50 protein-coding genes, 1 tRNA gene and 9 pseudogenes (1 of these 60 cut by a window edge) are annotated in these 56,303 nt (G+C 68.8%); 27 read left to right on the forward strand and 33 right to left on the reverse strand.

Features of this window, described 5'->3' with window-relative positions; genetic code table 11:
• From ACTWP9_RS21455 to dhaM, 10 genes are all read right to left on the reverse strand, one after another.
• Positions 1-845, reverse strand: partial view of a 2Fe-2S iron-sulfur cluster-binding protein gene (locus ACTWP9_RS21455; protein ID WP_443247839.1) — the 5' portion only. 184 nt of this gene lie to the left of the window's left edge; 845 of the gene's 1,029 nt are visible here — the first part of the coding sequence; the start codon lies at positions 843-845; the stop codon falls past the left edge of the window.
• Positions 842-2,098, reverse strand: coding sequence for an aromatic ring-hydroxylating oxygenase subunit alpha (locus tag ACTWP9_RS21460; protein WP_443247840.1), 1,257 nt, complete (start codon positions 2,096-2,098; stop codon positions 842-844). Before ACTWP9_RS21460 ends, ACTWP9_RS21455 begins: the two co-directional genes overlap by 4 nt.
• 20 nt (positions 2,099-2,118) lie before the next feature.
• Positions 2,119-4,179, reverse strand: a complete 2,061-nt coding sequence (locus ACTWP9_RS21465; RefSeq protein WP_443247841.1) for an oxidoreductase — start codon at positions 4,177-4,179, stop codon at positions 2,119-2,121.
• 207 nt (positions 4,180-4,386) lie between these two features.
• Entirely contained in the window at positions 4,387-5,169 is a 783-nt protein-coding gene (locus tag ACTWP9_RS21470; protein ID WP_443247842.1) for an IclR family transcriptional regulator, read from the reverse strand.
• Between the two features lie 416 nt (positions 5,170-5,585).
• Positions 5,586-5,963 (reverse strand): peptidase inhibitor family I36 protein, encoded by a 378-nt coding sequence (locus tag ACTWP9_RS21475; RefSeq protein WP_443247843.1) that lies wholly within the window; start codon positions 5,961-5,963, stop codon positions 5,586-5,588.
• Positions 5,964-6,673: 710 nt separating this feature from the next.
• Positions 6,674-6,859 (reverse strand): hypothetical protein, encoded by a 186-nt coding sequence (locus ACTWP9_RS21480; protein WP_443247844.1) that lies wholly within the window; start codon positions 6,857-6,859, stop codon positions 6,674-6,676.
• Positions 6,860-7,134: 275 nt separating this feature from the next.
• Positions 7,135-7,896, reverse strand: coding sequence for a GNAT family N-acetyltransferase (locus ACTWP9_RS21485; RefSeq protein WP_443247845.1), 762 nt, complete (start codon positions 7,894-7,896; stop codon positions 7,135-7,137).
• Entirely contained in the window at positions 7,841-8,059 is a 219-nt protein-coding gene (locus ACTWP9_RS21490; RefSeq protein ID WP_443247846.1) for a GNAT family N-acetyltransferase, read from the reverse strand. The genes ACTWP9_RS21485 and ACTWP9_RS21490 overlap by 56 nt, the downstream gene beginning before the upstream one ends.
• A gap of 130 nt (positions 8,060-8,189) precedes the next feature.
• On the reverse strand, positions 8,190-8,474 hold the full coding sequence (locus tag ACTWP9_RS21495) for an HPr family phosphocarrier protein (protein WP_443247847.1): 285 nt from the start codon (positions 8,472-8,474) through the stop codon (positions 8,190-8,192).
• Positions 8,458-8,850, reverse strand: coding sequence for a dihydroxyacetone kinase phosphoryl donor subunit DhaM (dhaM, locus tag ACTWP9_RS21500; protein ID WP_443247848.1), 393 nt, complete (start codon positions 8,848-8,850; stop codon positions 8,458-8,460). Before dhaM ends, ACTWP9_RS21495 begins: the two co-directional genes overlap by 17 nt.
• 68 nt (positions 8,851-8,918) lie before the next feature.
• Here dhaM and ACTWP9_RS21505 point away from each other — a divergent pair, with 68 nt between their 5' ends.
• From ACTWP9_RS21505 to ACTWP9_RS21525, 5 genes are all read left to right on the forward strand, one after another.
• Complete coding sequence (locus tag ACTWP9_RS21505) at positions 8,919-9,683, forward strand: IclR family transcriptional regulator (protein ID WP_443247849.1); 765 nt, start codon at positions 8,919-8,921, stop codon at positions 9,681-9,683.
• 139 nt (positions 9,684-9,822) lie between these two features.
• Positions 9,823-10,002, forward strand: a complete 180-nt coding sequence (locus ACTWP9_RS21510; RefSeq protein ID WP_443247850.1) for a hypothetical protein — start codon at positions 9,823-9,825, stop codon at positions 10,000-10,002.
• On the forward strand, positions 9,999-11,024 hold the full coding sequence (dhaK, locus tag ACTWP9_RS21515) for a dihydroxyacetone kinase subunit DhaK (protein ID WP_443247851.1): 1,026 nt from the start codon (positions 9,999-10,001) through the stop codon (positions 11,022-11,024). Before ACTWP9_RS21510 ends, dhaK begins: the two co-directional genes overlap by 4 nt.
• 116 nt (positions 11,025-11,140) lie before the next feature.
• The gene (gene dhaL, locus ACTWP9_RS21520; protein ID WP_443247852.1) at positions 11,141-11,767 is read left to right on the forward strand and encodes a dihydroxyacetone kinase subunit DhaL; all 627 of its coding nucleotides are present in this window, start codon (positions 11,141-11,143) and stop codon (positions 11,765-11,767) included.
• A 322-nt stretch (positions 11,768-12,089) separates the two neighbouring features.
• Entirely contained in the window at positions 12,090-13,802 is a 1,713-nt protein-coding gene (locus ACTWP9_RS21525) for a dihydroxyacetone kinase subunit DhaK (RefSeq protein WP_443247853.1), read from the forward strand.
• A gap of 380 nt (positions 13,803-14,182) precedes the next feature.
• Here the strand turns inward: ACTWP9_RS21525 and ACTWP9_RS21530 are convergent, their stop codons facing one another.
• Both ACTWP9_RS21530 and ACTWP9_RS21535 read right to left on the reverse strand, forming a co-directional pair.
• Complete coding sequence (locus tag ACTWP9_RS21530) at positions 14,183-14,878, reverse strand: helix-turn-helix domain-containing protein (protein WP_443247903.1); 696 nt, start codon at positions 14,876-14,878, stop codon at positions 14,183-14,185.
• 42 nt (positions 14,879-14,920) lie between these two features.
• Positions 14,921-17,164 (reverse strand): annotated as a pseudogene (locus ACTWP9_RS21535) (SpoIIE family protein phosphatase); the annotation flags it as partial.
• An 800-nt stretch (positions 17,165-17,964) separates the two neighbouring features.
• On the opposite strand from ACTWP9_RS21535, the gene ACTWP9_RS21540 reads away from it, so the two are divergent.
• The gene (locus ACTWP9_RS21540; RefSeq protein ID WP_443247854.1) at positions 17,965-18,216 is read left to right on the forward strand and encodes a MerR family DNA-binding transcriptional regulator; all 252 of its coding nucleotides are present in this window, start codon (positions 17,965-17,967) and stop codon (positions 18,214-18,216) included.
• 60 nt (positions 18,217-18,276) lie between these two features.
• Here ACTWP9_RS21540 and ACTWP9_RS21545 read toward each other — a convergent pair.
• The 10 genes and pseudogenes from ACTWP9_RS21545 to ACTWP9_RS21590 all read right to left on the reverse strand — a co-directional run.
• A pseudogene (locus ACTWP9_RS21545) lies at positions 18,277-18,405 on the reverse strand (IS481 family transposase); the annotation flags it as partial.
• Between the two features lie 115 nt (positions 18,406-18,520).
• A complete protein-coding gene (locus ACTWP9_RS21550) occupies positions 18,521-19,135 on the reverse strand; it encodes a TetR/AcrR family transcriptional regulator (protein WP_443247855.1) in 615 nt (204 codons plus the stop codon).
• Between the two features lie 20 nt (positions 19,136-19,155).
• Entirely contained in the window at positions 19,156-19,926 is a 771-nt protein-coding gene (locus ACTWP9_RS21555; protein WP_443247856.1) for an ABC transporter permease, read from the reverse strand.
• Complete coding sequence (locus tag ACTWP9_RS21560) at positions 19,923-20,630, reverse strand: ABC transporter ATP-binding protein (protein ID WP_443247857.1); 708 nt, start codon at positions 20,628-20,630, stop codon at positions 19,923-19,925. Before ACTWP9_RS21560 ends, ACTWP9_RS21555 begins: the two co-directional genes overlap by 4 nt.
• A gap of 351 nt (positions 20,631-20,981) precedes the next feature.
• Positions 20,982-21,287 (reverse strand): annotated as a pseudogene (locus ACTWP9_RS21565) (hypothetical protein); the annotation flags it as partial.
• Positions 21,288-21,436: 149 nt separating this feature from the next.
• Positions 21,437-22,075, reverse strand: a complete 639-nt coding sequence (locus tag ACTWP9_RS21570) for a hypothetical protein (protein ID WP_443247858.1) — start codon at positions 22,073-22,075, stop codon at positions 21,437-21,439.
• 398 nt (positions 22,076-22,473) lie between these two features.
• Positions 22,474-23,268 (reverse strand): IclR family transcriptional regulator, encoded by a 795-nt coding sequence (locus ACTWP9_RS21575; RefSeq protein WP_443247859.1) that lies wholly within the window; start codon positions 23,266-23,268, stop codon positions 22,474-22,476.
• A gap of 102 nt (positions 23,269-23,370) precedes the next feature.
• Entirely contained in the window at positions 23,371-24,096 is a 726-nt protein-coding gene (locus tag ACTWP9_RS21580; protein ID WP_443247860.1) for an MIP/aquaporin family protein, read from the reverse strand.
• A gap of 4 nt (positions 24,097-24,100) precedes the next feature.
• Complete coding sequence (locus ACTWP9_RS21585; RefSeq protein WP_443247861.1) at positions 24,101-25,147, reverse strand: NAD(P)-dependent alcohol dehydrogenase; 1,047 nt, start codon at positions 25,145-25,147, stop codon at positions 24,101-24,103.
• Between the two features lie 721 nt (positions 25,148-25,868).
• A complete protein-coding gene (locus ACTWP9_RS21590; RefSeq protein ID WP_443247862.1) occupies positions 25,869-27,470 on the reverse strand; it encodes a PucR family transcriptional regulator in 1,602 nt (533 codons plus the stop codon).
• A 271-nt stretch (positions 27,471-27,741) separates the two neighbouring features.
• Here ACTWP9_RS21590 and ACTWP9_RS21595 point away from each other — a divergent pair, with 271 nt between their 5' ends.
• Genes ACTWP9_RS21595 through ACTWP9_RS21605 form a run of 3 tightly spaced genes read left to right on the forward strand, consistent with a single transcriptional unit; the run spans position 27,742 to position 31,044 of the window.
• Complete coding sequence (locus ACTWP9_RS21595; RefSeq protein ID WP_443247904.1) at positions 27,742-29,220, forward strand: sodium:solute symporter; 1,479 nt, start codon at positions 27,742-27,744, stop codon at positions 29,218-29,220.
• A 52-nt stretch (positions 29,221-29,272) separates the two neighbouring features.
• Positions 29,273-30,253 carry a C-terminal binding protein gene (locus ACTWP9_RS21600; RefSeq protein ID WP_443247863.1) on the forward strand — a complete coding sequence of 327 codons (981 nt, stop codon included), beginning with the start codon at positions 29,273-29,275 and terminating at the stop codon, positions 30,251-30,253.
• Positions 30,250-31,044, forward strand: coding sequence for a class II aldolase/adducin family protein (locus ACTWP9_RS21605; RefSeq protein WP_443247864.1), 795 nt, complete (start codon positions 30,250-30,252; stop codon positions 31,042-31,044). Before ACTWP9_RS21600 ends, ACTWP9_RS21605 begins: the two co-directional genes overlap by 4 nt.
• 355 nt (positions 31,045-31,399) lie before the next feature.
• Here ACTWP9_RS21605 and ACTWP9_RS21610 read toward each other — a convergent pair whose 3' ends face one another.
• Entirely contained in the window at positions 31,400-31,732 is a 333-nt protein-coding gene (locus ACTWP9_RS21610; protein ID WP_443247865.1) for a putative quinol monooxygenase, read from the reverse strand.
• A gap of 844 nt (positions 31,733-32,576) precedes the next feature.
• Here ACTWP9_RS21610 and ACTWP9_RS21615 point away from each other — a divergent pair.
• The 6 genes and pseudogenes from ACTWP9_RS21615 to ACTWP9_RS21640 form a co-directional block, all read left to right on the forward strand.
• Entirely contained in the window at positions 32,577-34,238 is a 1,662-nt protein-coding gene (locus ACTWP9_RS21615) for a hypothetical protein (protein ID WP_443247866.1), read from the forward strand.
• Positions 34,235-35,503, forward strand: coding sequence for a CHAT domain-containing protein (locus ACTWP9_RS21620; protein WP_443247867.1), 1,269 nt, complete (start codon positions 34,235-34,237; stop codon positions 35,501-35,503). Before ACTWP9_RS21615 ends, ACTWP9_RS21620 begins: the two co-directional genes overlap by 4 nt.
• Positions 35,481-35,879, forward strand: coding sequence for a Pepco domain-containing protein (locus ACTWP9_RS21625; RefSeq protein ID WP_443247868.1), 399 nt, complete (start codon positions 35,481-35,483; stop codon positions 35,877-35,879). The genes ACTWP9_RS21620 and ACTWP9_RS21625 overlap by 23 nt, the downstream gene beginning before the upstream one ends.
• Positions 35,880-36,313: 434 nt before the next feature.
• Positions 36,314-36,432 (forward strand) — tRNA-OTHER (locus tag ACTWP9_RS21630).
• 289 nt (positions 36,433-36,721) lie between these two features.
• On the forward strand, positions 36,722-37,306 hold the full coding sequence (locus tag ACTWP9_RS21635) for a TIGR03086 family metal-binding protein (protein WP_443247869.1): 585 nt from the start codon (positions 36,722-36,724) through the stop codon (positions 37,304-37,306).
• Between the two features lie 184 nt (positions 37,307-37,490).
• A pseudogene (locus tag ACTWP9_RS21640) lies at positions 37,491-37,736 on the forward strand (UTRA domain-containing protein); the annotation flags it as partial.
• Between the two features lie 242 nt (positions 37,737-37,978).
• On the opposite strand, the gene ACTWP9_RS21645 reads toward ACTWP9_RS21640, so the two are convergent.
• A complete protein-coding gene (locus ACTWP9_RS21645) occupies positions 37,979-38,773 on the reverse strand; it encodes a hypothetical protein (protein ID WP_443247909.1) in 795 nt (264 codons plus the stop codon).
• A gap of 243 nt (positions 38,774-39,016) precedes the next feature.
• On the opposite strand from ACTWP9_RS21645, the gene ACTWP9_RS21650 reads away from it, so the two are divergent.
• The 4 genes and pseudogenes from ACTWP9_RS21650 to ACTWP9_RS21665 all read left to right on the forward strand — a co-directional run.
• Positions 39,017-39,658, forward strand: coding sequence for a gamma carbonic anhydrase family protein (locus ACTWP9_RS21650; RefSeq protein WP_443247870.1), 642 nt, complete (start codon positions 39,017-39,019; stop codon positions 39,656-39,658).
• A gap of 85 nt (positions 39,659-39,743) precedes the next feature.
• Positions 39,744-40,187: pseudogene (locus ACTWP9_RS21655) on the forward strand (helix-turn-helix domain-containing protein); the annotation flags it as partial.
• 358 nt (positions 40,188-40,545) lie between these two features.
• Positions 40,546-41,100, forward strand: a complete 555-nt coding sequence (locus tag ACTWP9_RS21660) for a hypothetical protein (RefSeq protein ID WP_443247871.1) — start codon at positions 40,546-40,548, stop codon at positions 41,098-41,100.
• Positions 41,101-41,236: 136 nt separating this feature from the next.
• Positions 41,237-41,416 (forward strand): annotated as a pseudogene (locus ACTWP9_RS21665) (IS701 family transposase); the annotation flags it as partial.
• Between the two features lie 247 nt (positions 41,417-41,663).
• On the opposite strand, the gene ACTWP9_RS21670 reads toward ACTWP9_RS21665, so the two are convergent.
• Positions 41,664-42,095 (reverse strand): DUF6086 family protein, encoded by a 432-nt coding sequence (locus ACTWP9_RS21670; RefSeq protein ID WP_443247872.1) that lies wholly within the window; start codon positions 42,093-42,095, stop codon positions 41,664-41,666.
• 490 nt (positions 42,096-42,585) lie between these two features.
• On the opposite strand from ACTWP9_RS21670, the gene ACTWP9_RS21675 reads away from it, so the two are divergent.
• From ACTWP9_RS21675 to ACTWP9_RS21695, 5 genes and pseudogenes are all read left to right on the forward strand, one after another.
• On the forward strand, positions 42,586-43,494 hold the full coding sequence (locus ACTWP9_RS21675) for a protein-L-isoaspartate O-methyltransferase (protein WP_443247873.1): 909 nt from the start codon (positions 42,586-42,588) through the stop codon (positions 43,492-43,494).
• Positions 43,495-44,018: 524 nt separating this feature from the next.
• The gene (locus ACTWP9_RS21680) at positions 44,019-44,780 is read left to right on the forward strand and encodes a BPL-N domain-containing protein (protein ID WP_443247874.1); all 762 of its coding nucleotides are present in this window, start codon (positions 44,019-44,021) and stop codon (positions 44,778-44,780) included.
• A gap of 213 nt (positions 44,781-44,993) precedes the next feature.
• A pseudogene (locus ACTWP9_RS21685) lies at positions 44,994-45,237 on the forward strand (hypothetical protein).
• Positions 45,209-45,547, forward strand: a pseudogene (locus ACTWP9_RS21690) (DUF6879 family protein); the annotation flags it as partial. The pseudogenes ACTWP9_RS21685 and ACTWP9_RS21690, both read left to right, overlap by 29 nt.
• Positions 45,548-45,871: 324 nt before the next feature.
• Positions 45,872-46,039, forward strand: a complete 168-nt coding sequence (locus ACTWP9_RS21695) for a zinc-binding dehydrogenase (protein WP_443247875.1) — start codon at positions 45,872-45,874, stop codon at positions 46,037-46,039.
• A 53-nt stretch (positions 46,040-46,092) separates the two neighbouring features.
• Here the strand turns inward: ACTWP9_RS21695 and ACTWP9_RS21700 are convergent.
• From ACTWP9_RS21700 to ACTWP9_RS21730, 7 genes and pseudogenes are all read right to left on the reverse strand, one after another.
• Positions 46,093-46,342: pseudogene (locus tag ACTWP9_RS21700) on the reverse strand (transposase); the annotation flags it as partial.
• A 90-nt stretch (positions 46,343-46,432) separates the two neighbouring features.
• The gene (locus ACTWP9_RS21705) at positions 46,433-47,293 is read right to left on the reverse strand and encodes an STM4011 family radical SAM protein (protein ID WP_443247876.1); all 861 of its coding nucleotides are present in this window, start codon (positions 47,291-47,293) and stop codon (positions 46,433-46,435) included.
• Between the two features lie 10 nt (positions 47,294-47,303).
• Positions 47,304-48,662, reverse strand: a complete 1,359-nt coding sequence (locus tag ACTWP9_RS21710) for an STM4012 family radical SAM protein (protein ID WP_443247877.1) — start codon at positions 48,660-48,662, stop codon at positions 47,304-47,306.
• The gene (locus ACTWP9_RS21715; RefSeq protein WP_443247905.1) at positions 48,659-49,462 is read right to left on the reverse strand and encodes an STM4013/SEN3800 family hydrolase; all 804 of its coding nucleotides are present in this window, start codon (positions 49,460-49,462) and stop codon (positions 48,659-48,661) included. Before ACTWP9_RS21715 ends, ACTWP9_RS21710 begins: the two co-directional genes overlap by 4 nt.
• Before the next feature lie 14 nt (positions 49,463-49,476).
• Entirely contained in the window at positions 49,477-50,622 is a 1,146-nt protein-coding gene (locus ACTWP9_RS21720) for an STM4014 family protein (protein WP_443247878.1), read from the reverse strand.
• Positions 50,603-51,586, reverse strand: coding sequence for an STM4015 family protein (locus tag ACTWP9_RS21725; protein WP_443247879.1), 984 nt, complete (start codon positions 51,584-51,586; stop codon positions 50,603-50,605). The genes ACTWP9_RS21720 and ACTWP9_RS21725 overlap by 20 nt, the downstream gene beginning before the upstream one ends.
• A gap of 7 nt (positions 51,587-51,593) precedes the next feature.
• Entirely contained in the window at positions 51,594-52,547 is a 954-nt protein-coding gene (locus ACTWP9_RS21730) for an STM4015 family protein (RefSeq protein ID WP_443247880.1), read from the reverse strand.
• Between the two features lie 176 nt (positions 52,548-52,723).
• On the opposite strand from ACTWP9_RS21730, the gene ACTWP9_RS21735 reads away from it, so the two are divergent.
• A complete protein-coding gene (locus tag ACTWP9_RS21735; RefSeq protein ID WP_443247881.1) occupies positions 52,724-53,050 on the forward strand; it encodes a hypothetical protein in 327 nt (108 codons plus the stop codon).
• A gap of 20 nt (positions 53,051-53,070) precedes the next feature.
• Positions 53,071-54,117: a DUF6745 domain-containing protein gene (locus ACTWP9_RS21740; protein ID WP_443247882.1), complete on the forward strand. Its 1,047-nt coding sequence runs from the start codon at positions 53,071-53,073 to the stop codon at positions 54,115-54,117.
• Positions 54,118-54,376: 259 nt separating this feature from the next.
• Here the strand turns inward: ACTWP9_RS21740 and ACTWP9_RS21745 are convergent, their stop codons facing one another.
• Positions 54,377-55,336, reverse strand: a complete 960-nt coding sequence (locus ACTWP9_RS21745; protein ID WP_443247883.1) for an asparaginase — start codon at positions 55,334-55,336, stop codon at positions 54,377-54,379.
• A gap of 223 nt (positions 55,337-55,559) precedes the next feature.
• Between ACTWP9_RS21745 and ACTWP9_RS21750 the strand changes: the two genes are divergently transcribed.
• On the forward strand, positions 55,560-56,225 hold the full coding sequence (locus tag ACTWP9_RS21750) for a GntR family transcriptional regulator (protein WP_443247884.1): 666 nt from the start codon (positions 55,560-55,562) through the stop codon (positions 56,223-56,225).
• Positions 56,226-56,303: the final 78 nt, after the last annotated feature.

The following is a 56,303-nucleotide window of genomic DNA, read 5'->3' on the forward strand; positions in this document are numbered from 1 at the left end:
GACGCGGCGGCCAGGACGGAGGTGCCCGCGTCGCAGTCGATCGTGCGCCCACTGCGGGTGAACTCGATCTTGAAGCCCTGCCCGGTGTCGTGCTCGACGACGACCGGCTTCTCGAAGGTGAAGCTCTCCTCGTGGTAGCGGGCCATCTCGAAGCACGCCGTGGAGAGCATGCGCCGCACCGCTTCCATATAGCCGACGGGCCCGCAGGTGAAGACCTCCCGTTCGAGGAAGTCGGGGGCGATCTCCCGGAGCATGTCCGTGTTCAGTTGCTCGCCGCGGTCGTCGAGGACGTGGACCACGTGGAAGTTGGGAGCGGTGGCCGCGATGAATTCGAGTTCGCGGCGGAAGATGATGTCGTCGAAGGTGCGGGCGCTGTGGACGAACACCACGTCCACCGGGTGCGTCAGGTCGTAGAGCGTGCGGGTCATCGACATCACGGGCGTCACGCCGCTGCCCGCGGAGAGAAAGAGGTACTTGGGCGCCGGGTGCCGGGCGATGGAGAACTGGCCGAGCGGGCCGCGCGCCCGCACGGTGGTGCCCGGGGTCAGACGGTCGTGGAGCCAGTTGGAGACCAGGCCGCCCGGGACTCGTTTCACCGTGATCGCGACGAGGTCGGGGCGGGTCGGCGGGGACGAGATGGTGTAGCAACGCTCGACGGGGCGGCCTTCGATGTCGAGGACGAGGGTGAGGAACTGGCCGGGGTCGTGCCTGAACAGCCGGGGCTCGGTGGGTTCGAGGACGAAGGTCCTGACATCGCCGGTGACGTCGTGTACCTGCTTGCACACCAGTAGCCCGTCGCCCCAGGTGGGCGGGAGACTCAAGGTCGTCATCGCCGCTGTCGTCATGATCCCTCCAGGTGCGACTTCAGCCGGGTGATGTACCAGTTGACGAAGTCCTCGACCTGCGATTCGGTCGGGCTGTAGGGACCGGGCACATAGGCGGGACTGCTGATGCCCTGCTGGGCGCGGGCGACGAAGGCCGCGTCCTGTTCGTTCGTGACGGCCCATACGTTCGTCAGGGCGTCGAGGTCGTAGTCGACGCCCTCCATGGCGTCGGCGTGCACCAGCCAGGTGGTGCGTACGAGGGTGCGGTCCGCCGCCAGCGGGATGACGGAGAAGGCGACCGCGTGGTCCGCCGCGAAGTGGAACCAGGCGTTGGGCTGGGTGTGGAACCCGAGGTGGCCGAGGCGGGCTGTGGGGAAGTCGGCCAGCAGACGCTTGACCGCGGCCTTGCCGTCCTCGGTGAAGGACTCGCCGGCGAGGTCGAGCGGCTCGCGCTGGATACGGAAGCCGGTGGGGCGGCCCACCAGATCCTCGATCGTGGCGTAGGGCAGGCCCAGCGAATCCCATGTCGCGCGTGCCTCCGCGTCGGCCTTCTGGAAGCGCTCGTGGGTCGGACGCAGCGCCGGCGGGACCTCGTCCTCCGTGAAGTTGTAGAGAGGGAAGTAGCAGCGCTGGAGCTCGGGGTGGCCGGCGCAGTGGTAGCACTCCCGGTTGTTCTCCATGGTGAGCTTCCAATTGCCGTTCTCGACAAGGTCGATCTGTTTCGCCACCTTCGCGTGTCGCAGGTTGTGCGGCGCGATGTAGGGCTCGACGTGGGCGGCGACCTCGTCGAAGTCGGCGGGCGGCTGCGCGGCGAGGCAGATGAAGACGAGACCGGCGACGGTGCGCACCTGGACGGATTTGAGGCTGAAGCACGTGGGGTCGAAGCCGGGCGCCTGCGACTCGGCATGCAGCAGCGTGCCGTCCACGCCGTACGTCCAGTGGTGATAGCCGCAAACGATGTTGCCCACGGAGCCGCGTTCCTGGTCGAGAATGCGCGCGCCCCGGTGCCGGCAGACGTTGTGGAAGGCCCGAACCTCTTCGTCGTCGTCGCGGACGAGCATGACGGAGTACTGTCCGACAGCCACCGTGACGTAGTCGCCGGGCTCGGGGAGTTCGGCCTCAGCGGCGACGAAGATCCAGCTGCGGGCGAAGACGGCCTCGATGTCGAGGCCGAAGAACTCGTCGCTCACGTAGAAGGGGGCTTCGAGGCTATGACCTACGGTGCGTCGGGTGACGAGGTCGGCAGCGCTCGTGACGTGGGCTGGTGCGTTCATCTCATCTCTCCGATGGCTCGTCAGACCGGCAGGCACAGCCGCAGGGCGTCGTAGACGGCTGCGTGGATATTGCGACTGGTGACCGCGTCACCGATGCGGAACAGCTGGTACCGGCCCGCTTCGTTGCGGACGGCCGACTGTTCCTCGCGCGCCAGCAGGGCACGGTGGTCGACCTCACCGAGATTGCGGGAGCCGGGCAGCAGGTCGGTGTACAGCTCGTCGTTGGGAAGAGTGCCGTGCTCGACCACGACATGGTCGACGACCTGTTCGGTCTCCGTCTCGGTGTACTCGCTGTAGAGGGTCGCGGTGAGCCGCCCGTCCCCGCTGCGGCGCACGGAGCGCAACCGCTGGGCGAGCGTGGTGGTGACGCCGTGCTCGGCGAAGACCCTCAGATAGGCCGGGGAGTTCATGCTGCCGACGTCGGGTGCCAGCATGCGTTCCGGTGTCACGTAGTGCAGCCGGGCGCCGGCCGGGGCCAGGAGTTCCACGGCGTCCATCGCCGGGTAACCTCCGTGGTCGTCGTAGACCAGTACGTCGCTGGTGGTACGGGGGCGCAGGGAGCCGGACATCACGTCCCAGGTGTCGGCGACCAGTTCCTCGCCCGCGGTGAGGAAAGACCGGTTGGGCATGCCTCCGGTGGCGACGATGACGAGGTCCGGGTGTTCGGCGAGCACCTCCCGAGCCTCGGCGTACGTCGCCAGGCGCAGGTCGACGCCGAGGTGCTTGCACTCGGCGACCCGCCAGTCGACGATGCCGAGCAGGTCGCGGCGGCGGGGGTTCGACGCGGCGAGCCGGATCTGCCCGCCGGGCTGGTCGCTCGCCTCGAACAGCACCACATCATGGCCGCGTTCACCCAGGACGCGGGCGGCTTCGAGCCCGGCAGGGCCGCCCCCGACGATCACTGCCTTCCTACGGCGGCCACTGGTGGGGGTGATGATGTGGGGCATCTGGAGCTCGCGTCCGGTGGCCGGGTTGTGGACGCACTTGGTGTCCCCGGAGTCGTAGATCGCGTCCAGGCAGTAACTCGCGCCGACGCAGGGCCGGATGCGGTCCTCCTCACCGGAGGTGATCTTGGCGACCAGATGCGGATCGGCTATCTGGGCCCGGGTCATGCCGACCAGATCCAGCAGCCCTTCACGCAGGGCGTGCCGCGCGGTGGCCGGGTCGGCGATGCGGGCCGCGTGCATCACGGGGATGTCGAGCCTGCGACGCATCTCGCCGGTGAACCCCAGGAACGGACCGAGCGGGGTGCCGATGGACGGGATCGTCTTCGCCAGTGAGGCGTCGCTTTCGATGGAACCCCGGACGGCACTGATGAAGTCGATGCCGTCGGCGCTGAACCGCTCCGCCGCGACCAGCGCCTCGTCGAAGGTCAGGCCGCCGGGGAGATCCTCGCCGAGCGCCATCCGGATGCCGACGACGAAGTCCGGTCCGACGGCCTCGCGCACGGCGCGGATCACCCGGCGGGGGAACGCCATGCGGTTCTCCAGGCTGCCGCCGAGTTCGTCGCCGCGGTGATTCGTCGAGGGGGACAGGAAGCTGTCGAGGAAGTGGCCGTAGGACTGGAGCTCGATGCCGTCCAGGCCGCCCGCCCGGCAGCGCAGCGCCGCGGCGGCGTAGTCGGCGACGACGCGGTCGAGGTCCCATGGCTCGGCGGCCTTGGGGAACGCACGGTGCGCGGGTTCGCGTAGCGGCGACGCGGACACCACCGGCAGCCAGTCACCGGAGTAGTTGCTGGTACGGCGGCCGAGGTGGGTGACCTGGCACATGACGGCCGCTCCTGCGTCATGCACGTCGTCGGCGAGCCTGCGCAGCCACGGCACGATGTCGTCCCGGTACAGCAGCAGGTTGCCGAACGAGGGCGGACTGTCCGGGGAGACGACGGCGGAGCCGCCCAACATAGTCAGGCCGACGCCGCCGCGCGCCTTTTCGAGGTGGTAAGCGCGGTAGCGATCCTTGGGCAGTCCGTCCTCCCCGAACGCCGGCTCGTGGGACGTGCTCACCACCCGGTTGCGCAGGGTGAGGCGCTTCAACTGGAAGGGCTGGAGCAGGGGATCCATGTTCGTGGTCTGTGCGCGCACAACCGCTCCTGGGGAACTCTGTGGCTGGCTGACGACAGTTGCTTTTGCTGGGCTGCGCTCAAGAGGGGGTCTCGGTGTCGACACCAAGGCCCCAAGCGAGTTCGTGAGTTTCGCTATGCGAAACAGAGTCGCTATGCGAGACAAATGTGCGGCCTGGGTCTCCCCGCCGTCAAGACCTGCAAGCCCTGCAAGCCCTGCGAGTTATGGTCAGCCGCGCCTGATATAGCCCTTGCGCCACGAGATCTTGTCACCGGCTGCAATGAGCTGCTCGGCGAGCCCTGGAATCGTGTGGTCGTTGACGCGGAACGTCGGGCCGGAGAGGGTCACGGTGGCGATCACCTGGCCGTTCAGGGACCGGACGGGGGCGGAGAGGGCGGCCAGCCCTATCTCGTGCTCCTCGCTGGTGGCGCCGTAACCCAGTTCGCGAACGGTCTGCAGATGTTCCTTCAGGACCGCCGGGTCCGTGACGGTGTGCGGAGTGAACTTCTCCAGTGGCTGCGCGAGGATCTCGGCGGCCTGCTCCTGGGGCATGTGCGCCAGGAAGACCTTGCCCGCAGATGTGGCGTGCATGGGCGTGCGCTTTCCGACCCAGTCGATGCTGGTGATGGCCGCGCTGCTGATCACCTGGTCGATGCTGATGACCGCCTGCCCATCGTGGACCGCCAGGTTCACCGTCTCGCCGACGGCTGCGGCGAGCTCCTGGCAGATCGGACGGCTCAGCAGGGACAGATCGTTCCCCTTGGTCGCCCCGCCCGCGAGTTCGACCACGGTGTAGCCGATGCGATACCGCCCGCGTTCGCTTCCCTGCTCGACGAGGCCCCGCGCCTCAAGGGTGGCGAGCAGCCGGAACACGGTCGACTTGTGGATCTCCAGTGCCTCGGCGATCTCGGTGACACCGGACGGGCCCTGTGCGGCCAACACCTGGAGAATCGACACCGCTCGGTCCACCGACTGAACCGAAGTGTCCCGCGCCCGACCGTTGCTGCCCATGCCGGAAGCCTATCCGAGCACTGTCGCCGCCCACCGGGCGTGATCAAGGTTGCGGCGGCGTCTGCCAGACTCTACGCCAGCTATTCGGGGGATGGCCTCGAATCCTCAAAGACACCCAATGCTCATTTCGGCAAGCACCAGTAATCTTCAAAGGTAGGAAACTTCAAGTGCTCCGACGCGGCGAAAGCCTCACACTTCTACGTGTACTTGAATAACCCGCGAGGTGATACGAAAAAGGATTGGCGCACATTCCCTTTCGACGGCTCCAAATAGCGCGACCTACTGGGGTTGAGCTCGCGGTGTCGTAGGGACTGACGGCTCGTAGCCTGTGCGGTATCTCCGGGGCATGCGGTATCCACAAGGCGGCGGGCTGACTGCCGAACGGCAGTGGTTCCGCGAGGAGCGATGCTGTCGCCTCAGCCCCAGTGGACCGCGTCCATCTCGGGTACCCCTTGGCCCGGACCGGCTTCCCACCTGGTGCCGTAACAGCCCCAGCCGCTGTCGAAGAAGGCCCACGTCTGATCGTCGTTGTTCCAGACAGACTTGGAGGGCGTGATCGGGGTAACCCCGCAATACCGCCACCTGGGGTTGTAGTAGTCGGACCGTTGGCCTTGGTAGTTCGGCTCGGAGTAGAAGCACACCGTGTCGGCCGGGCAGTCCGTCGGCGCTTGCTGCTCGGCGGTGCCGGGGTCGGCTTCCAAGGCAGTGGCGGTGGTGGGTGTCAGGACGGGTTGGGTAATCAGCAGAGCGGCCGCAGCGGCACCGATGAGGAAACGGTGCAAGACATGTGTCACGGCGAGACCTTTCTGGTTGGGAGCTCCGTGTGTTGCTGACATGCCCGAAGTGGGGTTGATATACCGCTCTGAGTAGGCATGTTCACCCTCGCAACTGTCGACCCGTTATAGGGAGCAGCCTCTGTGAAGAGGTGCGTCGACCTGCTCTTCGATGCCTGAGCGCTCGTTCTTACATGGTTCGGGGCCTGGCGTGACGTCGCCTTCAAATCCTGGTTCTGGCCTTGAAGGCCGACGTTGTCGCATGGGGTGGGTGCGGATGTCGATGCAGCCGAAGGAACCGGGGGGTTCCCGGCAGAGACGGTGCGGGTGGCGCGGGCCGCGTTTCCGAGGGAGAGCCTGGCCGCCGGCGACGGGTCCCGTTCGTCACCGGGGCGGAGTTCGTCGTCGACGGCGGACTCACCGCACTCTGACCCGCTGGCCCACCGGTCTCTGGCCTGGGGGTGGCGGACGAGTCGGGCACGTAGGCCGGGTGCGTACAGGGCGCGGGGACGAGCTGGGGCCGTTTGTTCACCGACGAGGAGTTCGCGGACATGTTTCCGGCGCGGGGCAAACCGGCCTGTGCCGGACGAGCAGGTGTCGGTTCGGCCGCGGCAGGAGCGGCAACCGTCAGCAGGGGCACAGTCAAAGCTGTGGTCGGCAGGCCGCGAGTCGGTTTGTTCACGGTCGTGTTGCAGCGAGCCGGGCAGGCGCGCTCACCGTGGGGCAGTGGTTCACCCGGAAGCGCGCAACGCTTCCGCGATCTCCCTGTCTGCCACGGCCATGGCGGCGTCGGCGCGGACATACCAGACCTCGCGCCGGGCCGGGGACAGCCCCGACCAGGGGTGGCGTTCAGCGCTGTGCCCGAGAGTGCTGTACAGCGCCACCGCGTACTGCTCGCGCCGTTCGTCCTCGCTCATACCGTTCTCTTCATTCTTGCGTTCTCTTCATTCATGGGGGTGAGTCATAGCGCGAGTTCCATCGATCAGACCGGAGGCGCGCAGAGCTGCATTCTCCTCCAAGACCTCCGTCCGCATGCGCCCCCGCTCGCTCTCGCACGTGCCTCCGCCTGTACGTCCCAGCCTCTGCGACGCCCGGTCGACCGTGCTCCAGGAAGCCGACGCTGGCCGGTGGCCGGTCTGCCTCCTGCGCGGACGGTCGATCACTTCGCCACAGGGGCCCCATGCCAGCTCTGTCATTCGGTCAGGGTTGTCGGTCTGATCGCGGCATACACGAGCATGTCCACGCGCTTGCCGCCGATCTCCTGATGGCTTCGAAGCAGCCCTTCGCGTTCAAATCCTGCGAGTTCAGCCGTGCGTACGGAAGCCACATTCCATGGCTCTATGTAGAGCTCGATTCGGTAGAGCTCCGGTATGGACCAGGCAAACCGCGTCAGCGCGATGAGCGCGTGACCCGCGACCTTGCGACCCCGGTGGCGAGGGGCGACGGAGTACCCCGCTGTTGCCCGGCCTGCGGCGATGGGTGCGAGGTAGAGACCGGCCGTCCCGAGCGCCTCGTCGGTGTCCTTGTCGGCCACGCAGAAGGAGTAGCCGGTTCCGGTGCGGAGATGGCTGATCTGCCGCTCGATGTAGGCGAGGGCTTCCTGGCGGCCGGCGTTGCCAGGCAGCGAGCCGGTCTTCGGCACGTACGCATCGGTCGACAGGTCCATGAGCATGCCCACATCGCGCTCCTCAAAGGCCCGGAGGCGCACGTCCCTGAATGACGGAGCGACGGTCGGCATCACAGCTGGGACGGACTCACACAAGTAGATCTCGCTCCTATTCATCGTGCTTCCAGCAGCTCGGCCGGCTGCTGAAACCCTGTGCGCCGGTACAGGGGAGCACTGCGCTCGGACGGCCAGACTATGAGGGCATCCATGCCCTGGCTCTGCGCGTGCCGCTTCAGCGCCTCCAGCAGGCAGTGCCGAACCCACGGTTGCGCTGGGAGGGGACGACATAGGAGTTCGTGACGTAGCCGACGGGGGTGTTGTCCTCGTAGGGATCCGGGACTTTCTCGACAAGGTGCAGGAAGGCATGGCCGCAGATCTCCTCCCCGCTTTCAACGCCCCAGGCCGGCCAACGTCCGCTGTCGAGCCGCTTCCCGGCGAAGCCGCGCGGCAACTGGACGGAGTTCAGGTGGTGGAGGCCAGCCCACCGGGCTCCAGCCGCCCCTGCCCTGCGTACCGGACCTCGGCCTGCACAGGGCTCAGCAGGTATTCAGGTACCGTCGGCGGCTGCATGACGAGCAGGGCTATTCGGCGTTGGCGAGGATGTCGGTCAGCGTGGCGACCGCGTCGTGGGCGTCGGGGCCGGTGGCTCGTACGGTCAAGGTGCTTCCGGCCGTGGCTCCCAGCCCCATGACGCCGAGGACTCCGGTGGGATTGATTGTCCTGCCCTTGTGGTCCAGCTCGATGGTGCTGGAGAACTGTTGTGCAGCGCGGGCGAGTTGGCCGGCGGGGCGGGCGTGGAGGTTGGCGGGAAGCACCACGGTCGCTTCGTGGCGGGTGGTGCTGGGGGCGTCAGAGTTTGCGGACATGGCGGGCCTCTTCAACGGAGTTGGTGACGGATTGCAGGTCGGCACCGGATGCGGCGGCGACCACTGCGGCGACGGCGCCCTCGACGAAGGGAGCGTCGACGATGACGACGTCGGCGCGGGGGTGGTCGTCCAGGACGGTGCGCGTGGTCAGGACGGAGCTGCCGAGGTCGGGAAGGACCAGCACTCCGGCGCCCCGGTCGGCGTCCTTGATGGCGTTGCGAACGAGGTCGTAGCTGGTGCCGATCCTGCCGTCGTCGGTTCCGGCCGCGGTGACGACGGGAACGGTGTCGGAGCCGATCTGTTCCACCAGCAGGCGCAGGCCTGCGGCAAGCTCGGCGCTGTGGGACACGAGTACGATGCCGACGGGTGTGCTCATGAACAGCCACATTAAATATCGGAACGCCGTTCAGCAATACTGAATCGGAGATCTTTATGGTCCAGTCCGTGCACAGGGCAGTGCAGATCTTGCGGGAGCTTGCCTCCGGCGGCCCCAGGCTGGGCGTGACCGAGTTGGCCGACCGGCTGGGCGTCGCAAAGCCCACGGTGCACGCACTGCTGCGCACGCTGGAGATCGAGGGCCTGGTCAGCCAGGACCGGGACAGCTCGAAGTACCAGCTGGGATCGAACCTCGTGCAGCTGGGCAACGCCTATCTGGATACGCACGAGCTGCGGACGCGGTCGCTGACCTGGGCGGACGGGCTGGCGAACCGAACCAGGGAAGCCGTGTGGGTGGGAGTCCTCACGGGCGACCACGTGCTGATCGTGCACCATGCGTTCCGCCCGGAGGGTGCGGTGCAGATTCTCGAGGTGGGTGCGAGCATCCCGTGGAACACGTGCGCCCTGGGCAAGGCCATCGCGGCGTCGTCGGCGGCGCCGGTGCGGGAACGCCTGCTCGCAGGGGAGCTGGCGGTGCTCACCGGCGCCAGCATTACCGACCAGAAGGAGCTGGGGCGCCACTTGGAGGAGGTCCTCCAGGCCGGCTACGCGGTCGAGGACCAGGAGTCGGCGATCGGGGACGCGGGCATCGCCTCACCGGTCTTCGACCGTTCCGGCGAGGTGGCGGGTGCCATCGGCATCGTCGGCCCGGTGGAGCGCATGCTGGGCGAATCGACGCGCCAGGAACTCGCAGTGGCCGTACGGGAAACCGCCCGAAACCTCTCCCGCGACCTGGGGGCCCCGCGCCGGGCCGCCTACGCCCCGGGCGCCTAGGCGCACAGCCCCGCACCGCGGCTCGTCCCGGCGCGGCTGGTGTCCGACAAGGCACCGAACCCTCTTGACAGGCATGAAACGCGGGCTTAACTTCCGGAACCATGTTCATCAATGATGAACACCTGCCGGAGAGGTTGGGATGATCACCGGGGAGCTGTTCGGCGGCACGGTCCACTGGACCCAGCTGCCCGTCTACCTGGTCGCCGAGGTGGTCGGTGCTGTGGCTGCAGGGATCGTCCACGCCGCTTTCAAGACCCGTCCCGCGACAGTCGCGAACCAGGTGGCCACACCTGCCGTCTGCGAAGGAGTGCCGTCGTGAATAAGCTCATCAACAGCCCCGAGTCGGTTCTCGATGACGCTCTGGCGGGAATCGCGGCCGCGCATCCCGAGCTGGCCGTCGATGGCGAAGGCAGGGTCATCGCCCGAGCGGGTGGCCCCAGACCGGGCAAGGTCGCGCTCGTCTCCGGCGGCGGCTCGGGACACGAGCCTTTGCACGGCGGTTTCGTCGGACCGGGCATGCTGGATGCCGCGTGTCCTGGGGAAGTGTTCACCTCCCCAGTGCCAGGCCAGATGCTCACCGCGGCCAAGGCCGTCGACAGCGGCGCCGGCGTGCTGTTCATCGTGAAGAACTACACCGGTGACCGCCTCAACTTCCAGATGGCAGCGGAACTCGCCGACGAGGAAGGCATCACGGTGGAGACTGTCCTGATCGACGACGATGTCGCAGTGCAGAACTCCACGGGGACCGCGGGGCGGCGCGGCACTGGCGCCACGGTCTTCGTTGAGAAGATCGCCGGTGCTCTGGCCGAACAGGGCGCTGATCTCGCGGCCGTGACGGAGATGGCCAAGCGTGTGAACGCCGCGACGCGATCGTTCGCCGTGGCGCTGACCGCCTGCACCACTCCCGCCGCCGGCAAGCCCGGCTTCGAACTGCCGGACGACGAGATGGAGATCGGCGTCGGCATCCACGGCGAACCCGGCCGTCGCCGCGAGAAGATTCGCTCCGCCAAGGACGCCGTCGCCACCTGCATGGACGCTCTCCTCGACGACCAGCCACCGGCCGCTGGTGAGGACACCATCGTCATGGTCAACGGTCTGGGCGCGACCCCGCTCATCGAGTTGTACGTAGTGTTCAGCGAGGTGGCAGACGTACTCGCTGCGAAGAACGTGACCATCGCCCGCAGCCTGGTGGGCAACTACGTGACCAGTCTGGACATGGCAGGCGTCTCCATCACGGTGTGCCGAGCGGATGCCGACATGCTGTCTTTGTGGGACGCGCCTGTGAACACCCCCGCCCTGCGCTGGGGGGCCGAACCGGGTCGGGGGCGGGGCAGCGCATGAGGCGCGGCCCGGGAAGGGCAGCCGTGTGAACCGCGTCCCGCCCCCGGCTCTTCCAACCACCACCCCGTATGCACCGATCCCGACCCCGTATGCACCGATCATTGAACGGAGACCCCATGGATATCGACCTTGCCCGTGCATGGGTGCAGGCCATCGCCGTTGCCGTGGGCCAGCACAAGGATCACCTCACCCAGCTCGACTCGGCGATCGGCGACGCCGACCACGGGACCAACCTGGACCGCGGATTCACCGCCGCTGCCGCTGCCGTATCCGACCTGACCCCCGACACTGTCGGAGCCGTCCTCGTCAAGACCGGCACCACCCTCATCTCCAGCACCGGGGGTGCCTCGGGGCCGCTGTACGAGGGCGCATTCCGCGCTCTGGGCAAGGCCCTGGACACCCCTCTCGCCGACCCGCTCGCGTTTGCGGAGGCACTCGCCGCCAGCCTGGCAAGTATCCAGAAGTTGGGGACGGCCGCCCTCGGTGACAAGACGATGATCGACGCGTATGCGCCCGCGGTGACCGCCTTCGAGGAGCAGGCTCGCCAGGGCAGAGACTTTGCCGCCGCGGCAGGGGCTGCCGCCGACGCCGCCGAAGAGGGCATGCGCGCCACCACCCCCCTGCAGGCACGCAAGGGCCGCGCCTCCTACCTCGGGGCGCGCAGCGTCGGCCACCAGGACCCGGGGGCCACCTCGACTGCCCTCGTCTTCCGTGCCCTCGCCGACACGGCGGCAAATCCCTGACCGACCACCACATCTCTACAGGCCGGCAAGCGGCTTCCGGTATCGGCCCGGGCTTGCTGCATCGCACCGACGTCGTGCTCTCCGGAGCCGCCACGTTCGATCAGCTCACCAGCAACCTTCGCGGGAGCGCGCGTTCATCTCCGTCCCACCCGGCTGGAGCGGCTCACCGAGCCGGCTCAACCCACCGACACCTACTGGACGTAGCGATCACAGCCGCCCCGGGCGTGTGCCACACAGCCGGTCCCTTCGCCTGACCTCAACACCCCACCGCGTGAAGGTCACTGATCCATCCACCCTCGTTCCCCGACGGAGCTACCCTTCGATGACGTACTTCCTCCCGCAAGCCGACACCGTTCTGAGCGCCGCACGCGGTCTCGCCCTGGCCCACCCCGGCCTGATCGAAGTGAACAGCAGCCCTCTTTACCTGCGAGCCCGCACCAGCAACCCCGACCGTACGGTCGCCTTGGTCTCGGGAGGCGGCTCCGGCCACGAACCACTGCACACCGGCCTCCTCGGCCCCGGCGGCCTCGACGCCGTCTGCCCCGGCGAGATCTTCGCCTCCCCGCACAACCGGCAGATATACGAGGCCGGCGTGGCCGCCGCGAAGAGTAACGGCGTACTGCTCATCATCAAGAACTACACGGGCGATGTGATCAATTTTCAGATCGCGGCGGAACGCCTTCGCCACGACGGCATTCCCGTAGCCACGGTCCTTGTCGACGACGACCTGGCCACCGACAAAACAGACACCGCCACCGGCCGCCGGGGCACCGCGGCAACCGTGGTCCTGGAAAAGCTGCTCGGAACCTTCGCCGACCAGGGCGCCGAACTGGAGGATCTCGCCACACTGGGCGCGGAAATCGTCGCGCGCTCCCGCAGCCTCGCTGTCGCGGCCCGAGCCCAGACCTCACCCTCGACCGCAGCACCGGCCTTCGACCTGAGCCCCGGCACGCTGGACTACGGTGTCGGAATCCACGGCGAGCGCGGTACGCGCACCATCGATCACCGCCCCGTCGAGGAGCTCGTCCGGCAGATGACCGACGATCTGCTCGAGGCCCTGCCCGCAGGGCAGGACAACGTACTAGCCGTCGTCAACGGCCTGGGCGCCACGACAAGCCTGGAACTGCACGCCATCGGCGCGATCCTGCACGACCTGCTGACGGCCCGCGGCATCCAGCCCCTGGCCATCGTTCCCGGCACGTTCACCGCGGCCCTGGACATGGCCGGCTTCTCCCTCACTCTCACCTCTATGAAGGCCGAGTGGGCCGACTTGTGGACGGCACCCACCGACACGCCGCTCGTCCTTCCCTCCCTCACGCTGTCTCCGGACACCGCGGCGACCGTCGTTGCCCAACCGGCCGCCGCCCCAGTACGCGCGGGCGGGGAGGCCCCGGCCGGCCGAGCCGTACTCGACCGCTATTCGGTGATCGTCTCCCAGGCCCGTGACAACCTCACCGCCCTCGACCAGCTCGTCGGCGACGGCGACTTCGGCGACAACCTGCTCGGCGGCGTGCGGCGGGCGGCCCGTCTGAACGAGTCGGGGACCGACGGCGTGGCTGCCTTGGCCGAGGCATTCCTCAACGACGTCGGTGGCACCAGCGGTCCGCTCTTCGGACTCTTCTTCCAGCATCTGGCCACCGTGCCCTGGTCCGACGGCCACGCGCCTGATGCACTGGCCGTCGCCGACGCAGCGCAATCCAGCCTCACCGCAATCCACCGCGCCGGCGGAGCCGAGGTCGGCGACTGCACCCTCGTGGACGCACTCGCACCCGCCATTGATGCCTTGGCCACGGCTGCCCGCGATTCCACCGGCAGTCCCTTCACCGCTGCCGCCGAGGCCGCCGTCCAGGGCGCCCTGAGCACCGCGTCCCTCGCCCCCCGTCGCGGCCGCGCCAGCTACGTGGGCGAGCACGCCATCGGCGTCCCCGACCCGGGGGCCTTCGGTGTGGCACTGCTGTTCACCGCGCTTGCCGGCGTCTACGAGCCGGCCACCGCCACGCGCCTCCCCGACCCCCAGCGCCTCACCTCCCGCTGACCCGGACCGGCGCGGGTCACGCCGGCCACCGCAAGGTCCGGCACGGCATCCCCGGCCACAGACCCGCGCCCTGAACGGGCCTGAGGACGCGACCAGCGCCCTCAGGCCCGTTCCTCTGCATCGCAGGCAGCCGGCGTATGGGATGACCTCCAGCGCGGGCGCTGCTGGACCAGCTGCGGGCGGCCCTCAAGCGAAGGCAGTACTCGGCGAGCTCGGCGGGCGGAATATCGCGGTGCAGGCCGCCGCTGTCGGCGCCTTCGGCGACCAGAGTCCGGACCATGTGCGCCAAGTGGCGTTCGGTATGGATGACGTGCTCGCTGAGGTGGAGAAGTGGGGGGAGCTCGCCGCCACGACGCCCCGCCCGCTTACCAAAGCACCACTCACCGTGCAATGGCCCGCGTCCACGTCCGCCAATCGCCATAACCCGGAGCGCCCGGCGGGGGAACGGCACCCGGCTCGGTGACCTCCGCCGTCAGAAGTGCGAGGTACAGGTGTGCGCGGCTGACGGGATCGTTCAGATCCATCTCCAGCGCCCGCGCGGCCCGCGCGATACGACGGGCGACCGTACCGCGGTGCACGCCGAGCTGCTCCGCCGTCTGCCGAACGTTCCCGTGACGCTCAAGCCACAGGATCAGGGTCTGCCGCTGGGCAGCGTCCAGGGGATGGACCAGGTCAACGGCCCAGTGCCGGGCCGTGGGGATGTCGACCAGCCACACCAGGCAGTCGGTGGCGGGATTGACCCGCTCGACCGGCCCTTCGGGAGCCAGCGAGGGCCCGGTTGCCGCTGTCATGCGCAGAGCCAGGAGCAGCCGAACCCGGACGCACGCCTCGTCCAGGTCTGTGTCCAGTGCCGTTGCGATCCGGCGCAGCCGCTCGCGCACGGTAGCGGACGGGCAGCCCAGCTCGCGGGCGGCGGCGGCGACCGAGCCGCGGGGCAGCCACGCCCGAAGGGTGCGGCGCTCGCTCTCGTCCAGCGGGGACAGCAAGGCGCTGGTCCAGGCGGTCAGCCGGTCGTGTGGGATGAGGTGGAGCAAGTGCTGTTCGCCGAGACCAGCCGCCAGGTCGACGCGGCGCACGGTGGCCGCCGCTCCCGCCTGGACCCTCGCACGCGAGGCGGGGGGCAGTTCCTGTTCGGTCCAGATGAGTTTGCCGTCGGCCGTGTAGCGCGTTCCCCAGCGGTGCGTCAGCTGCGCGACGAGGAAGAGGCCCCGGCCGCCCTCGTCCGTGATCCGGGCGTGCCGCAGGCGCGGGGAGGTGCTGCTGCCGTCGGCGACTTCGCAGGTCAGCACGTTATGCAGGATCAGGCGCAGGCTGATGGGGCCGGTGGCGTGGCGGATGGCGTTGGTGACGAGTTCGCTGACGACCAGCTCCGTCGTCATGGTCAGCTCATCCAGCCCCCAGGCAGTGAGCTGTTCCGCGACGCGGGCCCGGGCACGGGAGACGACGGCAGGTTCTGCGGGCAGCTCCCAGTGGGCGAAGTGCTGGGCGTTGAGGGCGCGCGTGCGGACCAGCAGCAGGGTGACGTCGTCGATGTGCGGGCCGGTCAGGAGAGCGTCGGTGATGTCCTGGCAGATCGTGTCAAGTGGGGCTGCGCGGGAGCGTGCGAGAGTGTCGGCCAGCTGGCCAAGGCCGAGATCGACATCGTGATTGCGGTCAGCGGACTCGATGAGGCCATCGGTGTACAGGGCGATCAGGCTCGACTCGCCGAGTTCCAGCTCGACGGACTCGAACGGCAGCGCCCCGAGGCCGAGCGGCGGCCCCGCGGGCAGGTCGGGAAAGGCGACCTCACCATCGGGAGTCGCCACCGCGGGCGCGAGGTGCCCGGCGCGGGCCATTGTGCAGCGTTGCGTTACCGGGTCGTACACCGCGTACAGGCAGGTGGCGCCAGTCAGCGCGGTGGCCATGGCCTGGTTGTCGGCCTCTTCCTCGGCGAGGCGGATGACGAGATCATCCAGGTGGGCCAGCAGTTCCTCGGGGGGCAGGTCCATGTCCACCAGAGTGTGGACGGCGGTGCGCAGCGTGCCCATGGCCGTCGCGGCGGCGACACCGTGCCCGACCACGTCACCGACCACCAGGCCGACCCGGGCGCCGGACAGGGGGATCACGTCGAACCAGTCGCCGCCCACGCCTTCCCGGGCGTCGGCCGGCAGGTAGCGGAATGCGGTCTCCACCGCCGCGCCGCCGCTCAGCACATGTGGCAGCAGGCTTTGCTGCAACGCCAGGGCAGCAGCGTGCTCGCGGGCGTAGCGGCGGGCGTTGTCCAGGCAGAGCGCAGCTCGCGCGACGAGTTCTGCGGTGAGGAGCGCGTCGTCCTCTTCGAACGGCGGCCGACTGCTGGACCGGACGAACTCGGCGGCACCCAGCGCGGCACCGCGGGCGGACATGGGCACGACGATGCGCCGTGTGCCCGGACCGGTCCGCTCGCTCGCGGCGGCGCGCTCGTGCACGTCGGCAGAGCCGCGCACCGCCACCCGCCGCAGCGGGGACGGTCCCCCGGCCGGCGCGGGGATGGGCTCGTCGCCACGCAGCACACCCTCCAGCAGGTCGACGACGACGACGTCGGCGAGGCGGGGTACCGCGAAATCCGCCAGATCCTGGGCGGTCCGGCGCACCTCCAGGGTGTTGCCGATCGCGGTGCCGGCCTCATTCAGCAGACTCAGGCGTTCCCTGGCCCGGGCACGGTCGGTGACGTCCATGACCAGGACGCAGAGGCCGATCATACGGTCGGCGTCATCGTCGAGCCGGAGACAGGACAGGGAGTAGCCGCCCCGGTACGCGTAGCCGATCAGCGGCTCCCCCGTCTCCAGCACCCGCCGCATCCGGGCGTCGAACGCGTCGGCGGCCGGATCAGTGCCGCCGCCCGGTAGCAGGTCGCCCATCCGGCGGCCGAGACAGCTGTCGTGCGGCGCTCCTGCCAACTGTTCCAGGGCTTCGTTGACCCAGACGCAGCGCAGGTCGGGGCCCAGTACGGCCGTCCCGACCGGCACGTGGTGCAGGCATCGTTCCAGTACCGTGCGGGAAAACGCCATGACAGCCGTGTTCGACACGTCCCGCGCGGTGACCAGGACGCAGCCGAGGCCGTTGATCGTGAATGCCGACGAGACCTCCAGCTCCACCTCGAAGCAGCGGCCGTCCCTGTGCCGCAGCATCACGGGGCCTGGCCACCCCCCGCTCCCGCGGGCCGCTCCGCACACCTCGGCCGGCTCCGCCAGGAGCCGCCTCGCAGGCCGGTCCACCACCTCGGACGCCGGATAACCCAGCAATTCCTCTGCCGCCCCACTCCACCCCCTGACCGTGCCGTCCTCACCGATCACGGCAGTCGCACCGGCAGAGTCGAACGGTCTCCCCGCGGAGAAGATCATAGGGAAGCCTCACCAGTAGTCATTTTGCTCTTATCCACCATAATGCTCAATCTCGGCCACTCCTATAGGAGTCATTCGCCGACGCCCTCGCCCGGTGTCGAAGCCGGGCACGACGTGTGCGAGCACACGCTGTCTGCGAGCCGGTCTCGTTCAACGACCTTTCGGCCGCGTTACGCAGTCTTCCCCACGTCCTTTCCCACGTCGTGATGGGTGGCGGGTCGTCGGTTCTTCGAGCCGCTCGGCGGACGGGGGACGGGGGAGCCAGCCTGGTTCCGCGGGCCGTTCCCAGGGGCGGCGGAGGTCTTCGACGAACAGGCGGCCGAGCCGCAGTTGCCGAGCGGCAGTTGACGAGGGTGGCGACCAGCTACTTGCGTCCGAACAGCGCTTGGTCTCCCAACCGTCAACTGCCCCTGTCCACCACGCTCTACAACGTTGCCACTTTGGCCACTATCACCTGCGGGGTGGCGTTCATGTTCCATCAGCGCCTGGCTCGCCTCTTGTCTCGGCACCATCGCCGACGCCCCCGGTTCCGGCCTTGCCGACGACAATGCCGTCCGCGAACCGCCCTACAGCAAGCGCGAACGCCAGCGACAGCACTGGCGCGCCGTCCAGGACCGGGCCGAGCAGCAGTGAGCTCACCACTTTGGGAATACCGGGCGGAGATCGGCTCGCCGGCCGATACACCGCGTTGGGCAGCAACTCGCCGTCAACTGCTTGCCCCAATCAGTCCACCGCGTTTGGATTAGCGCTCGGCGGACGGTAGAGATCCGTGTCGACACGAAGTCAAGGATCACGGGCACATGCGAACCCAGCTACTGCGAATTCGCGAGGCGGCTGAACGTCTCGGAGGCTCCACACACCTCCTTCGTCATTGGGAGGCCGAAGGGGTGATCACTCCGCATCGCACCGCGAGCGGTGTCCGACCCGACGACCCGGAGCTGCTGGATGCGCTTTCGATCGCAGTCAAGTGCCAGCAGGGCCGGCATATCGCTCAGCGCGATCGCTCAGCTGCTGAACGGCCGGCCACAAGAACGCAGGCACCTTCTCGCTGAGCAGCGCGACGCGATCAACCGGCAACAGGCGCAACCCGAACGGACCGCGACCTTCCTCGATCACGCCTTTGTATTGCCCAAAGGGTTGTTCACGCGGCTGATGGGTGCCTGGCCTCCGAGCGCGGTGTGGCAGCGGTGGTGGTTGTAGGTGTGGAGGAAGTCGGCCAGAGCGGCGGTGCGTTCGGTGTTGCGGGCAAGGAAGCTGTCCGACGAAAAGGGAGCCCCGCCGTACCCGCTGAGCAGATCGGACGCCGGATCGGCGTCGACAATGTCAGTTGCGGGGGCCAGGGTCGCTCCAGTCTCCTCACCGGGTGGTCTTCGACGGTGGGCTGTGCCCCTGCAGAGTGATGAATGCCGTGTCGACCAGGGTGGGCAGGTCTTCGGCACCTTCGCCGTCCACCCAGACGGTGAGGGCGGTGGTCAGTGCGGCCAAGGCGGCGGAGGTGAGGACGCGCGTGGCCAGTTCGCTTTGGTCTGGTCGGCGGCTGGTGAGGGCGTGGGTGAGTATTTCCTCGGTGGCGTGCTGGTTCTCCCAGACCCGGGCGCGTAGGGCCGGTGTCCGCAGGACGAGCCGGGTGCGGATCAGCAGTGCCTCTCGGTCGGTGGCGTAGACCGTCTTCAGCCCGTGGGTCAGGGCCTGGTGCAGGGCCGTGAGCGTGTCCTCTTCCGGAGGGCGCTCCGCGATGAGCTGGAGGATCATCGGGTCGTAGTCGTCGGTCTCGACGACGGCCTCTTTGGTGGGGAAGTGCCGGAAGAACGTCATGTGGGACACCTCGGCGGCGGCGGCGATCTCCTCCACCGTGGTGTTCTCGTACCCCTTGGCCAGGAAGAGCTGCAGGGCCTGTTCCTGGATGGTGCGGCGTGTCTGGGCCTTCTTGCGGGCGCGCAGGCCCGTCGGCCGGGGCTCGGAGACGGTCATCGATGCTCTCTTCTGTCTCGTCAGGCGTTACCGAGTTCGAGGCTGCGCCAACGCATGGTCGTCGCGACGATGGAGATCAGCGCGACGGCGACGGGCAGGACGAGCTGGACTCCGGCGACCTGGAATTCGGCGCCACCGAGCCCGGACCACAGGCCCGGCACGGCCCACGGGAACCAGCCGCCACTGCCGAAGGAGGTGACGAGCTGGGTGGCGACGACCAGGCCGATCAGGCCGCCGACGGCGCCGAGGTAGCCCCGGGTGACGGTGGCCAGCCAGGCCAGCGGGAAGGTGTTGCACGCGCTCAGCAGGCTGACGCCGAGCGGCAGCCACCACCGCGGCGGCTGGGATCCGAGGTCGCCGAGGAGCAGACCCACCCCGAACAGCGCCAGGGTCGACGCGATCGACACGAGCACACTCCAGGCCAGCAGGACGGTGCACTTCGCCAGCGCGATGCCGCCACGGCCCGTGGGCAGGCCGAACAGCGCGGCGACGGTGCCCTCGGTGAACTCCCGGCCGAAGCACCAGGCGAAACCGAAACCGAGGCCCAGCAGCACGGCGACCGCCATGACCTGCGTGCCGGTGCCGAGATAGGCGGCCCAGCTGGATCCGTGCACCAGCAGCCGGGCCTTCGCCGCAAAGCTCGACGAGGAGTTTGCCCGCAGGGCAAGGATGGCAGCCGCCGCGAGCAGCGCCGGCGCCAGCACGATGACGGCGGTGCAGATGACCGCTACCGGAGCCCGGCGCATTTTCATGGCCTCGACGGTCAGGAGCCTGCCGAAGTCGCCGGTCATCCCGCCTCCTCGGGCCGGACTTGGTCGGCCTGATAGATCAGGTCGAAGAACGCGCGTTCCAGATCGAGGCCGCGCGGATCGAGGCCGCCGACGATCCGGCCGCGGTGCAGCACGGTCACGGTGTCCGCGAGCCTGGCCAGCTCGTCCAGGTGGTGACTGGAGATCAGCACCGAGCCACCGCGTTCGGCGACGCCGGTGATGATCTCCCGTAGGCGGACGACGGCCGAGGGGTCCAGGGAGTTGCTCGGTTCGTCGAGCACGAGCACGGTGGGCCGGTGGACGAGCGCGGAGGCGAGCGCGACCTTTTGCCGGGTGCCCAGCGACAGCCGTTTGCCGCGCCGGTCGAGCCACCGCTCCAGGCCGAGGTCCTCGGCGGTGCCCTGCACGCGGTCCGGGAGGGTCTCGCGGTCCATTCCGTGGAGCAGGGCGGCGGCGGTGATGTTCTCTCGGGCGGTGAGCTCGGGGTAGACGGCCGGGGTCTCGATCATGTGCCCGATCTCGCGCCAGCGGGCGGCCGGTAGCGCATCGACCGGGACACCGAACAGCGACGCGGTCCCGCAGTCGGCCGACAGCATGCCGAGCAGGATGCGCATCAGCGTCGTCTTGCCGGCGCCGTTCATGCCGACCAGCGCGTGGATGCTGCCGGACCGGATCGCCAGGTCGATGCCGTGCAGGACCACATCGCCACGGAGTGACCGACGCACACCCCGCGTCTCCAGCAGGACATCGCCAGGCTGCCACCCAGAAGGCACCGGCCGCTCCGTTCCAGTGCCCGCGACGGTGGGATCGTGCATGAGACCGCCTACGTTAGCGACTAACTTTCGTTAGACGCTAACTCTAAGGGAGTGGCCAGGTCCAGTGATCAGCTTCGCGCCCTCACTCACTGCCCACCGAGTCGCCGATGATCCCGCTCTTCCCGCCGGCGCCGAGATGGTCGATGACCTCAGCCAGGGTCCGCAGCCGCACATCAGGGCTGACGGTGCGTCCCCGCTCGACAACAGGGGCCGCACCTCGCTGATGGCCCGGGTGATGGTGGATCGGTCCACGCCGAACCAGCAGGCCAGCACGTCATGAGTGGTCCCGTGGCGGTTATGGACAAGCGTGGCCAGGAGCCGGTCGACGAACACCAGCCGGTGCTTCGCGCCAGCGTCCACGGCCCGCTTCCATGGCCGGGACACCAGCCTGACCTGGTGTCGCTCGTGCCACAACGGGCCTACCTGGGCGACGAGTTCCGTGATCACATCGGCCGACAAGCCCGTGACCCTCCGCTCGCTGATGATCGCCGTGTGCGGTGGACCGGTCACCGAGCAACCCCTGCCTTGGCAGACCGAGTTGTTCGCGTGCGCGGGCCAGGAGGCCATGGCGAGGGTCGGCTCCCGGACGCCCCGGCCTGCGGAGTCGGGCGGAAAGCTCGTCGGCGATCTCGCGGATCGCGGAGCGGTACGGCCTGTGCCGACCTGGAGCGGATGGGCGATTTCGCCCACCGCACGATTCCCGCAACCGAGGCCGGCTACCCCCGCTCGGGATGCAGCAGAACCTCGCTGCCGATGGGTGTGAAACCGCAGGCGAGGAAGGCACGCATGGAGCGGGCGTTGCCCGGGGAAACGGCGGCGAAGACCGGTTCTCCTTCCGGAACCAGAGAAAGGGCATCGGCGAGGAGCGAACGCCCATGCCCTCGGCTGTTGTTCTGAGCGCGGTGCAGTTCGATACTCAGCTCTCGCCGCCCGGCAAGTCCGTCGGCCAGGGTGATGAGGCCACGTTCGTCCCCGTGGACCTGGACGCTTGTCCGCAGCCACCGAGCGTGGCGGACACGTGGATGCTCGTCTGCGTCGGTCAGCTCCGCCAGGCGTGGGGGGCCGCCGGTGCCGCGGGCCGTCAGTGTTGCGTCGGTGACGCCGATCCAGCCCTTGGGCCCGGCGAGGTGGCGCAGGAAGTCCGGAGAGAGCGTCCCGCCGAAACCGTCTGGCTTCTGGGCGTATACGTCCTGGCTGGTCATGGCGGTGGCGACGACGGCATGACCGGTAAAGGCGACCGAGCATTCGAGACCCCCGGGCAGAGGCGGCAGCACCGTCACCCGGCCGTCGACCGGCGGGAAGCAACTGTCGGCAGCATCCATGAAGTAAGTGAGGAGTGGGTGCGACTCACGCACGAGTGGCTCACCTGCGTGTCGAGGAAGTCCAGTAGCGAGTAATTGTCAGATTCTATGGCGCGCCGGAGGCTCCTGAGGCTCGCGTCACCGCTTGCGGATCCAGCCGATCATGCCGCGCTTGGTGATGGTCAACGGAGTCTTGAGCCGCGCGGCCTCTTGCAGGACCGCACCGTGTTTGCGCAGGCGCCCCATGTGGTGGCGCACGGTGAGGTGCCCAACCCCAGCCGTGTCCGGCTCTCGTGGAAACGAGTTCGCTGATACGGATACCGCGGTCGTGTGGTCCGTTGGGGAGCCACCGCGGCCCGCCGCCGTCCGGGCAGCTGAACCAGCCCGGGGGGCTTCCAGCGATGCTGGGAAATCCCCGGGAACTTCCTGGGTGGTGCAGGGTGCCCGACCGCCTACCCGCTCTCGCCGCAGGCGAGCAGGCGGGAGACGCGGGCGGCCCCGAGACGTACGGCTTCCTCCAACTGCCGTCGGCGTGGGGCGAACATCGTGGTGGGAACGGAAGTGGCCACGGCTCCCGCCACCTCGCCGTCGCTGTAGACCGGGGCGGCCACGCAGGACAACTCGGAGCTGAACTCCCCGACTTCGACGGCCACACCCGAGGACCGCACCTGGCTCAGATGCCTCTCCAGGAGGTCGGGAGCGGTGATGGTGGAGGCGGTGAGAGGGGCCAGGCCCTGTCCGCGCAGGTGGTCCCGGCGCCTTCCGGCCGGCAGGGACGACAGCATGACCTTGCCGAAGGCCGTGGCGTGCGGAGCCTCGTGGAATCCGATGCCGAGCGGTTCGGCCCGCGGCGCCTCGGATGAATCGGCCACCTCGGCGATGACGATGTCCTCGTCCCGGAAGACGGTGTAGTAGGCGGCGGCCGTGCACTCCCGGTGGATGTCGTGGAGCACCCCGGAGATACCGGGGGTGACATCGAGCTGCGCACACAGGTGGCGGTGCAGGTCGGTGAGTTTGTAGCCCAGCCCGTAGCCACGGGAGTGGTGGAGACGGACCAGGTAGCCGTCGTGCACGAGGGTGTTCAGCAGGCGGTAGGTGGTGGGCAGGGTCAGTCCCAGGCGGCGGGCCACAGCCTTCGCAGTGATGCCGTCGCCGCATGCGGCCACCGCTTCCAGCACCATCAGCGCACGCCTCACCGATCCGAGCAGGTCAGGGGGTTCGACCGCGTACTGATCACTGCCGGCCATCCTCGTCCCCCTTTCCATGGGCTTCCGTGGGGCCCGGGGCCCGGCCCTGCGGGCCGGCCGCCGCCACGTCCCGCGGCGGCGGCCGACGTGCCAGGATAACAGTCAGGCCGTGGCCGTCCGAAGCCTGCTGACCGCGACGTACGTGCGGCCGGCCAGCAGACCCCCCACGACCTGCGCCAGCAGATACACAGGGAGCTGGGACCAGCTGACCGTGCCGCCCGACAGCGCGGAGATGATCAATGGTCCAAGATGCCGTGCCGGGTTCAGCGAGGCACCGGTGACCGGGCCCAGGGCGATCGCGATCGCGCAGACGGCGAAACCGATGGGGAGGCCGGCGAATCCGCCCGGGGCTCGCTGATCGATGACGCCGAAAACGACGAAGACCAGGATGAAGGTGCCCAGGGCTTCGGCGAAAAAGGCTTGGGAGACGGAGGTCGGGGCTGCGTAGGCGGCCACGCCGAGCCCCACACGCACCGCTCGCATGCCGAGCACGGCGATGATGGCTGCAGCGCCAACAACCGCCCCTGTGCACTGGGCCAGGATGTAACCGGGGGCTTCACGCCAGCTCATCCTGCCGGTCGAGGCCAGAGCCAGGGTCACGGCCGGATTGATGTGGCAGCCCGAAACGTGTCCGATGGCGAACACGGCGGCCACGACCACCATGGCGAAGGCAAAGGCGATCACCCCCAGATCTGCCATGGTGAAGCTGGTATGTCCATTTTTCTGGAGTATGAGTGCGGCCGGAACCGAGCCGACGCCGAGGAAGACCAGAAAACCGGTTCCGAGGAATTCTGCAAAAAGTCGCTGGCGGAAATTATTCTCTGTCATAGCTTCACCTGGGGCCGTGGCCGCCGGGAACCAGAATCCCCCGGCCCGGCAGACGCCCGTGATCCAGGTCGCCTATTGCGTCGTTCACCGCGTCCAGCGGATATGTGGTGGTGTGCAGCCGTACTTTTTCCTGGGCGGCGAGTGTCATCAGTTCCCCGAGGTCGTTGAAGCTGCCGACGAGATTGCCTACGACATTGATCTCCGCGGAGATGATGTCGATGGTCGGGACGTTCACACGGCCCCCGTACCCGACGACGAAGTAGGACCCCGCTCGGCGCAGCATCGCGATGCCCTGCGACTCGGTTCCCTGCTCGCCGACGAAGTCGATGACCACATGCGCGCCTTGACCGGCGGTGATCTCCCTGACCTCTGCCACCGGTTCCCCTGTGGCAGCGTTCACGGTGTGGTGCGCTCCCAAGCTCTTGGCGAGCTCCAGCGCCGCCTCCGACCTGTCCACCACGACGATTTCGGCCGTGGTGAGTGCCGTCAGGCACTGGACCCCGATATGCCCGAGGCCGCCCGCGCCGATCGCGACGACCGTGGCGCCGGGGTAGAGCAGGGGCAGCGCCTTGCGTACGGCGTGGTACGCGGTGAGGCCCGCGTCGGCGAGGGCGGCCACGTCGGCAGGTTGCAGACCGGGGCCGAGCTTCACACACGAACGGGCGCTGGTCCGCATCAGTTCGGCCATTCCACCGTCCGAGTCGATTCCGGGGAAGGTGCTCGCCGAGCAGTGCACGTCATCACCGGAACGGCAGGCGCGGCACAGACCGCAGGTCATCAGGGGATGGATGATGACGGTGTCGCCGACCTCCAGATTGGACACCCCGGGACCGACCTCGCGGACCCATCCTGCGTTTTCGTGGCCAATGGTGTAGGGCAGAGTCACACCGGATTTCTCGTTCCACTGGCCCTCGACGATGTGGAGATCGGTACGGCAGAGACCGGCGCCTCCGATTTCCACGATGACATCCAGCGGTGATTCGATCTCGGGCTCCGGGACATCCTCGACCACCGGCCGCTCGTGGTAATTATGCAAACGCACTGCCTTCATTTTCACAGCTCCTCATCGCAGTATTCCTTGGCGATTGAGGAGATGCTCGTGCGTTCTCGACCACAGGTCAACCACGAAAATTCCGGCTATTGAGAAAACGGACATTTCCCTATGGGCTGTCCCGTAAATGATCTCGGCCGTGCTTGCTGACCTGTTCGTTTCTTGGTCATCCGGCGAGGGAGGGGTTGTGCAGTCCGCCGATGCCTGGGTCGGCAAGGCCGAGACGGATGCTGGCCAGCGGCCCGGTGTCACGTCTGGGAGTCCCCCTGGGGAGCAAGCGGCTGTGGGCCGGGATTGCCGAGCTACGGCGGGCGAACGGTGGCGTCGGCCTTCTTCGCAGCCGAGCTCGACCGGCCGCCCAGGCGTTCGCAGCGTTCATCCCGGGTCGGCGTCGACGCCCGCTGGTCATGAGCGTGCTTGTGACGGCATCGTCGGCCTCACCAACACCGCGGCTCTCGAAACGCCGACAAGGGCGATACGGATCAACGCCGTAGGGCCGGGTTTTCCTCGACACTCCGCTGCTGCGCGAGGTGGAAGCCCGATGCGGGAACGCCTCGTCTCCCTGCACTGCATCACGTGACTGGTCTCAGCAAAGCTCCCGGCCCGCAACCATGTGAACGACAAGCTGGCCACTGTCACTGTAAACACCCTGCGGTGCTGGCCCGGTGGCCGTGTTGCGTGGGCCCGGGCATTGCCTGGGCGAGCCGGGTCGGGGCGGGTGTCATGGGGTATCCCGATCGCCGGCGATCTCGTCGTCGGGCAGCCAGCGGAGAGCGAACCAGAGCTCCATGCGGACGTCCGGATCCTGGAGATCGACGTCCAGGAGTTCGGCGACCCGTGCCAGACGGTGGCGCACGGTATTGCGGTGGATGTCCAGAGCGGCTGCTGTGCGGTCCCAAGTGCCATGGAACGTCAGCCAGGTTCGCAGGGTCCGGAGGAGGACACGTGCGCCGGGTGCCGCGGCTTGGAAGAGCGGGGCGAATCGGGCGCGGGCGTGTTCCCGCGCGTCGGTAGCGGCGACCAGGGCATGGAGAGTCTGTGCATCGGTGTGATGGATGACCGCTGGTGCCTCACTGGCGATGGCCCGTTCCAGTGCGCGTTCGGCCTGAGCGTCCGCGCTGGACAGTTTGGTCACGGGTACTGGCGCGCTGAAGCCGAGGGTCCACCCGAGGGCGGCGGCCTGCGTGGGGGCGACCGGCGTGGTGTTCGGTGCGCTGGGGACCAGTGCTCGCAGGCTTGCGCGGTCGATGTGCAGGTAGGGAGTGCCAAGGGCGGTGCCCAGAGCAACAAGTTGGGCCGGGTCTTCGTAGGACCGGTGTACAGGAGCGGACCGTGACAGGACGTGGCGGCCGTGCACGACGACCCAGTGACCGCCCAAGGGTTGCTCCTCAGGGACGAGTGCGGGCGCGACCTCGGCCGGGGTGGCCCCGAGCATGAGCCGTACGAGTGCGCCGACGCTGTGAGCGTCGGTGCCGAGGGCGTGGCTGGGGCTCGTGAGCAGAGACAGCAGCACGGTCGCCATACTGGTCACCTGGCGGTGGACCAGAGTCGGGGCTGTGGTGGCGGCCTGGCCGAGGGCCAGCGGGGGAGCGGAGCCGTCCGTGCCGGGCAGGGTGTGCACCGTCAGGTGGATGCCTTCGTGGTGGTGAGCAGCCGCCGAAGGGGGCGGCGGTCTGCCCTTCACCTGCTTCTCCGCGGAGCGGGCGATGGTACGTACGGCAAGGTCACGCAGGAGCTGCGGGCCAGGGGCCGGGGGGCGGCGGCCGGCGCTGAACAGCTCATTGCCCTGGGCGTCGAAGAGTGCCGATCCGGCCTCGATATGGGTGCTGAGCTGCTGCAGCACGGCCTGGAGCGCATCCGGGCGGGCGGCGGCGGAAGCGAGAGCCGACTGCGCTTTGGAGATCTTTCGCAGCTCGCTGTTGCGGATCTCGGCGATGGCGTCGTACGTCGCCTGACCGACGGCCACGAAGGGGGTCTGGGGCGGCAGCCGTAGCAGCGGCAGTCCGTGGCGGTCGCAGGCGGCGATGAGCTCGGCGGGAACCTCCTGATGCACAGGGGCCACACCGAAGCCCAGGGCGGCCACCCCGGCGGCGACGACGCGGGTCACATAGTTGTCGATGCCGTCCGACTCATCCGGGAGACGGACCCCCGCGGTGAGGAGGAGCTCGCCGCCGACGAGGTAGGGCGTGGGGTCCTCGACCTCGGTGGTACCGACCGTGCTGATGAAGCAGTCCTCGGCCGGACCGGCGATCTGGCTCAGGCCCAGTGCGGGATTGGCGAGCAGCATGCTGAGGGGAACGGAGAGTTGGTCGGTCTCGGCCATGCGGAGTGGTCCTCCCAACCCGGCAACGCCGCGCAGAAGTGCGGGATTCATCCAATGGGTGAGTTCATTTTGGATAGATCCTACACTTCAGCGCCAGTGCGATCCGCGGATAGGTTCTCCGACCAGCAGGGCACCACCCCCGCCCCGGCATCCCCTCGTCAGCACTGCCGCGTCCGCCCGCTCCCATGGCCCGGCGCGCAACTGCTGTCCCGCTCACAGCAGCCACGCGGCGTCACGCTCAGGCGTGGGCCGCAGCGAATCGGAGGACCTGATGGCCGTCGACTACCTCGTCATGATCGGATATTTGCTGGGCCTCGTCGGCGCCGGCTGGTGGGGCAAGAAGCGCGCCGCTACCAAGAGCGAGTTCCTGGTCGCCGGGCGGCGGCTGGGCCCGCTGATGTACACGGGCACGATGGCCGCCATCGTCCTCGGCGGGGCCTCCACCGTCGGCGGGGTGGGTCTGGGCTACAGCTACGGGATCTCCGGCGCTGCCATGGTCTTCGCCATCGGGCTGGGACTGCTGGCACTGAGCATTTTCTTCTCCGCCCGGATCGCTCGGCTGCGCGTGTACACCGTCGCCGAGATGCTCTCGCTTCGCTATGGCGACGCCGCCAGCGTCATCTCCGGCGTGGTGATGTGGATGTACACGCTCATGCTGGTCGTGACCTCGACGATCGCCTATGCCAGCGTCTTCGACGTGCTGTTCGACGTACCGCGCTGGGCCGCGATCGTCATCGGCGGCACAATCGTGGTCGGCTACTCGGTACTCGGTGGCATGTGGTCCATCACGCTCACCGACATGGTGCAGTTCGTGGTCAAGAGCGTAGGTGTGCTCCTCCTGCTGTTGCCCATCGCAGTGGTCAAGGCCGGCGGCTTCGCCGCCATGGCCGACCAGCTGCCGCACGGCTACTTGTCCCCGACCTCCATCGGCGGGCAGACGATCTTCACCTATGTGCTGATCTACAGCTTCGGCATGCTCATCGGGCAGGACATCTGGCAGCGGGTCTTCACCGCCCGCAGCGACAAGGTCGCCGTCTGGGGCGGCACCGCTGCCGGGGCCTACTGCCTCGTCTACGCCCTGGCCGGCGCCTTCATCGGCATGGCCACCAAGGCGCTCTACCCGAAGCTGGCCAGCGCCGACCAAGCGTTCGCCGCCATCGTGAAGCACACCCTGCCCGCCGGGGTCAAGGGACTGGTCCTGGCCGCCGCCCTGTCCGCGATGATGTCCACCGCCAGTGGCGCCCTGATCGCCTCCGCCACCGTTGCCAACAACGACGTCTGGGTGCGACTGCGCCGCCTCGGCCGCAACAAGACCGAGGCCGCCGCCGACCGGGAAGAGAGCGACGAGGTCGCCTCCAACCGGCTCGCCATTGCCATCCTCGGCGTGACCTCCATGGCCATCGCCTGCGTACTCGGCGACGTCATCGCAGCCCTCACTGCGGCATACGACCTGCTCGTCGGCGGTCTGCTGATCCCCATCCTCGGCGGCCTGGTCTGGAGGCGCGGAAACCTCCAGGGTGCTCTGGCCTCGATGATCGTGGGCGGCACCACAGTGATCGCCTTTATGGTGACCGACGGGCTCCTCGCCAACGAGCCGATCTACTACGGCCTGCTCGCCAGCCTCGTCGCCTACGTGGCCGTCAGCCTTGTCACCGAACCGACCGAGGAAGCGGTCGTCGAGGCGTGGCGCCGCCGCCTGGCAGGCGAGTCGACCGGCACCTCGGCAGCCCCCGCAACCACCGCTGTCTGACGCCGTACCATCAGCCAGTTTCACGGCTGTCCACACCTCTGAGGAGCCTGGCATGACCAGCCCGCTGGCCGTCTTCACCGATCTCGACGACCTGGATCCAACACCCGGGGTGACGAAGTTGACCGAGGCCGGCTTCGACGTACGGATCGCCGACAGCGCGAGCCCGGACGCCATCGTCCGAGCGGCCTCGGACGCGGTCGCCCTGCTCGTCGGGTACGCCCGCATCGACGCCGACCTCCTCGACCGGCTCCCCAACCTCCGTATCCTGGCCACGTGCTCGGCCGGTTACGACATGGTCGACGCCGACGCGGCAGGTGCCCGCGGCCTGTGGGTGTGCAACCTGCCCGACGCGGCAACCGAAGAAGTCGCCGTCCATGCGCTGGCTGCAGCCCTGTCACTGGTGCGTGAACTCCCGCAAGCCGACGCAGCGGTGCGCCGCGGCGGTTGGACCACCGACCTGCCACGGCTGCCCCGCCGGGCCGGTGAGCTGACGCTCGGCCTGGTGGGCATGGGCCGCATCGCCACCCGCCTCGCCGAGCTGGCCGCACCGATCTTCGGTCGCGTCGCCGCCTACGATCCGCTGAGCCGCCCCGAACAAGGGCCGGCCACGGTGCAGCGGACCGATATGGACACCCTGCTGGCCTCCAGCGACGTGCTCTCCCTGCACGCCCCGCTCAACGACGCCACCCGCAACCTCATCGGCCGCGCGGAGCTCGACCGCATGCCGGTCGGCAGTTTCCTGGTCAACGTCGCCCGTGGTGGCCTGGTCGACCACGCCGCACTCCTGGAAGCCCTTGGCACCGGAAGACTCGCCGGAGCGGCCCTCGACGTTCTGCCCACCGAACCCCCGGCCCGGGACGACCCTCTGCGCACCCACCCACGCCTGCTGCTCTCCCCGCACATGGCTTTCCTCTCCGACGCCTCGCGGCGCGCCTATGTCGAGCGCCCGGCTGAGAACGTCATCGCCTGGCATCGCACCGGGCGCCCCCTCACCCCAGTCGTCACCCCGCCCGCCGAAGGAGGCACTCTGTGACTGATCCGACGCCCCGAGCCGGCGACCAGACCGCCGAGATCACCCCCGACGTGGAGCTGCGGCTGCGCCGCGAACTTGCCGCGGTCTACCGCCTGGTAGCGCACTTCCGGATGACCGACCTGATCTTCACGCATATCTCCGCCCGAATCCCCGGCCCGGAGCACCACTTCCTGATCAACCCCTACGGGCTGCTCTTCGAGGAGATCACCGCATCGAACCTCGTCAAGATCGACCTGACAGGTCGCCCTGTCGAGCAGAGCCCCCATCCCGTCAACCCCGCCGGTTTTGTCATCCACAGCGCCGTCCACGCTGCCCGGCCCGACGCCCACTGCGTCCTGCACACCCACACCAAGGCCGGGTGTGCTGTCGCGGCCCAGGAGCACGGCCTGCTCCCGCTGAACCAGATCTCCATGGAGTTCTACGGCAAGATCGGATACCACGACTACGAAGGCGTCGCCCTCAACCTGGCCGAACAAGAACGCCTGGTCGTCGACCTGGGCGACCATCCGGCCATGATCCTTCGCAACCACGGCCTGCTGACCGTCGGCGGAACGCCGGCCGAGGCCTTCCTGCGCATGTACTACTTGGACAAGGCATGCGAGATCCAGACCGTGGCCATGGCAGGCGGAGCAAAGCTGGTCACGCCCCATCCCGACATCTGCGAACTCACAGCGCGCCAACTCTCCGGCGAGGACGACAGGTCCGACCTCCAGGACGAAAAAGCCTACGAGCTTGCCTGGTCGGCGCTGCTCCGGCTCGTCGAGCGCATCGCCCCCGATTACCAGAGCTGATCCCAAGCAGCCCCAGTATCAAAAGTTTGCGTCCGATCAGACCGATCGCATGCAAGGGCAATTGCTGTCCGTGCCGGGCAGCTCGTCCTCCCCACACCGGCCGAGCCCTCGCGTCCGAGGAGGCGGGCCGACGGGATGCGGAGGTATGCGACGGCACGGTTCCCCCATGCCGAAGCGGCGGTGGACTCCAGCGCCGGGTTTGCAACCGCCCACCGACCGTGAGGCTTGACCCGCACACCGGGGATGGGCACGTCGTTCAGAGCAGGGCTCGCTTCCGAATGACCGCACTTGCCCTGCCATGCTCCCGCGGCGGAAGCGGGCGGAGCGGGCAGTCACAGCGTCATCCGCCGATGCACTACTCGCGAGTGGGGACCGCCATCTCACCCAGCAGCGACCAGTCGTGCTGCGGAACGGTCACGTTGACGACGCGCGGCGTTTCGACCAGATGGGTCGGCAGCGTCTGCTGCGCGGCCTTGAAATGCTCGGACTGCACGTGCGCGACCCCTGCCTCCTCGTCGCGGAAGGCCTCGATGAGGACGTACTCCGTGGGGTCCTCCACACTGCGCGCCCAGTCGAACCACAGGCAGCCGGGCTCGGCGCGCGTGCCCCGGGTGAAGTCAGCGGTGATCTCGGGCCAGCGGTCGGCGTGCTCGGGGCGGACTCGGAACTTGGCGGTGATGAAGATCACGGGATTCCCTTCCTGATGTCTGTACTCGTTCCCGCGCCGTGTGGCGCGGTGGAGGGGGAGACCGGCCGTGTCGTGCGGCGCATCCACCCGCATCCAGCAGGTGTCGCCTACGCACGGACGCTACGGCAAGCCGACCCGCGGGCGAGCGCTGCTTGCCTGCTGTCCGGCCGCACCACCAGGACTCGTGGCAACAAGATCGTAACGGTCGCGGGCTGACGTCTCCGGCTTTCGGACCCGCGAAAGTGGATGCGTCGGGGCGCTCAGCCGTACAGCTGCGGTCGGGGGCTTGTCGCTCCTGCGTTCCGACAACTGCTCTCCCGGCAGCCGCAGATTACCAACGAGTCTGCGGACCATAGCCTCATGCTCGGGGTGGCCGACTGGACTGCTTAGAGCGTTATCGGTGCGGGCTACGGCGGGTCGTGACAGCCGTCGTGGGCTGCGCTACGCCGGGAGGACGAGGTACTCAGCATCGGGATACCCGCGATAGACAACCCCGCCAGAGCGATGACAACCGGGGCGTCGGCGAACACAACCTCAGGTGCGGATTTGGGGGCAAGCGCTGACTGGGCAGTGCAGGGCGGGGCGCTCGATCCCCTCCCCAGGCTCCGGCTCCCTCGACAGTGGCCCATGACAGTGCCTGCTTGACCGTGACCGTGACCGTGACCGTGACCGTGACCGAGGGCGTGAGCGAGCGGAGCCGATCGAGTACGTTCTCTGCCGACTCGTTCTCGGTGGAGGCCCTGCCCGCGAAGTCGAGAACCGCCATACTGATCCGGCGAGTTGGAATACGGGTCGGCACGGGACGGAGGGATCGATGGCCTCGCGGTCTTCCACGGACCGGCTCGTGACAACCGTCCGGGCGTTCATCGCCGCGGTCGCAGGCTCGGGCGCGGCTGCGGCCGGCTTCGCCACGGTGGGCCGATCGTTGGAGGACGGCCGCCTCGGTCAACTGTCCCTGGGACTCGGGCTGTGTGCCCTCGCGACAGCAGCAGCGGGCGCGGTGGTCTGGTTGCTCTGGCGCGCCCTCGCCGACACACCGGGCGCGAGGCGGTCGTCCGATGCCGCTGCCTTCCGCCTGGATGTCGTCGTCAGCGTGTTAGCCCTGCCGGCCGAGACCGGCCTGTCGTGGCTGACGGTCGCCTTCGCGACCGACGGGCACACGGGGGCCGCCTGGTTGTCGGGCGGCGTGGCGCTCGCGGTGACTCCAGTGTGGCTGTACCGGCTCTGCGGGGACCTGGTGAGGGGCACGGGCCCGGTGGGATACCCGATCGTAGCGGCGCTCACGGTGTCCGCCGGCAGCGCGGGCTGGCTCGCTGTGCGCTTCGCGGTGGACGGCCGTTGGGTGGATGCCGTGCTGCTGGCCTGTGCCCTGCCGATGATTCCGCTGGGCGCTCTCGGGCTGCGTACGGTCGACGACACCGACCTCGCCCCCGACAGCAACCGCGGCGCGCTTGCCGTCACGCTGCTGAGCCTGGCGCCGGCCATCGGACTGGGCGGGGTGACGGCCCGGCTCATCATGGACGGCCGGGTCGGCCCGGCCGTACTCTCCGGCGCTCCGGCACTGTTGCTTCTGCTCGCCGCCCTCCGGTGGGCCGGGGCCTGGGCAGACGCCCGGATCGCATCCAGGACAAAGCTCTGGAGCCGCTCCTACGGTCCGCAGGCGCACCCCGGGGACGTGGGGGAGATCCGCCAGGTGGTGCGAGAGGCACTGGAGGAGCTGTACTACCCGGGGCACTACGCGGGAGTGCGGCCGCCCGTGCCGTACGGGTATCAGGAGGGCCTGGCGCGGCTGACGGAGCGCGAGCTGCGCCAACTCGCACAGCAGGTCGCGGACAGGATCACGAGCAGCGTGGCGGACCGCGTCACGGACCGGATCGCACACCAGGTCGCGGAGGCGGCGTCGGACAGGATCGGCACGGGTCTTGAGCGTCGGATGTCCGCCGGGCTGAGCACGCTCCGCGAGGAACTCCAGCGCTCCGTCCGTACAAGCGTCGAGGAGGTGGTGTCCGGACCGCCGTTGGCCAATTTCACCGGGTTTCTGTCCCTGCACCTCCTCACCGACGACCGCGACAGTGCGGGGCACGGGGACGGCGCGGTCCTGGCGTACGCCGGAAGCCGCCTCCGCCTGCTCCTGGCCGTGACGCAGGACGACCGGGCCCGGGATGTACCGGCCGCCCAGGAGACCGCGCCCGACGAGGAGTTCTTCATCTTCGAGCCGGTGCATGTGCAGGGCGGTAGGGACGCGGACACCGTCGAGTTCGAAGCCGTGGTGGACAGCACCACGCTCACTCCGCTCCCGCACCGCCGAACGCTGCCCGTCGGCCGCGGCGAGAAGCAGAACCGGGTCTTCGCGTTCCAACTTCCAGGGCAGGAGGGGCAGCACGAGGTGTGGTTCCAGCTCTACCAGGCCGGGCGCCTCGTCCAAGCCGTGGCCCTCACCGTCCACGCGCGACCCCGCACGACGGAACAGCCGGCGAAGACCGGGGAGGCGGAGGTTTCCGAATGACCGGAAGTCTGCCCGCCGACGTCACCGTGCACGTACGCGAGGACAGCGCGCGTACGAGGATCGAGTTCCGCGCCCGCAACGGCACGCCACCCCTCAAGGTCTCCTTGCCGGGCAAGGGCGTACTCGACGAGGCACGCCGGCAGCTCGACACCGGGCTGCAGCGCCTCAAGGACACCGCACCAGAGCTGCACGTGCCCGAGGCCGAGCTGAGCGCCGTCTTCGACAGCCTGCGCCGCATCGGACTGCGCCTGCTCTTCCTGCTCTTCGACCTGAAGGTCGTCAACGAACTGGAGCGCTTCTGGACCAGTGCGGTGCCCTTCGCGCGCAATCCCGGCCTGCCGCCTCCCCTGGTCGAGTGCGTCGGCGGCAGAGATGCCTTTCTCCCGCTCGAAATCCTGCCGCTCTTCCGCCTCGCACCCAACGAGGTCACCGACCGCGAGAGCTTTGTGGCGGCCTGTAGGTCATTGGTCGGATTCTCCTGCATGGTCAAACGCACCATGCCGCTGCCGCAGCCGCCCGGTCTGGAGCTGGTCACCACGCCGGAGGGCAGGGTGCCGGTCCGGTTCCTGCACTACGAGCACCTGGCCGGCGCCCGGAAGGAGCTGGCCTGGTTCTCCTCAACGGCCGCCCATCGGGTGGAGCTCGAAGGGCCCTACCCGGTGGCCGACCCCGGTGCGCCGTCCCTCGCGGAACAGATCTACGATCCGAAACTGCTGCTCAACGGCCGACATGGAGGCAGCGACCACAGCCGCCGCAAGACCCCCGATCAGGTACAGCACTTCGCCTGCCACTGCTACGCCAACGCCGACGACCCGCTGGAGAACGAGGTCGAGCTGAGCGGCGACGGCCGGGCCGTGCGGGTCACGCTCGGCGAACTCGGTGAAGACCTTGTGACCGCCGCCCGGGACGAGCGCGCCGACGAACAGCTGCCGCTCGTCGTCATGAACGCCTGCGGAGCGGCACGCATGCATGCGACCAGCTCGCTGTCGTTCCCGTTCCTCTTCCTGAAGAACCGCAACCGGGGATTCGTCGGCAGCGACGTGGAGGTGCCCGACGATGTGGCCGCGGCCTTCTCCCAGGCTCTCTACGAGCCCTTCCTGCTCCGCGGGCTGCCACTGGGACGCAGCCTGATGGAGGCCCGCAACAGCCTGCTCCACACATTCAACAACCCGCTGGGCATCGTCTACTCCGCGTACGCGGACCCGCAGTTGCGGCTCTGCCCCAAGACCATGAAGGACGCCTATGACGCGGCAAGAGCAGTCTGAACAACACCAGTCCGAACACGACGACGTCGTCCGCATCCTCGGTCTGGAAGACAGCGACGACCGGGCCCTGTTCCGCCGCCCGCAGGAGTGGCGCATAGGGCGGTCCCAGCTGCCCGCCGATGTCTTCCGGCAGCGCGTCGCCGCCTTCCTCGAAACGCTGCGTCCCATCATCGCCTCCCTGCCACAGGGCTACGGCGACTTCGAGCTGAACGACATCACCGTGAGCGCCGAGGTCAGCGCGAAGGGCCAGCTCTCCCTGCTCGGCGCCGGCGGGGAGTTGACGGGCACCTCCAGCATGACGTTCACCTTCACGCGCAAGGCCGCGTTCCCACCGGCGAGCTCACCCGACGAAGACACCACTCGATCCGGCCAATAGCTGCCACGCCCCGCTCTCTCTCCGCTGCAAACCTGCGCGATCATCGGGCTCCCCGCCCCGAGACCTGCTCATCCACCTTGCTCCACCGCCACAACGGCTGGGACCTGTGGCTGTCCCGGTAACCACCCACTGATGTGCCGGGGGTGAAACGGCGCATCCTGGCGGTGCTTGAACACCACCCCAACCAACCGAACAGTCCGCCAGCAGGCTTCGCTGGGGCAGCTGGCTGGAGATCGCCTCGAACATCCGTCCGCCGCGGTGACCACGCGGGCAGCAGGGATTGGTTCGAGAGGTGGTGTGGGTCCCGGATCAAATTCTGTGCGGAGTAGCGGGAGGGTGCCCACTCGTGGCTCGCTCACGGAAAAGAGCTCGCCCTCTGCGGGGGGCTTTCCTACGCTGACTCGGAGCGGGACTGCGCAGTTCCCGCAGGTTGCGGAGCCGTGGCAGAGCGGCCCATTGCGATCGGCGTGAGGGAGGCCCCTCTCACGCCGACTGAGGGGGAACGGGCGGGCCTGCCCTTCCCCGTCCGCGGGTTCGAATCCCGCCGGCTCCGCAGCCGATCCGGCAACCACACCACAGAAGTTGAGCCAGAGCCCAATCGGTCCTGGCGCGAATTCCGTGAAGGGCAATCACGGGACTCTCGTGTGTGTGGCGATGGGTGGGCGTCGGGATGCGGCGACGATCAGGACCCGCCTTCTGAGGAGCGGGAGGTGAGGCTGGTTGAACATCTGCCTCTTGATCGCGTTGGCACCTGCGGTAGACGGTGGGTATACGGACCACTTGCAGGGACCACTCACTAAGAGTTGTCCGGCCTGTCAGTGGGTCCTTGTAGCCTCCCGATCATGACAACTGAACTGGACCATGACCCGCGTCCGACCTTCGCCAGGGCACTTGATCAAGCCGGGAAGCAGGTCGCCGCGGTAAGTCCCGATGAGCTGACCAGCCGCACTCCCTGTGCCGATTACGACGTTCGCGCGCTGCTCGGGCACGTAGTCTCCGTGCTGCACAAGCTCGCCCGTGTCGGCACCGGAGGCGATGCGCGCGATGTCCCCGATGTGATCGACGGCATAGCCGATGACGGTTGGGCAAGCGCATTTACCCGGGCCCGTAGCGAGGTCGAGCGGGTGTGGGCCGATGACGAGAAGCTCGACCGAATGGTCGAGCTACCGTGGGCCACGCTGCCCGGCCGGGATGTTCTCGATGCCTACACCCACGAGTTCACGGCTCATTCCTGGGACCTCGCACATGCCACCCGGCGGCTCGCCGAACTCGACCTCGACCTTGCCGAGCAGGCATTCGAGGCATTCTCAAAGTTTGCGCCGCCAGAGGCCCGCAGCGAACAGGGCCCGTTCAGCCCGATCGTACCGGTGCCCGACGACGCCGACGCCTACACCCGGCTGGCCGCCTACCTGGGGCGCCGACCATAGTCGGCAGCGCGTAGCGCGACCTTGGGTCGGCAGAGCCATCGGCCATCGGCAGTGCCTCTTTACGGGCCGGCGTGTCAGACGAGGGTGTCCCGGACCCGCAGCGGCCGTAGCCAGTGGGGCCGAGTTGGGCTGGCTCGTCTTCGATGTGGACGTCGATGGAGCCGAAGAAGTTGGCGTTCTTGCTGTGTGCGGGCGGAGATGCGGGCCAGTAGCGCGTGGCACGCGCCTGGCGGAACGAGACACGGGCCCTGGGGGCATCCATGACCGCCTGGAGGAGATGGGACATCGCCCCAGTGAGTGGGAGGAGAGCGTCTCCGCACGCGTGCCTTCACCAGAGGAGGCAGAAGCGTTGCACCTGCCAGCAGACGTGGGCGTCCCGCTGTTGCGGGTTGTGCGGGTGGCTACCTCGCCTGACGGGCAGTTGGTTGAGGCCAATGACACTGACACCCGCATGTCCGCGGAAAAGTTCGAGATCGGCTATCGCATCAAGCGCAGCGAGAGTGCCCCAGTTCCACTGGAAGAGGGAGGGGTGCCGAGGCCACTGCAGGCTCCCGAGTCGTTCCGACAGCTGCCGAGCACCCGGGTCGAGCTGGTGTTGGCGCACCGTCTCGGCCCCACTGCTACCGCCCAGGTGAGACGACTGGGCGATGGGTCCAGCTTTTCAGGGGGCCTTTATCGGCTGCTGCCTTCCTGGAGTGCCTTCCAGCCCTCGTCTGAGAACTTCCGGGTTCCGAGGTCTGCGGGGTCTGGGATTTGCGACTGGTCGATTTTCTTGTTTGGCTGCCCCATCTTCCAGTCTCCCGCTGTCCAGATCGGCTCGGACGGCAACGCCATCAACTGGGTTTTGGTTTCCTCGCCTTCGCCTGCCGTTGTGGTGATGCGGGTCAGGACGTAGACGCGTACCCGGTCTGCGCTGAGTGGCTTCCACTGCACCCCGACGGGGACGCCGCTCAGGTTGGCGCCTTCCGGCAGAGGTCCTTTGGTCGGCACGCCGGCCATCTGACGCGTCGCTTTTGCGGCGTAGGCAACCACCGCCGCCTTGTTCTCCTGGGAATTGGGCTCCTCTTCGGCCTCGGGGTCCGCGTAGGTCTCCATCCCCCGGCGGAGCTCATCTTCATCCAGGGTCCAGCCCGCCCGGTTGTTCGCCACTGCCATAGCCACAGCGCCCCTGTCAGTGTGGGGGAAGCCGATGGGCAGACCGTTCTTGGCGGCCTTGCCCTCAGGCAGTTTCACCCAGGAATCAGGGTCGTGGAACGTGCCGTCGCCCTCCGAGTCACTCGGCGCCTGTGATGGCTGCACGGGGCCGTGGGAGGGCCCCGCGTCGTCGTCCTTCCTGGCGTCAGAATCGCTTCCGCCACCGGCCAGGACGCCCACCAAGACGCCCACGAGCAGAAGAATGACGCCCACCAGGGCCAGGACCAGCAGCCGTACACGACTTCGGGACATCTGATTGAGATCCAGGGACAACAGACACCTCTTCGTCCGATGTGAGTGGTTGAGAGACAGGAAGCAGCACTGCGCGTAATCATTCTGATGCGCCGGGCTTTACAGCGTCCCGGCGGGGCCGGGATGCAGCGTTCCGTCGCCCTACGTGCCGTATCAGGCAACGTTCGCCCTGTAGTGCCTCAGATCGCGGAGGGCACATGTCTCGGCGAACGCGACGTCTGAAATCCGCCAGCATGCTCGCGGCTGTCAGCCGAGAATCCGCTCATGATCGCTGAAGCGCAGGGAATTCGCATCCGGCACCGCGGGCATGAACCGCAGGTCCATCCCACCGCCTACGTCGCCCCGACGGCCACGCTCGTCGGCGATGTCCGCGTGGGGCCGAGGGCGCGGGTGATGTACGGTGCGGTGCTCGATGCCGAGGGGTCTCGGATCGAGGTCGGGGAGGCGGCGGTGATCTGCGAGAACGCGGTGTTGCGCGGGTCTGCGGTCGCCGGCGATCAGCCGGTGCTTGTCGACGACCACGTCTTCGTGGGGCCGCATACAACGCTGCTGGGCTGCGAGGTCGGCAGGTGCGTCTATGTGGCGACCGCGGCGACGGTCCTGCAGTGCGCGCGGCTGGGGGCCGGCTCGGTTGTCGCTGTCGGTGCGCTCGTCCATGCGCGCACCGTTCTGCCGGACGAGTACTTCGTGCCGCCGCACACCGTGGCACTTGACGCGCCGGTGCGGCTGCTGGCCCCTGGCGATCCGGGCCTGGCCGAGGCCATCGGGCAGGTGGGCTTCGCGCAGGTGGCGTTCGGCGTCGACGCGGAGTGGACCGACCGGATCAGCCGGTACGAGCACATCGCGGAGGTGCGCGTCGCCGAGTTCGGCACCCACGCGGACGATGAGGTTGTGAATCTCGGCTAGCGCCGCATCAGCGACCCTTGTGCTGTGGTGAGGTGACGCGCCGTCCGGATTCCACTCCGGCGCACGCGTCCGGCAAGCTGCGCCGGTGGCAGAGCGAGTGCGCGTCCGTGAGATCGATGACGACGAGGGCAGGCGGCTGCTGCGGATCATCCGTAGGGGCACCGGGTCGGTGGTGACCTGGCGCCGGGCGCAGATTGTGCTGTTGTCCGCGCAGCGCATGCCCGTGGCGGAGATCGCCGAGGCGACGTTCACCAGCGCGGACCGGGTCCGAGACGTGATCCACAACTTCAACGCTGACGGCTTCGAGTCGCTCTATCCGAAGTACGCGGGCGGGCGGCCGAGGACCTTCACCCTGCCCGAGCGCAAGGAGATCAAGAAGATCGTCAAGTCCAAGCCGGCCGAGCACGGCCTGCCGTTCTCGACCTGGAGCCTGGCCAAGCTGGCCGACTTCCTGGTCGCCGAGGGGGTGGTCGACGACTTCAGCCACGAGGGCCTGCGGGTCCTGCTCCGCGAGGAGGGTGTCTCGTTTCATGCACGTCCCCCATTGGTCGTTCAAATGGCCACGACCCCCCCCGCGTTCGAAGCCTTCATGAGCACCCTGGAACGGTTGATGCATCAGCCAAGTAGTCCTCCCGAATCGGCCGCGTTACAGACAGACGTCGAGTACTGATCCGAAGCGGTTTGGGTTCTGGGTCGCCGGTGAGCGTTCTCCAGCCTTAGTTCGAGCAGGTCAGGTGCGGCGCCGCCCGGGGCCAGGTACTGGGGGACTTCTCGAAAACCTCCTCGTACCCCAGCCGTAGTGCGTGATCTTGTGGACGGGGCTGGGATCAGGCGACCGGATCGATATCGGATCGCGCGAGGTGGTCGCCCGCTGACACGCTGCCCCCATGGATCAGGCAGAAGTACTGCTCATCGGAGGACGAGCTGGTGTCGGCAAGACGACGGTGGGATGGGAGGTTTCGGCGCTACTGCGCTCCGAGGCGGTCGCTCACGCGATCATCGACGGTGACTTCATGGGGCAGGTGCATCCGGCTCCAGAGGGGGACCCTCACCGTGCGGAGATCACCGAGAGCAACCTGACTGCCGTGTGGGCGAACTTCGCCCAGCGCGGCTACCGGCGCCTGATCTATACGAACACCAGGAGTGTGCTGCCGGAGGCGACGGGCATGTTTGAGCGTGCCATGGGGGCCGGAGTGGGGATCATACGAGTTCTGCTCACCGCCTCTGATGCCACGGCCCGCGAGCGGCTGGTGGGGCGAGAACTCGGCTCAGAGCTGGAGCAGGAGTTGGAAGGAAGTGTCCGCAAGGCCCGGCTCCTGGACCAGCGGGCTCCCGCGGAGACCGTGCGAGTGGCGACGGACGGACGGCTCGTCGTTGACATCGCGCGGGAGGTAGTGGCCGCCACCGGTTGGGCCGGGCCTCACTCCGCCCGCAGGTCATGATCGTGTTGGCGGGCCTGGGCGGCCGGGAACCGGCACGGCCACCGGTGATCATCAGTGTGTGAAGACAGAAGATCAGTCGGTGGCCGCAGGTCACAGCATAGATGTTGCCGGTTGGCAGGGCGTGTTCGAGTCCCTGATGGGCCGCATCGCGTCGCGGTTCGCGCGGGTGGAACCGCGGTTCCGGGCACGGGAGTTCGTCCTCGGTCTGCTGTCGGACCTGCCGCGCAAGAACTGCTGGACGCTCGCCGAACATGCCGGAAACGCGACCCCGGACGGCTTGCAGCCTCTGCTGTCCAAGTCCAGGTGGGATGCCGATACGCAGCTGAGACCGAAGCCCTCGCGGGCCGTTCGCCCCGCCGCGCAGGGGACTGACGGGGCCCGGACCGGCGACCGCTGCTGGTGGGTGGTGGTGCTCAGATCACCAGGTCCATCGGAGCAGAGCTGACCTCATTCCTCTATGTGCTGCGAGTTGGCTTCCAGCAGCTCGAGCCTGACTATGAGACGCCTGCGACGCCAGGCACCGCTTCAGCCCGCAAAGTTCGTCCTGCAGAAGGCACGGTTGCCTACCGAGCCATGCAACGACTCAACTCGCGGGCCTTGGCTCGCACGGCGATCGTCCATTCCTCCTCTCCAAATGGTGAAAGGGCTGGGAGGTGGACGTCTGTGTGCACTCCCCGGATGACGGGGCCGGTGCTCCTCCTCCAGCGCACGTCAATGCGTGCGCGCTCGGCGAGGACCAGCACCGTGGCGATGAACCCGTCCGCGAGAGCCCCCATGACCCCATGGCTCGTCCTGTGACGCCACGCCAGCAGCGCGTCGACGAAGTCCTTCAAAACTGCGGGGTCGACTTGGCACTCGTCGGATTGCATCGGCCCGATGCCGCACGGGACGCCCAGCTCGGCTTCGAAGACGGCTGCCTGCCGCAGGAACAGCCGGGCGGCGCCGTTGGACGGATTCCACAGGGTTTCGTCACCCAGGTCGACATACTGGCTCACTGCTACATCTTCCCGCTGGCCATGGAACGGCAGTCCACTGTCCCGTCCTCCGCGTACCGCTTTGCGGCCCGGGCGGCAGGGCCGTGCGCGACGATGGTTGGTCACCGTATGCGGCGAGGGGAGCAGCAACGGGTGATCACCGGAAGCCGGACCCCGATCCGGGGCAGGGCAAGCCCCCGCCGGGCAACGCGGACGGCGAGGTCCCCAAGCCGCCACCCAGCGGCGGCCAACACAAAACGGACTGACCGCCGGTGCCCCACCTCGACCAGCAGCGTGCCCGCCTGGCACAGGAGATGGAACACGAAGGCTTGTGGCCGGAGCGCTCCCCGTGGATCCGGCAGGCCGTCGAGGCACTGCCGCGCCACGAGTTCGCCCCGCCGCGACTGTGGGCCTGGGACGGGCACGCTTACCAGTCCGTCGACCGCGACCAGGACGAGCAGGGGGGGCCGCACAGGTCTACGGCGGACCCTATGACCCGGCCATTGCCCAGGTGACCGGCGGCGTCGCCTCCTCCAGCCTCTCGTGCTGCTCTGTCGTCGTCGACATGCTCGACTCGTTGAAGCTGGAGGAAGGGCACACCGTTCTCGAACTGGGAACCGCCACCGGCTGGAACGCCGCACTGCTCGCCTCCCGGGCCGGGTCAGGCCGGGTCACCAGCATCGAGATGGATCCCGAACTTGCCGTCGGCGCCCGCAAGAACCTGTCCGCGGCGGGCGCAGGCGTGGCCGTCGAGGTCGCCGATGGCGGGGCCCCCTGGGCATGGGTGGAGCAGACACGCCCCGGCGGGCGCATCGTCACCCCTTGGGGGCGGCTCGGGCACGTGGCGCTCACCGTCGCCGAGGACGGCACCTCCGCACAGGGCTGGATCCAGGGGCTGGCGATGTTCATGCCCAGCCGCACCGCCCCGCCACCCATCACCTTCGTACGTGTCCGCGCCGACCGTCCGCCGCAGCACCAGCGCACCCTGGAGCGGGACACCCAGGCCCTGCGCGATGACGCCCATCTGCTTTTCGCCCTGCGTGTAGCGCTGCCCGACGTGCGGATCACCCCTACCAGCGCCGAAGGTACGGCGGTCCTGCAACTCCACGACGAGGACGCTTCCTGGGCCACCCTGGCGTCGTCCGCAGAGGGCGCTCTCGCCTGGCAGGGCGGCCCCCGGCGTCTGGTGGACGAAGTCGAGACCGCGTGGGACCGGTGGATCGCCCACGGTAGCCCTGAGCTGTACGACTACGGCATGACCGTCACGGACGAAGGACGGCAGCAGTACGTGTGGGCCTTCGATGCCCATGCAGGCCCGCGATGGCCGCTAATGTCCGGACGGGGGAGGGCCGACGGTATCCAGCGCCCAGGAGCTGGCGCAAAAACTGCCTACCCGTTGGGAGCTGCTATCAGTTTGTGATCGATGGTGCTCGGTTCAGGCGCGCGACGGGCGGGAGGCGCGACCGGTGGCGCACAAGGGGTTTCCGCCAGAGCCGTACCGGTGGGTGAGGCGCTGGCAGGAAGTGCAGAACCCCACCTGCATGACTCGGCACCCCAAGCGAGCGGCCGCAGTCGCACGGTCCTCGACGAGCGGAGGCCCCGGACGTGCCCTGAGCGATACCGGAACGCGGTGGGGTGCGGGTGACTGTCCGGAGTGCTGCGCTGCGGCGGAAGGTGGAACTGCTCCGTGGGCCACTTCGGCTGCGGCCCTGCCGGTGGAGGTGGGCGTGCGGCCGGCTTGCGGACGACGGGGCGTAGACAGCGCGATGCTCGCAAGGCGACGTGCCGAGCCAATCTCATGGGGGAGCGCGAGAAACAGGGCTGGATGGACCTGTGAATTCTGAGCCTCTTGTTGCGGCTCCTCATGTGTGCTCCCCCCTGGTTTGGCCGTGTGTGCACAACCGGCCGTTTGACAACCGGGCCACTCGCGGTCAGGTTCTCGGCATGGACCGACGCCGGCTGCTTTCGCTCGCCCTCCCGACGGTTGCCTTGACGGCCGTTCAGGCCGCGTGCGGTCATCAGCGCCCTCACGAGCGGCCACGCGCCCTCGTCTACCGGGGCCCGGCGGCTTGTGAGGGCTGCCCGGAGGCGGTGGCCGCGCTGCTGCGCACGGCGCGGTCACGGCCGCGCGTGCAGTACTGCGGTCCCGGCGAAGACGTGCCGCTCACGGCGACGGCACTGGCAGAGGCAGATGTCTACGCCCAACCGGGAGGTGGTGACGACCTGCAGGCCGCCTGGCAGGATCTGCGCACCTTCGCCGGCCCGCTCCGTCACTGGGTGCGCGGTGGAGGCCGCTACCTCGGCTTCTGCATGGGTGGCTACCTGGCCGGCCGCAGTCCCGGCTTCGGTCTGCTGCCTGGTGACACCGACGCGTACATCGCCTCCCAAGGTGCCTCGGTACACACATCGGCCGACACAGTCGTCCCCGTCCGGTGGCGTGGCCGACGGCGGCACATGTACTTCCAGGACGGACCGTACTTCCGGCTGGCCGACGATGCCGCAGCTTCGGTGATCGCCACGTACGACAACGGCCTGCCGGCCGCGCTCCTTGCGCCCTTCGGAGAGGGACAGGTCGCCGTCGTCGGGCCGCACCCGGAAGCCGACGCCACCTGGTACGCCGACCAGGAGCTGACCAACCCGGACGGAATCCGGTTCGACCTGGGCCATGACTTGGTGGATTCGGCCATGGCCGATGCCCCTTCCTGACCGGTCACCGAGCCCGGCCCGGCGGCCAGACCGGTCACCATACGACCGCGCCGCCGCGCTCAGGAAGCGAGTGTGCGGCGAACGACGTGCGGCAGGATGCCGCCGTGGCGCAGGTAGGCCAACTCATGACCTGAGCAGGCCCTCGCGCCCGATCCCGGTCTTGAGTGATTGCACCGTGTCCAGGTGCTCGTGCCGTGCAGGAAGTTCGTGGGAATGGATCCGAACACCGGTGGCGAGGGGGCGCCGGCGGTGTGGGTGGATGAGGAGAGCGCCGACCTGGTCCTGCAGGGCGAGGAGGCGGAAGTGTTCTTGAAGGAACTGATCGGCAGCACCCAGTGGGTGGCCGGGCACGCGACCGGAATCCCCACCCACGAGACGGTCATCCGGATCCCGGCCCGCATGGTGCCGATCGTGGAGGGAGGCATGCGATGTCGCTGAACGATCGGCCCGTCGCTGACCTGCTCGCCGCCACCCGGCACAGCGCCGTGCACCTGGGGATGCGCGACCAGTACGCCGTCGGCGACGAGGCCAACGACTTCGCCGCTTTACTGCATACCGGCCATGTGAACACCGACCCGACGAAGTCGCTCTGGCCCCAGTGGCTGCCACTCGTCCAGGACGCAGTCGCCCGCGGCGTGGTGATGCGCCGCGCCCGGATCGTCTCCGAGCCGGTGACTGACTACATCCGCTACGAGCACGCCATCACGGTGCTCAACCTCCAGGCGAGCGGCAGTCGCTGGCCCCGCTCCGCAGCCGGGGACACGCCGGAGACGGAAAGCTGATCCGAATCAGGGTGGCCGTTTGGCGAACAGCCCTGCCGTTCAGCGGGTTTCCGGGTAACGGGCGTGTCGCCTTCGCAGCCGCGTCACGATGCCCATCACACCGATTCGCCGGCAGGAGGGACAGAGATGTTCGCAACGGGGAGGCGTAACAAGTGCGAGACCAACTCCTCGGGGGCCGCTACCGGTTGGTGCGGCAGTTCGGCGAGGGCGGAATGGGACAGGTATGGGAGGGGCGGGACGAGACGCTGGGCCGGTCCGTCGCGGTCAAGTTGATCTCCCTGCTCGCAGGTGGCGGAAGCCGCGGCGACGATGCACGCACCAGGTTCCTGCGCGAGGCTCGCCCACCTCGCCAAGCTCGTCGACACCGATGAGCTGCGGCTGCGAATCGCCGGCCGCTTCCCGCTCGACGACATCCGCACCGCCCACGAGAGCTTCGAAGCCGGCGGCCTCCTCGGCAAGGCCCTCATCACCTTCTGAGGTGCATCGCGTGCTTCGCCGACGGATCTGGAACCGGCCGCGTTCATCCGAACGCGGCCGGGGACGCAGGCCCTGGCAGAGGCTTTTGGGTTCTCCCGCTGTTCGGTCAGGAACAGTGGGCGGCGGTGACCAGTTTGACGTGGCGGTGCCAGCCGGTGAATGAGCGGCCTTCGAAGTGGTCCAGTCCCAGGGCGGTCTTCAACTGGCGGCAGTCATGCTCGATGCGCCAGCGGGCTTTCGCGAGGTGGACGAGGTCCTTGGCGGGGTGTCAGGGGGCAGGTTGGAGATCCAGTACTTCACCGGTTTCGCCTCGACCGAACACGCGCTTTCTGATGTGGCGATCAGGCCCCTCCTTTCGTATGCAGCGCGGCGCCGGCTGGATCTGTGCCGGCATCACGTGCTGAATCGGGGGCGTGCGGCGGGGATCCGTTCCAGGACCCCGCCCGCGAACGTGTCGTACAGCGGCAGCGTCTCCAGGTGGACGTAGCCGATGTGACAGTCGCAGACGGCCTGCGGGCAGGCGCGGGGACGTAGTGCCCGCCGGTACGAGCCGTCGTAGAGGTTGCCCAGCTTCGACCGGACGAAGTGGCAGCGGCGGACCGTGCCTTCGCCATCCACCGATATGACGGACTCGCCTGTCCGGCAGGGCAGGCCCGCGCTGCGGTGCGGGTGGCGGCTGTACGGGAAAAGCGGGTCGAGGGCAGTCCACTGACCGGCCTCACAGTCGGTGTACGTACGGCCCTCGGCGGCGTTGATCCACAGGTATACGTGGGCGGGCAGATCGGCGCGCAGGCGGCGCGCGTGCTCAAGGTGCTCGGGAAGGCCGACGATGCCGACGCTGTGGCGGACGCCGCGCGCTGCCAGGTCGTGGCACTTGACCAGAAAGCGGTCGTACGGTGTCTGGCCGGGGTGGAAGGTGCACCACAGGGCGAGGGTGTCCGGGTCGGCGGCGTCCAGCCAGTTCGTACGGCAGCTGAGATTGGTCTGGATCGCCACCCGGCGGATGTGCGGAAGCCGGCTCAGTTCCGCCAGCGTACGCCGGTACCAGGAGCGTACGAGGCCCTCGCCCCACGGGGTGAACAGCAGTGAGAGCCGGTCGTTCCGCTGAGCGGCCGTCCAGCGGGCGAAGCGCTCCAGTGCGGCGCGGTCCGCGGCGAGTTGGGCGCGGCTGTCCCTGCGCTTGGCGAAGGGACAGTACGGGCAGTCGTAGTCGCAGGATGCCAGCGGGCCGCGGTAGAGGATCGTCAGGTCCATGCGGGCTCCGTCACTTCCGTTCGTACGCGGCCATACGCTTCCGCACGGCGGCGGAGAACAATTCGGGGCCCAGCGCGTCGGATCGGGCCAGGCCCTCGGGGGAGAGCCGCAGCAGCTCCGGACCGGCGGAGCCGTCCAGCCAGCCCCGGTCGCCGAACCGGTCCAGCTCGGCGGGGAAGTCGTCGCCGGGCGCGGTACCGAAGCGTGCCCGGTAGTCCGCGACGGGCATGCCCTCGGCCTGCAGCAACGACTGCAGCAAATGGCGGCGCCGGGCCTCATTCGCGTCCATCTCATAGCCGAAGTCGGCGTGGTGGAAGTCCTCGGCCGTGCGGGCGGTGTAGTCGTCAATGATCCCGCGTATGCGGTGCATGTCCACGGCGTAGTCGAAGGAATAGTGCAGCGCGGAGGTGTACGAGCGGGCACCGCAGCCGAGGCCGACCATGCCGTCGCTCTGGCACGCGTAGTCCTCCCCGCCTGTGGTGGGAGCACCCGCGCGGCGGAACATGCGCATCGACACCTGCTCGTAGCCCCGCGCGAGCAGGTGGTCGCGGCCGTATCGGTACAGCCGCAACCGCTGCTCGTCCCACTCGGCGTCGTAGGAGTCCGGGCCGCGACGCCGGCCGAGACCGGTGAGCGGGCGGACGTAGAGGGGGTAGAGATACAGCTCCTCGGGCCGCCAGGCGAGGGCGGCGTCGAGGGAATGACGCCAGGACTCCTCGGTCTGGCCCTCGATGCCGTAGATCAGGTCGATGTTGAGGACGGGGATGCCGGCGTCGCGGATCCTGGTGAGGGCCGCCTCGACGTCAGCGCGGCGCTGGGGGCGCACGGCCATGCGTGCCTCGGCGTCGACGAAGGTCTGCACGCCCAGGCTCAGCCGGGTCGTGCCGCGGGCGGCCAGCACGCCGAGCCGGTCGGCGGTCACCGTAGCGGGCGATGCCTCCACCGACAGCGGGATCGCCGTCAGCGCGGCTCCCAGGCCCCCCTCTGCGAGATCGCACAGCCGCTCAAGTTCGGCGGCTTCCAGAAACGTCGGAGTGCCACCGCCGAAGGCCGCGTTGGCGAACCGTGCCTGGTCGCCGAGGGCCTCGCGCACCGCGGCCGCCTGGCGCTCCAGCGCGTCCAGGTAGGCCGTGGTCAGGCCGTCCGGCACCCCGATCCGGGTGAAGAGATTGCAGAAGCCGCAGCGCACCTCGCAGAACGGGAGGTGCACGTAGAGCGAGAGCGCGTCCTTCGGCTCGTCCGCCCACAGCGCCCGCAAGGATGCGTGCTCCCGGAGCAGTGGGCGGTACGCGGTCTTGTGCGGATACGCGTAGACGTAGTGCTGGTACGGGCGGACGGCGGACGGAACCGCCGCTTCGGTCGTGGTCATCGGGCCTCGCGGAGGAAGAAGTGGGCGTAGGGCACGGTCCAGACGACGTCATGGCCGATGCGGTGGCCGCGGTAGCCGTCCTCGCCGTACGCGGTGCCGTGGTCGGAGCAGACGATGGCGAAGCACGGACGGCTGCCGGCGGCTGCCAGGAGCCGCCCTATGTGCCGGTCCACGTACTCCAGTGCCGCGGCGTGGGTGGCCCGCGAGTCGACCGCCTCGCGGGTGGCACCGGGCAGATGGAACCAGTTGGGCTGGTGCAGGGCCGACACGTTGACGAAGAGGAACAGGCGCTGCTCCTGCGGGAGTCCGGCGACGATCTTCTCGGCGCAGGCCACCTGCGCCTCGAAGGAGGTGGGGGAGGACACCCCGAACTCCGGCTCCCAACGGCTCTCCTGGAACATCGCGGGGAGGACGGAGCCCAGCGGCCCCCGCTTGTTGAAGAAGCCCACGCCGCCGACGCAGACGGTCCGGTAGCCGACGGCGGCCAACCCCGACACCAGGTCGGGCGTGTCGTAGACGAAGGTGCCGCTCTCGGTGGTCTCGCTGCCCGCGAAGCGGGCGGCGAAGAGCCGTGGGTGCGAACCCGGCGCGGCTGGTGTCGGCAGGAAGCCCGCGAACATCGCCTGGTGGGAAGCGTAGGTGAAGCTGCCGGGGGCGTGCCGGCGCTCCCAGACGCCGCCGGGCAGTTGCCGGGCAAGGTTCGGGATGCGGCCGGCCGCTGCCAGCTCCTGGGCCACGTCGTAGCGAAGCGTGTCGAGCGTGACCAGCAGGAGGTCGTGGCTGCCCACGACTTCGTTCATGTCAAGCGGTGATGTCAAGCCGGCTGCTCCTCACGTTCCGCGCGCCGTTCGGTGGCCTGTGCGGCGGCAACTTGTGCGGCGTAGGTGTCCAGGCCCTCAGCGCCGCTGCCGGGCAGGCCGGTCAGGCGAGGCAGAAGATCCCCGAAGGCGTTCACCTCGCAGACGGCGAAGCGGCGCCACCCGGTGACCGGCAGGACGTCCACGCCTACGCACAGCGTGCCCGGGAAGCATGCGGCCGCCCGCTCCGCCGTATCCAGCGCGTCGTCGAAGCTGCCGCCCGCGGCCCGGGCCGCTTCGCGTGCCGTGCCCAGATCGCCGCGGGCGCCGCCGAGGTGCAGATTCGTCATGGGGTGCCGACTGGTCCGTACGACGGCATGCGTGGCACGTCCGGCGACCACGACCACACGCAGATCGGCGGCCCGGCCGCCCTGGGATGCCTTGGGCAGCCACCGCTCGACGTGGATCCCGTCCGGAACCAGCGCGTTGACGAGGGCGGCGACCTCGGGCTCCGAGGTGTAGTGCCGCACCCGCAGGGAGTTGAACAGGCGGCCGTCGGGAGCGGTCTCCACGGAGGTCGTCGCCCTGATACGGCCGGGGCCCGCCACCGAGAGCGCTACGACACCGGAGGCCGACGAACCGTGTGCGGGCTTCACGAACGCCCGGGAGACGCGGGCGGCCCTGAGCTGCTCCCTGAGCTCGTCCCAGCCGCCGACCGGACCCGTCAGGGCCGGGGGCACCGGGACGCCGGCGGCCGTGAGCCGGGAATGGCAGCGCCGCTTGTCGAACATCACCGCGACCTCCTCCGGGTCGGCGGACGGCACCGCGCCCGCACGGTGCGCCGCGCCTGTCACGTCCCGGACCGCGGCGGTGAAACGCCGGTGCCACAGAGCGGTTCCCTCCACCCGGGCGGGATCGTCGGCGCCGCGCAGCAGCCGGTCGACCTCGGCGTTCTCGCCGGGGGAGTCGATCCGTACGAACTCGCCCGGCCTGAAGGCGTACCGCCCGCGCAGCACATCGCGCCACGCGAGCACGCGTGGTGCCGTGTGGCCCGCCGCGCGGACGGCATCGGCGAACATCGTCGTCCGCCGGTTCTCGGGATTGCCGACGACGGCGAAGCGAAGGCCCCGGCTGGGGTCGGGGCTACTCGGAGACGGCGACATAGCGCCACTCCTCGTCCCCCCAGGAGTCCGGAGTCTGGTCGTCCGACAGGTCCACCTCGGTCCCGGCGGAGCCGAAGGCCGTACGAACCCGGTCGGCCACGGCCTCGCTCAGGAAGTGGTGGCGCAGATCCAGCCGTTGGAGATGCGTCAGCGGCTGGCCGCGTAGCAGGGCCTCCGCACCGGTGTCGGTGAGGGTGCCCATGGACAGGCTCAGCGATTCGAGCTGCGCGACGACCGGAGCCGAGGCGACCGCCGCCGCTATCTCGTCCTGCAACTCGCTGTTCTGCAGACCGAGATGGCGCAGCGCCGGGAAGCGTCCTTGGGCCAGGAGCGGTGCGAGGTCGGCGACCGTCGCGTCACCGCCGTACTCCTGCACCCCGAGCCACACCTCCAGGTGCTCAAGAGCGGGCAGTTCGCACGCGCCGACCGCCCGCACCACGTGCCCGGGGAGGCCGCCCGACTCGAACCGCAGCACCCGCAGCGCGTCGTGGCGCACCGGGCCCAGCGACAGGGGCTCCTCGCCGAGCCCCTGTGAGTCACCGCCACGGACTCCGAACTCCTCCAGCAGCGGGAAGGCCTCCAGAACGGGGGTGACGTCGGTGAGCTGCAGCCAGGAGATCTCGCACTCCTCGCCGGTGACATCGGCGAGGAACAGGGCTCGCAGCGCGGGGAAACGCTCCGCGTCCGCAAGGATCAGTTCCAGGGCCGGACGCAGGCCGGTGTACTCGTCTTCCCACCAGGGCCCGATGATCAGGGCCCGTACATCCTCGCTCGGCACGCGATCCGTGAAGCTCCGCCACAGCTCGGCGAACGGCGTTTCCCAGCAGCAGTCCAGCCGCCAGGCCACGTCGCCTGCGGCGGGAAGATCCTCCTCACCGGGTTCGGGAAGATCCTCCTCATCGGGCTCGGGCAGGTCGAAGACGGGCAGCCCATGAAGGGTCTTGAGGTGATCCGCATGCATCACGACGGCCTCATTCCGCGACGGCGGTGTAGCGGAAGACCTCGCCGTCGTCCTCGTCCTCGTCACCGGGCTCGGACAGATCGATCTCGACGCCCGACGGCTCCAGAGCCGCTCGAACCCGCTGTGCCACCGGCTCGGAGACGAAGTTGTGATGGAGGTCCAGCCAGGTCAGGTGGGTGAGCGGCTGACCGCCGAGCAGCGCCGCCACGCCCTCGTCGGTGAGCACACCGAGGGACAGGTCGAGCGACTTGAGCTGGGCGACGACGGGAGCTCCGGCCACGGCGGCGGCGATCTCATCCTGGATTTCGCTGTTGCGCAGGCCGAGGTGGCGCAGTGCCGGGAAGCGTCCTTGGGCCAGGAGCGGTGCGAGGTCGGCAACCGTCGCGTCGCCGCCGTACTCCTGCACCCCGAGCCACATTTCGAGGTACTCCAGCGCGGGGAGCTCGCTGGCCCCGACACCGCGCACGACCTCGCCGGGCAGGCCGCCGGCTTCGAAGCAGAGCGTGCGCAGGTGCTTGTGCCGGACTGCCGGGAAGCGCAGCCCGGTGCCGCCGCGGATCCCGAACTCCTCCAGCAGCGGATAGGCATCGAGGACCGGCGTGACATCGGACTGCTCGATCCAGGAGATCTCCGCCTCCTCCATCACCAGGTCGCCGATGAAGACGGCCTGAAGCGCCGTCAGCCGGTCGCGGGCGTCCACGAGGCGCTCCACGATGCCGCTGGAGTCGTTGTCATAGGGCTCGCCCCACTGACCCACGATGATCGCGCGGACCCCGGCGGGGTCCACCGAGTCCAGAAAGCGGTCCCACAGGACGCCGAACGTCTCCCCCGAGGCGTTCCCGTGGACATCCGCGACCAGCCGCCAGGCCACGGAACCCGCGTCCGGCAGATCCTCTGGTGTGCCGGGTTCGCGGAAGTCGAAGGCCGGAAGGCCGTGCAGTTCCTGCAGATGTTCGACGGACATGTCGCTGGTCTCCTGGGGCGGACGGACACGGTGAGTTACTCGCGAAGAGTTCTACCAAGCCGCTCTGACAACGCCCTTGGCGGCCTGTCCGGAGCCTGGCCGAGGCCGTTGTCAGACCCCCGGCCTAGCGTCGTTGACATCGTTCGGCAAGGCGCCGGCGGTGAAGGGAGACACGCATGTACCGGCAGGGGGATGTCCTGATCGTGCCCATGGCGGAGGCGGCGGTGCCGCCGGGCACGGACCGGCTGCCGCCGCAGCCGCGGGACGCGCGGGGGAGACTCGTGCTGGCACTCGGCGAGGTCACCGGACACGCCCACGCCGTGGTCGGGCCGGGGACCTTGTTCCGGGAGGCAGGGCCGTTCGGCGTCTCCTATCTCCATCTCCCGGACGGCGGACGGGTGGTGCACGAGGAGCACGCGGCAATACCGCTGCCGAAGGGCTGGTACCGAGTGGTGCGGCAGCGTGAGTACGTGCCCGGCGCGGTGCGCGTCGTGGCGGACTGAGACAGCGGGGGGACGCAGCGATGACGACGCCAATGGAAACCGCACAGGCGGACACGACGGTGATGTGGCGCGAGGTGGCGGCGGCGACCGGCCCGGCGGACCGCGCGGCTGCTGAGGACGGCGTGCGCCTGGCCTACCGGCTGGCGGGCCTGCCCGAGCCGGAGCGCATCGTCTGGGCGGGCTCGCCCCGCGAGGGCGCGGCACTGGCCGTACGGCTCACGGCGGAGGGCGAGGTCGGCCGCAGCGTCCGCGACGAGGTGCGTACCCGGCCGTGGGCCACCGCGCGGGCGCGGGTCTCCGACCGCCTCGGGCCGGTCGGCTGGGCCGAGCGCTGGGCGCTGACAGGCGCTCAGCTATGGGACGCCGCGATCATGCTGACCGAACGGATACGGACCGGCGTGGTCGAGGCCGCATCGACCGGCGTGTCCGGGTCCGAGCAGGCTGTCCAGCTCGTGCTGCTCGACGCGGTCCTGGGGCAGCACGACGCTGCCTGGCTGGCAGCTTTCGACGGCCAGGACGGTGCGGAGGCGCTCGACGGGGTCGCCGCGGTCGCCCGCGCCGCAGGCTGGTGGTGGCCGTACGAGAAGACTGCGGTCGTCACCGAACGCCCCGTAGAGCTGCACCGGGACGAGGCGGGTCGACTCGACCGCGGGGACGGCCCGGCGCTCGCCTTCCCCGACGGATTCGCGCTGCACGCCTGGCGCGGCATGCCGGTCCCCGCAGACTTCCTTGACGGCCTCGCCGAACTGACTCCGCAGCGGATACGAGAGGAGAAGAACGCCGAGCTGCGCCGCGTGATGCTGGAGCACTACGGCTACGACCGCTATCTGGAGGAGTCCGGGGCCGACCCCGTGCATCGGGACGAGGCCGGTGTGCTGTGGCGGATCGAACTGGAGGAGGACGAGCCGGTTGTGATGGTCGAAGTGGTCAACTCCACCCCGGAGCCCGACGGCAGACACCGCACGTACTGGCTGCGAGTGCCGCCGCGGATCCGAACTGCCCGGGAGGGCGTCGCCTGGACCTTCGGCCTGGCGGAAGCCGACTACACACCGGAGAGGGAGACCTGAGCCGACTCCGGCGTGCCGGCGTCGATGAGGCGCCATTGCCCTGGGTGCTCCGGGTGTGCATGGCGGGACTGCGACAGCCCTGTCCGTGGTTCTCACGTGTCCGCGGTGTTCCCTTGTGAACCACTGTGGTCGACGACGCCGCAGTGCTTGGGCCACCGCCGTGAGCACGAGGCGCTCACGGCAGTCTGGCCGGGGCGTCTGTCTGGGCAAGGCGGGCCGGCCCGCCTTGCCCAAAGCGACAGCTGGCGAAGGGCCACGACTACCTGTGCAGAATCCGCGCAGCGCGTATCGCGCCGACCGGCTTGCCGTGTCCGAGTACGGGGGCGGTGGCGAGTTCGGTGAGGGTTTCGTCGGTGTCTGTGTCAATGCCGAGCCGCCGTAGTGCGGCGATCATGACGACGGGGCGGGCCCGGGTGGAGCCGTCGGCGATCTTCAGGGAGATCGACGAGCCGTCGGGGAGTGCCATCGCGTAGACGCCTTCCGCGCCCTCCTTGGCGACCGATCCGGGAAGTGCGCCCATGAGCCGGGTCACGTCCCGGCCGGTTCCGCCGACGTATTCGGCGTGGGTGTTCATCGCGAGGGCGATGCGCCGTTCCGGCGATCCGGGTCGGCCCGTCGCCAGCTTGGCGAACGCCCGGGCCAGGCCCGGGTAGCCGATGGCGAACAGCGGCGCTCCGCAGCCGTCGACGCCGGTCGCGGTGGCCTTTTCGCCGGCCAGATCCTCGATCGTTTCGCGCAGCGCGCGCTGCAGCGGGTGGTGCGGGTCCAGGTAGGTTGCCGTGTCCCAACCGTTGGCGACGCAGGTGGCAAGCATCGCGGCGTGTTTGCCGGAACAGTTCATCGTCAACGGGGTCGGCCCTCCTCCCTCGGCAAGGTAGGCATGGAGGGCGGCTTCGCCGATGGGCAGGGCAGCCGTGCACTGCAGTGCCCCGGTGTCGAGCCCGGCATCCTTGAGGATCCTGCGCACGCCGTCGAGGTGGAAGGCTTCGCCGGAGTGGCTTGCACAGGCCAGTGCCAGCAGCTCGCCGTCCAGTTGGAGTCCGGCGCGGAGCATGCCGAGCGCCTGAAGGGGCTTGTTGGCCGACCTGGGATACATGGGGCGGTCCGCCTCACCGATGCTCAGCACGGTCTGCCCGTCGGGCCCCGCAGCGTGGACCGTTCCGTGGTGCACCGATTCGAGGAAGTCTCCTCGCCAGACCTCCGCCACCACCACGTGCATAGCCCGCTCCTCCCTCTCCGGCCGTACCGACCGAGCAATCGAACTGTCAACAGTTATCACTTTGCCACCGCCCGCGTCGATGCCGCCGGGGGTATTGACAGACCTGCGATCCGCCCCGTCAACTGTCATCTGTCAACACTTTGCGGCTGCCGTCGTCGATGCGGGACCCCCTCGCGACCATGGCGATCACCACGGTCAGCCTTGTTTGGACGGGAGGCCACGTATGCCTGAGACTCTTGAGCGCGGCCTTGCCACCCAGCTCGTCGAGACGCTTCGCGAGCGCCTGCTCAGCGGCCAGATCGCCTCCGGTACCCGGATCAACGAGGCCGTGATCGCCCGGGAGCTGAGCATCAGCAGGGGGCCCCTGCGCGAGGCGATCCGGCAGCTCGTCAGCGAGGGCCTGCTGGTGCACCGCCCCAACAGGGGCGCTGTCGTGTTCGAGGCCCAGCCCGAGGAGGTCGAGGCGCTCTTCGAGTTGCGCTCAGCACTGGAGACCGCCGCCGCGCGCCTGGCCGCCGCACGGCGCGACCGCAAGGACATCACCGCGCTGCGGCGCGCCTGCGACCGGTCGAGGAAACACCTGGCCGCGGGCCGCGAGCTCGCGCACCGCATGGACCTCGACTTCCATCGCGCGCTGCTCGACGCGGCCCGCAGCCCCCGTATCACCGAGCAGGTGTGGCGCGTGCATCAGCAGATCATCGTGGTGCGCAGTCGGCACGATGTGGCCGTGTCGCACACCGACGCCTCACTCACCGACCACGACCAGATCGCGGAGGCCATCGCCGAGGGTCAGGCCGACCGTGCCGCCGAACTGATGGAACTGCACCTCGACCGGGTGCGGCTGCAGGTGATCACGAGCATGACGGGCACCGGCGCCTCCCGCGACTGACGACTCCCGTCCCGGCGCCGCTGCTTCCCTTCTTACCGCTCCCCCTTTCCTTTCCACGCCCTCGCTTCTTTCCCCATG

It is taken from the genome of Streptomyces sp. 3N207, from assembly GCF_052246355.1.
In the GTDB taxonomy this organism is placed as follows: domain Bacteria; phylum Actinomycetota; class Actinomycetes; order Streptomycetales; family Streptomycetaceae; genus Streptomyces.

What these genes read in the sequence shown, in the direction of transcription:
- ACTWP9_RS21460 (WP_443247840.1), bottom strand. Translation starts at nt 2,098, where the DNA reads ATGAACGCACCAGCCCACGTCACGAGCGCTGCCGACCTCGTCACCCGA.
- ACTWP9_RS21470 (WP_443247842.1), bottom strand. Translation starts at nt 5,169, where the DNA reads ATGGGCAGCAACGGTCGGGCGCGGGACACTTCGGTTCAGTCGGTGGAC.
- ACTWP9_RS21480 (WP_443247844.1), bottom strand. Translation starts at nt 6,859, where the DNA reads ATGAGCGAGGACGAACGGCGCGAGCAGTACGCGGTGGCGCTGTACAGC.
- ACTWP9_RS21485 (WP_443247845.1), bottom strand. Translation starts at nt 7,896, where the DNA reads ATGTCGTCCCCTCCCAGCGCAACCGTGGGTTCGGCACTGCCTGCTGGA.
- ACTWP9_RS21495 (WP_443247847.1), bottom strand. Translation starts at nt 8,474, where the DNA reads ATGTCCGCAAACTCTGACGCCCCCAGCACCACCCGCCACGAAGCGACC.
- dhaM (WP_443247848.1), bottom strand. Translation starts at nt 8,850, where the DNA reads ATGAGCACACCCGTCGGCATCGTACTCGTGTCCCACAGCGCCGAGCTT.
- ACTWP9_RS21510 (WP_443247850.1), top strand. Translation starts at nt 9,823, where the DNA reads ATGATCACCGGGGAGCTGTTCGGCGGCACGGTCCACTGGACCCAGCTG.
- dhaL (WP_443247852.1), top strand. Translation starts at nt 11,141, where the DNA reads ATGGATATCGACCTTGCCCGTGCATGGGTGCAGGCCATCGCCGTTGCC.
- ACTWP9_RS21525 (WP_443247853.1), top strand. Translation starts at nt 12,090, where the DNA reads ATGACGTACTTCCTCCCGCAAGCCGACACCGTTCTGAGCGCCGCACGC.
- ACTWP9_RS21540 (WP_443247854.1), top strand. Translation starts at nt 17,965, where the DNA reads ATGCGAACCCAGCTACTGCGAATTCGCGAGGCGGCTGAACGTCTCGGA.
- ACTWP9_RS21550 (WP_443247855.1), bottom strand. Translation starts at nt 19,135, where the DNA reads ATGACCGTCTCCGAGCCCCGGCCGACGGGCCTGCGCGCCCGCAAGAAG.
- ACTWP9_RS21555 (WP_443247856.1), bottom strand. Translation starts at nt 19,926, where the DNA reads ATGACCGGCGACTTCGGCAGGCTCCTGACCGTCGAGGCCATGAAAATG.
- ACTWP9_RS21575 (WP_443247859.1), bottom strand. Translation starts at nt 23,268, where the DNA reads ATGGCCGGCAGTGATCAGTACGCGGTCGAACCCCCTGACCTGCTCGGA.
- ACTWP9_RS21580 (WP_443247860.1), bottom strand. Translation starts at nt 24,096, where the DNA reads ATGACAGAGAATAATTTCCGCCAGCGACTTTTTGCAGAATTCCTCGGA.
- ACTWP9_RS21585 (WP_443247861.1), bottom strand. Translation starts at nt 25,147, where the DNA reads ATGAAGGCAGTGCGTTTGCATAATTACCACGAGCGGCCGGTGGTCGAG.
- ACTWP9_RS21590 (WP_443247862.1), bottom strand. Translation starts at nt 27,470, where the DNA reads ATGGCCGAGACCGACCAACTCTCCGTTCCCCTCAGCATGCTGCTCGCC.
- ACTWP9_RS21595 (WP_443247904.1), top strand. Translation starts at nt 27,742, where the DNA reads ATGGCCGTCGACTACCTCGTCATGATCGGATATTTGCTGGGCCTCGTC.
- ACTWP9_RS21600 (WP_443247863.1), top strand. Translation starts at nt 29,273, where the DNA reads ATGACCAGCCCGCTGGCCGTCTTCACCGATCTCGACGACCTGGATCCA.
- ACTWP9_RS21620 (WP_443247867.1), top strand. Translation starts at nt 34,235, where the DNA reads ATGACCGGAAGTCTGCCCGCCGACGTCACCGTGCACGTACGCGAGGAC.
- ACTWP9_RS21625 (WP_443247868.1), top strand. Translation starts at nt 35,481, where the DNA reads ATGACGCGGCAAGAGCAGTCTGAACAACACCAGTCCGAACACGACGAC.
- ACTWP9_RS21635 (WP_443247869.1), top strand. Translation starts at nt 36,722, where the DNA reads ATGACAACTGAACTGGACCATGACCCGCGTCCGACCTTCGCCAGGGCA.
- ACTWP9_RS21650 (WP_443247870.1), top strand. Translation starts at nt 39,017, where the DNA reads ATGATCGCTGAAGCGCAGGGAATTCGCATCCGGCACCGCGGGCATGAA.
- ACTWP9_RS21660 (WP_443247871.1), top strand. Translation starts at nt 40,546, where the DNA reads ATGGATCAGGCAGAAGTACTGCTCATCGGAGGACGAGCTGGTGTCGGC.
- ACTWP9_RS21680 (WP_443247874.1), top strand. Translation starts at nt 44,019, where the DNA reads ATGGACCGACGCCGGCTGCTTTCGCTCGCCCTCCCGACGGTTGCCTTG.
- ACTWP9_RS21695 (WP_443247875.1), top strand. Translation starts at nt 45,872, where the DNA reads ATGCACGCACCAGGTTCCTGCGCGAGGCTCGCCCACCTCGCCAAGCTC.
- ACTWP9_RS21705 (WP_443247876.1), bottom strand. Translation starts at nt 47,293, where the DNA reads ATGGACCTGACGATCCTCTACCGCGGCCCGCTGGCATCCTGCGACTAC.
- ACTWP9_RS21710 (WP_443247877.1), bottom strand. Translation starts at nt 48,662, where the DNA reads ATGACCACGACCGAAGCGGCGGTTCCGTCCGCCGTCCGCCCGTACCAG.
- ACTWP9_RS21715 (WP_443247905.1), bottom strand. Translation starts at nt 49,462, where the DNA reads ATGAACGAAGTCGTGGGCAGCCACGACCTCCTGCTGGTCACGCTCGAC.
- ACTWP9_RS21720 (WP_443247878.1), bottom strand. Translation starts at nt 50,622, where the DNA reads ATGTCGCCGTCTCCGAGTAGCCCCGACCCCAGCCGGGGCCTTCGCTTC.
- ACTWP9_RS21730 (WP_443247880.1), bottom strand. Translation starts at nt 52,547, where the DNA reads ATGTCCGTCGAACATCTGCAGGAACTGCACGGCCTTCCGGCCTTCGAC.
- ACTWP9_RS21735 (WP_443247881.1), top strand. Translation starts at nt 52,724, where the DNA reads ATGTACCGGCAGGGGGATGTCCTGATCGTGCCCATGGCGGAGGCGGCG.
- ACTWP9_RS21740 (WP_443247882.1), top strand. Translation starts at nt 53,071, where the DNA reads ATGACGACGCCAATGGAAACCGCACAGGCGGACACGACGGTGATGTGG.
- ACTWP9_RS21745 (WP_443247883.1), bottom strand. Translation starts at nt 55,336, where the DNA reads ATGCACGTGGTGGTGGCGGAGGTCTGGCGAGGAGACTTCCTCGAATCG.
- ACTWP9_RS21750 (WP_443247884.1), top strand. Translation starts at nt 55,560, where the DNA reads ATGCCTGAGACTCTTGAGCGCGGCCTTGCCACCCAGCTCGTCGAGACG.